The sequence below is a fragment of the Litorisediminivivens sp. KMU-197 genome, from assembly GCF_056858395.1.
Genome location: NZ_JBXEQG010000001.1, coordinates 1 through 56,697, shown reverse-complemented (window position 1 = coordinate 56,697; position 56,697 = coordinate 1). Strand labels below are relative to the sequence as shown.

Sequence of the window (56,697 nt, the reverse complement as noted above, 5' to 3'; positions counted from 1 at the left end):
TCTCGCCCATGGCCGCGATCTCGCCGAAGCGCACCCCGCGCGAGCGGGTCGTGGCCGCGCCGATTACCCGAAATCCGGATTGTCCCGCCAGCGACCCGACGCCGCTGTCGGTGGTCTTGTCGGTACCGTCGAAACGCAGCACCAAGCAGGAAATCTTGGCGCTGCCAACATCGAGGACGGCAATCACCCCGCGCTGCATCGCCGCCTTGCGCATGTTGCGCATCGCCCTTTGGGATTCATAAAGCTCGATCATTGTGCCTCGCTAACAAGCTCTTCAGCTTTGATTTTCCGCAGTTCTTCGACCGCGTTGTCACTCATTCTTATGGTTGGCCGTTCCGGCAGGCGCATGTCGACCACTGCAATGTCGCGCTCCAGCATGCCATTCGGTGTGATCGTGTCCCGGGCCAGCACCTGCTCCAGCGCCCGCACCGGCCTGTCCTCGGGCAGAAGGATCCGCTGCTCGCGGTCCAGCACCACGTCCCAGCGCCGTTCGCCGATGCGCTCCAGCCCGCGCATCCGCTGGCGTACCGGCTGGGCGGCGGCGATCAGGCGCAGCGCCTCGCCGACGTGTTTCTCGGCGCCCTTCCCCGCGATAACCGGCAGATCGGACCGCCCGGACCGGCTGACCAGAGGCGCCACGCGGTAGCCGCCCGCGTCCAGCAATTCCAACCCGTGGATCGAGCGCCAGATCACCGCCGGCACCCGCTCGGTCACGTCCACCTGCAGGACGCCACCGGGACGGATGCGCAGGCTGACCCGCTCGACGGCGTTCAGCCCGGCGATGGCTTCGCGCATGTGGTCCAACTCAAGGTGAAAGGACGAGATCGGGAATTCCACCGGCACGATCTCGCGGATATCTTCGGCAACCTCCTGCCCGGCGCCCTCGACCTTCATCACCTTGACCATGAATTCCTCGCGCTGCTCGATGGCATCGCGCATGTCGGTGAGGGCGGTGTTGAATGCCTCGCGGCGGTCCGCGTCCGAGAACCATATCGCGCTGGCGCCAACGGCGATCGCCATCGGCAGTCCGACCCGAAGCGCCTGGCGGAACAGCGGCGTCAGCATCAGCCGCTGCATCCGGTAGGCCCAGCGCGACGGCGCGGGATCGGCCTTCAGCTTTGGCGCCGGCGCGGGTTTCGGAAGCGGCTCGCCGCCATGCGCGGGATGATAGGCGCGCAGCACACGGGGCGCGGGCGGGGTCACCTCCGGCATGAGGCATCCTCCACCATCCAGGCGCAGAGCGCGCCGAAGGAAATGCCCAGCAGAGCCGCCTGCTCGGGAACCAGCGAGGTCGGCGTCATTCCGGGCTGGGTGTTCGTTTCAAGCAGGATCAGCCCGTCCAGACCCTGGCTTTCGTCCCAGCGATAGTCCGTCCTGCTCACCCCGCGGCAGCCCAGAGCGTCATGGGCGCGGAGCGCATAATCAAGACAGGCGTCGAAGATCTCCTGCGGCACGTCGGCGGGCACGTCGTGACGCGACCCGCCCTCCTTGTACTTGGCGTCGTAGTCGTACCAGCCGGTGGTGATGATGTCGGTCACCGTCAGCGCCCGGTCGCCCATCACCGTGGTGGTCAGCTCGCGGCCCGGCGCGAAGGTTTCGACCATGACCATCTCGGGCATGTCGTCCGACAGTTGCGGCGGCCCGTTGTTGTCGGTCCCAACCAGGTAGACGCCCACCGACGACCCTTCGTCGTTGGGCTTCACCACGTAGGGCGGCGCCATCACGTGACGCTGGCGGACCTCGGCGGCGGGGGCAATCACGCTTTCCATCACCGGCAGCCCGGCGCTGCGGAACACGTCCTTCGACCGCTGCTTGTCCATCGCCAGCGCCGAAGCCAGCACGCCGGAATGGGTATAGGGCAGCCGCAACCATTCCAGCAGCCCCTGCACGCAGCCATCCTCGCCCCAGCGGCCATGCAATGCGTTGAAAACGACGTCCGGGCCGGCCTCGGCCAGCCGCTCGGGCAGATCCTGCCCGGCGTCGATCTCGATGACTTCAAAGCCTTCGCCCCTGAGTGCCGCGGCGCATTCGCGCCCCGAAGACAGCGAGACCTCCCGTTCGGCCGAGGGTCCGCCCATCAATACCGCAACTCGGGAGCCTGCCCTGCTCGACATGCCCACTCGTGCCTCAACTTTTCCGGACCTGCTCGGGTCCTCGTAGATAATTGAACCTTCCGGTTCTTATATGCGCCCTCTGCCGGGGGCGGATTTCCTTTTCCGCACCTTGCGGCGCGGACAGGAGGGGCCGTTTACCGACCTTTGGCGCGTCAGGCTGTTTCGCCGACCCGCATGATTTCCCAGTGTAACTCTATTCCACTGTTTTGAAAAACCCTTTTTCGCACTTCCTCGCCCACGGATTCGAGGTCATGCGCCGTAGCCTCTCCGGTGTTGACCAGGAAGTTCGAATGTTTCTCGCTCATCTGCGCGCCACCGATCGTGAAACCGCGCAATCCGGCGTCATCTATCACCTTCCAGGCCTTCAGATCATGGGTGTCATCGGCGCGCCCGGTGCTTGAAAAACCGGCCGGATTGCGGAACGTCGACCCGGCGGTGCGGTCCTTGGTGGGTTGCGTCGCATCGCGCTTGGCCAGCTGGTCAGCCATGCGCTGCGCCAGTTCTTCCGGAACGCCGCGTTCTCCTTCGAAGGTCGCGCCGGTCAGCACCCAGCCCTCGGGTAGGTCGGTCTGGCGATAGCGGAAGTTCAGATCCTCGGCTGTCAGTGTCACCACCTCACCGGTGCGCGTCACCGCCCTTGCCTCGACGAAGCGATCGGCCACGTAAGAGCCATAGCACCCGGCATTCATTCGCACCGCGCCTCCGATGGCGCCCGGAATGGTCCGCAGGAAAGTCAGGTCCACGCCCGCTTCGGCTGCCTTCCGGGCCACATGCGCGTCCAGCGCGGCAGCACCCGCGGTCACCCGCGTGCCATCGACCTCGATGCCGTTGAAGCCGCGGCCCATGCGGATCACCACGGCACGCAGACCACCATCGCGGACGATCAGGTTCGATCCGACGCCCATCGGGAAGACCGGAACGTCGGCAGGCAGCGCCTTCAGGAACTCCGATAGGTCCGCGACATCCGCCGGCTGAAACAGCCAGTCGGCCGGCCCGCCGACGCGCAGCCATGTCAGATCGGCCAGCATCCGGCCTTCGCTCAAGCGGCCGCGCACTTGCGGCATGTCAGTGGGTGATGTCATGTGCCTGCCCCGTTTTAGCCAGACATAGAGCGGAACCGCCTCTGCGAAAAGGGTCGATCGCCATTGTCCGCAGGTTGGGTGCCAAGCAACCGACCTACCCCACCCGGCGGCGCATCCAGCGGGTCAGGTAGATCACCGGCCAGCGCAGCACCGACATGCCCGCCGCCATCACGATCAGCCCGATCCAGGGGCCGTTCTCATAGGTGACATATCCCAGAAGCGGCACGCCCACCGCGATCAGCGCGTAGGCCCGCCGCCAGTGGTTGTCCCCCGAGGGCAGCGCGGCGGCGATATTGGCCGCGAAGGCCCAGAGACAGGCAAGTGTCAGCGAGAGTGTCATGCGCCTCCCTTCAACTGATCGGGCAAGGCGTTGGCCCAGGCGCTGATCGAGCCGGCGCCAAGGCAGACCACCATGTCCCCGGCACGCGCGTGTTCGCGCACGAAGCCCGCCAGCGATCCCTCGTCCTCCAGCGCCATGACCTGACGGTGGCCGTGGCGTTTCAGCCCGGTCACGAGGTCATCGCGCGACGCGCCCGGCACCGGGTCCTCGCCGGCGGCAAAGACATCGGCGATGGCAACCACGTCGGCCTCGTTGAAACAGCCGCAGAAATCCTCGAACAGCGCCGACAGGCGGGAATAGCGATGCGGCTGGTGCACCGCGATCACGCGGCCCGCGCTGGCCTGCCGCGCCGCCTTGAGCACGGCGGAGATCTCCACCGGGTGGTGGCCGTAGTCATCGATGATCGTCACCCCGTCGACTTCGCCCACCTTGGTGAACCGCCGGTTGACGCCGCCGAACTTGCCCAGCGCCTCGCGGATCTCGCTGGTCTTCATGCCCAGGTGACGGCAGACCGCCACCGCGCTCAGCGCGTTCGACACGTTGTGATCGCCGGGCATCGGCAGGGCGCAATCCTCAATGATCAGCCCCTCGGCCTGCAGCGCGATGTCGAAATGCGCCACGCCCGCCTTGTAGTGAAGGTTCACCGCGCGCACGTCGGCCTGTGTATTGAAGCCGTAGGTCACCACGCGCCGGTCCGAGACCTTGCCCACCAGCCGCTGCACCTCCTCATGGTCGGTGCAGCACACTGCCAGCCCGTAAAACGGGATCGACGACACGAAGTTGACGAAGGCCTGCCGCAGCGCGTCGAAGTCGCCCCAGTGTTCCATGTGCTCGGGGTCGATGTTGGTGACCACGGCGATGGTCGCCGGCAGGCGGTTGAAGGTGCCGTCGCTTTCGTCGGCCTCGACCACCATCCATTCACCCTGCCCCATCCGGGCGTTCGAGCCGTAGGCGTGGATGATGCCGCCGTTGACCACTGTCGGATCGAAACCGCCGGCCACCATCAGCTCGGCCATCATCGTGGTCGTGGTGGTCTTGCCGTGGGTGCCGGCAATGGCGATGTTGGATTTCAGCCGCATCAGTTCGGCCAGCATCTCGGCCCGGCGCACCACGGGCAGACCGGCCGCCCGCGCGGCATCCAGCTCGGGGTTGCCCGGCTTGATCGCGGATGAGATCACCACCACCTCGGCGCCTTCGAGGTTCGCGGCACTCTGCCCCACGAAGATGCGCGCCCCGTGCGCCGCAAGCCGGTCGGTGATCTTCGATCCCTTCAGGTCGCTGCCCTGAACGATGTACCCGAGGTTCAACAGCACCTCGGCGATGCCGGACATGCCGATACCGCCGATGCCCACGAAATGGATCGGTCCGACGTCGATGGGCAGTTTGGTGGCAGCAGCGTTCATGCAGGGTCCTTTTCACGTGTGATGTTCGGGGTTTCGCCCTCGGCCAGCGCCTCGACCATGGCCGCGAGCTCCTGTGCCGCTTGTACCTTGCCAAGACGCGCGGCCTGCTGTGACATGCCCAGCGCCCGCTCGGGCTGGGCCAGCACGTCGTGAATGGTCCGGCTGAGCGGTTCGACGTTCAATTCGCTCTCGTCCACCACCACGGCCGCGCCGACCTCGGACATGCCGCGGGCATTGGCGCTCTGATGGTCGCCGGTGGCGGCGGCATAGGGCACCAGGATCGCGGGCCGCCCGATCACGGTCAGGTCGGCGATCGAGGACGCCCCCGCACGGCTGATGACCAGTTGTGCTTCGGACATGCGCCGCGGCACGTCCTGAAAGAACGCCTGCACGTCGGCGTCGATATTGTGATCGTGATAGAACTGCGCGACCCGGTCATGATCCTCGGCCCGGGCCTGATGGCTGACGCGGATGTTGCCCAGCATCTCCATCGGCAGCGCGGCGATGGCCGGCGGCACCACGTCCGAAAGCACCCGCGCGCCTTGCGACCCGCCCATGACCAGCAGCGACATCGGGTAATCGCCGGGCGGGATATAGGAAGCGCCCGCCCGTTCAAGCACCGCGCCGCGCACCGGGTTGCCGGTGTGGATGCCCGCCACCCCCTCGGGCAGATCGGTGGGCCAGGTGCCGCAGGCCATGGCATCGACCTTGCGCGCAAAAAGCTTGTTGACGCGGCCCAGCACGCCGTTCTGTTCATGGATCATCCGCGGGTGCCGCAGCATCCAGGCTGCCGACAGCGCCGGGATCGACGGATAACCGCCGAAGCCCACCACAACGTCCGGCCTGTCCCGCGTCATGCCGAAAACGGCCTTGCAGACACCGCCCGCGATGCGCAGCGGCACCACGGCCCGTGCCAGCACCCCGCCCCGCGCGAAAGTGGCCGAGCTGATCTGGTCGATCTCCACCGTATGCGGAAAGCCCTGCGTGTACCGCGCACCGCGGGCGTCGGTCGACAGCTTCACCCGCCAGCCACGCGCCAGCATCTCCTCGGCCAGCGCCTGCGCCGGGAACATGTGCCCGCCGGTGCCGCCCGCCGCGATGATCAGCAGTTTCTCGCGGTCGGTCATCGTCCGCCCTTCCGCGTGGGGGTATGCGTCGCGGCTGTCACCGCACCCGGCCCCGCAGGATGTCACCGATTTCGCCCTGTGGCCGCGTCCGGGTGAACGACAGCAGCATGCCCACCGCGATGCCGGTGGCGATCAGCGAAGAACCGCCGTAGCTCACGAAAGGCAGCGTCATGCCCTTGGCGGGCAGCAATCGCACCGCGACGCCCATATTGATCATGGCCTGAACTCCGAACATACAGGCAAGCCCTGTCCCGGCCAGCCGGATAAAGGGATCGCGTTCGCGCATCAGCCGCACCAGCGACGACAGCACGACGCCGGCATAAAGCGCGATGATCGCCAGCACAAGGATCAGACCGTATTCCTCGGCCGCGACGGCAATGATGAAATCGGTATGCGCATCCGGCAGCGACCACTTCACCTGCCCCTCGCCGACGCCCACGCCGAAGAAGCCGCCTTCGCGGATCGCGTTGGTGGCATAGCCAAGCTGGGTCGTCGGGTCCACGTCCGCGGTCAGGAAGCCGTCGATGCGGCGCGCGAAGTGTTCCGAGTTGTTGTAGGCCACGGTGCCCGCCAGCACCACGAAGCCGGCAATGACCGCCAGAAGCAGCATCGGCGCGCCGGCCACGAAATACATCACGCCCCAGCCGAACAGCACGAGGCACGCCTGCCCGAAGTCGGGCTGCAAGGCCAGCATCAGGACGATGGTCACGCAAAGCCCGAACGACCAGAGCTTGCCCGGCGGGCCGTTGATCTCCTGGTTGGCAGCCATCATCCAGGCGGCGGCGACAACGAACCCGGGCTTGAGAAACTCGGACGGCTGGATCGAGGCGAAGCCCAGCGAATACCACCGCACCGCGCCCTTGCCGAAATCGGTTCCCAGCACTGGCAAGAGCGCCAGCGCCACGAAGGACACTGCGAAGCCCAGCACCGCCAGCCGACGCACGACCACCGGCGACAGCATGGACACCAGCATCATCGCCACCAGCGCCGCACCACCGAAGACCGCCTGACGCGAGACGTAGTGAAACGGCTCGAACCCGTTCTTCGCCGCCAGCGGTGGCGAGGCCGCGAGCCCCAGCAGAATGCCGATGGTGAAAAGGATCAGGATGAAGGACATCGACATCTTGTCGATGGTTCGCCACCACTTGGGGAGTACGGGCTCGATATCCCGTACCGGGACCGTGCCATAGACCATTTCCGTCATGGAGTACCTGCCGCTCGTCTGCCTCGGATGTCCCGTTTCTCGGGATCTGAGCGGAAGTGTAGCCAAGTTTTGCCGATCCGACCAGCACAAAGCGGCCCGGGACTTCACCGGTGTTCCCGCCGGGCCGCATCCGATCCATCGATGGATCGGTCCTGATCCGTCGACGGATCAGCCCCCTTGCCTTTCGCCGCCAATCGGGGCACCCGTCCGGCCATGGACGTCATCACCCTGATCCTCGGCGCCGGAGCTGCCGGCCTGTTCTGCGCCCGCCACGCCGGGCCCGGCACCCTTGTCATCGATCATGCAAAATCCCCGGGCGAAAAAATCCGGATCTCCGGCGGCGGCCGCTGCAACTTCACCAATCTGCACGCCGGACCGGACAACTTCCTGTCGCAGAACCCGCATTTCTGCAAATCGGCGCTCAAGCGCTATACCCAGTGGGATTTCATCGGGCTCGTCGACCGCCACGGCATCGCCTGGCATGAAAAGACGCTGGGCCAGCTCTTTTGCGATGGCAAGTCCACCCAGATCGTCTCAATGCTGGTCAAGGAGCTGCGCGCAGCCGGCGCCGACCTGTGGCTCAAGACCTCCGTGACCGGCGTCAGCCACGACGGCTTTCGCTTCCGCATCACGCTGGAGCGCGATGGCGCACGCACCACCGTCACCGCCCGAAATCTCGTGCTGGCCACCGGCGGCAAGTCGATCCCCGCCATGGGCGCCACCGGCCTGGCCTATGACATCGCGCGGCAATTCGGACTGGCGGTGACCGAAACGCGCCCCGCCCTCGTGCCGCTCACCTTCTCCGACAAGCGCTTTGCGCAGCTGTCCGGGGTGTCCCTGCCCGTGACCGCCAAGGCAAACGGCGCTGCCTTCAACGAAGCGATGCTGTTCACCCACCGCGGCCTTTCCGGTCCCGCGATCCTGCAAATCTCGTCCTATTGGCGCGAGGGCGAGGACATCGCGCTCAACCTTGCCCCCGCCGGGCTTTACGAGGCGCTGCGGACCGAGCGGCAGCAGGCCGGGCGCGTCAACCTGACAACCGCATTGTCGCGCCACCTGCCGGCGCGGCTGGTGGACTTTCTCACACCCGAACTGGGCCTCACGGGCAACCTCGCCGATCGGAGCGATGCCCGTCTGAGCGAGATCTGCGCCACTCTGGCCGATTGGCAGCAGAGGCCCGCCGGGTCGGAAGGCTACCGCACCGCAGAAGTCACCATTGGCGGTATCGACACCGACGGTCTGAACTCTCGCGACATGCAGTCCAAAACCCTGCCGGGCCTCTATGTCATCGGCGAGGCCGTCGACGTCACCGGCTGGCTGGGCGGCTACAACTTTCAGTGGGCCTGGTCCTCGGCCCATGCCGCGGGCAGCGCCATCGCCGCATCCTGACCCTTTGCAAAACCGCGATGCCATTGTTACATCCCCGGCACCTTCCACGGGGAGCGCCAATGGCTCTGATCGACTATCCGCCTCTGAAACCGGCGAATTTCCACCGCGCGCTTGAAGCCAAGGTGCCGCAGAAATTCCTGCGCGACGTGACCAACCGCTTGCGTTTCGGACGCGCGGCGCCGCTCAGCGACGAAGTGCTCTATGTGCCCTTGGCGGATGTCTGCGGCATCTATGTGCCCGACCGCGCGAAGGGGGCGCCGCAGTTCCGCCGGACACACAGCGGGCAGGTGCGCGGCGGCGACTGGGACCTTTCGGTCAAACCCTCGGTCGACACCGACAAATACCTCGCCTGCAAGGCGCATTTCGTCGACGGTGTCGACTGGGCCGACACCGGCATTTTCGAGCGGCATCAAAGGATTATCGCCCGCAACGGAGTGTCCGACGGCTGCCGCACCCTTGACGACCTCAAGCGCCGCTATGCCGGCGTCGACGCGCTGTTCCACGCCACGCAAGAGGCCGGGCACTTGAGCCTCCGTCGTGACCTGCCAAGCTATTTTCGGCGCGAGCACGGCGGCATTTTCGTGCATATCGACCGCGACGGCCGCGCCATCCGGCGGGGCGGCGGCGAGCATCGTTTCGCCATCGCCCGTCTGTTGAACCTGCCGGAAATCCCGGTGCAACCGGGGGTGATCCACCGCCGCGCGGTCGAGGATGGCCACCTGCCCCGGCTGCGGCGGTCGATCCAAGACTAGGCGGTCAGGAATTTTCCAGCCGTGCCAAGACGTTCTGCGTGAAATCGGTGCCGCGCTGTTCGAAGTTGTCGTATTGATCAAAACTGGCGGCAGCGGGGGCCAAGAGCACTGTCTCGCCCTCTTGGGCCTCGGCCATGGCGCGTTCAACCGCGGTGCCCATGTCAGTGCAGGTTTCTGTTTCGATTTCAGGCAGTTGCAGCGCGAAGCTCGCAGCTTCACGGCCGATCACATAGGCCTTGACCACATTGCCGAGGCCCTCGCCCAGCCCTTTGAGCCCGCCTTCCTTCTGCAGGCCACCGCAGATCCAGCGGATTTTCTTGAATGCTGCCAATGCCTTGGCAGCGCTGTCGACATTCGTGGCCTTGCTGTCGTTGACGTATGTGACCCCACGAGCTTCGGCAATCACCTGACTTCTGTGCGGCAAGCCCTTGAAAGTATGGAAGGTTTGCTCGATCTGCCGGGGCGCGATGCCAAGCGTCCGGCAGGCGGCATAGGCGGCGCAGGCGTTCTGATGATTATGCGCGCCCGGCAGTCCCTTTATGCTGCGCAAATCGATCGACCCGGCCTGCCGCCCCTTGCGATATTCGCTGAGGAAGCCCTTGTTTGCAAAGACATTCCACCCCGGACCGGTCAGTTTACGGCCGCTTGATACGCGGATCACGCGATCGTCCCCCGGCCCCTCGGACAGTTGCCCGGCGAGGAACCGGCCCTCGGGTTCGTCAACGCCGATCACGGCACGGTCCGGTCCGCCTTCGGAAAACAGCCTCCGCTTGGCGGCGAAATAGCCCCCCTTGCCGCCGTGGCGATCCAAGTGATCGGGGGTGAGGTTGGTGAAAACCGCAACATCTGGTGTCAGCGCGCGGGCCAGCTCGGTCTGGTAGCTCGACAGCTCCAGCACCACCACGCCACCGTCGCCGGGCGGGTCGATGTCAAGCACGCCGCGGCCGATGTTTCCGGCCAGTTGCGAAGGCCGCCCCGAGGCTTCGAGGATGTGGTGAATCAGCGCGGAAGTCGTTGATTTTCCATTGGAACCCGTGACCGTGATGACCCGTGGCGGGGTGTCGAAATCGTGCCAGCCGTGCTGCCCGAGCGCCCGGAAGAACAAGCCGATGTCGTTGTCCACCGGCACGCCGGCCTCCAGCGCCGCCGCGACGACCGGGTTGGGCGCGGGGTAGAGATGCGGGATTCCGGGCGAGACGACGAGCGTAGCGATGCCAACAAAAGCGTTCTGTTTCAACAGGTTGGAAACCTCGAAGCCTTCGTCTTCGGCGCGCGCCCGGGTCTCGGGATTGTCGTCCCAGCAGACCGGGATCGCGCCGCCCTGGCGCAGGGCGCGGGCGGCGGACAGGCCCGACCGGCCAAGGCCCAGAACGGCGACGCGGTGGGTGTCGAAACCGGGGACGGGGATCATCGGGCGCCTCGCTGCTCAGGGGTCGAGTTTTGTACAATTTGTACAAAACAGGGGGGTGTTTTGTACAGAAGCCCTCGGCCGGTCCGGCGTTTACCGGACCTTAAGGGTTGCGAGGCCAATAATCGCGAGGATCAGCGAGATGATCCAGAATCGGATCACGATGGTGGGCTCGGCCCAGCCCTTCTTTTCGTAGTGGTGATGGATCGGGGCCATCAGGAAGACGCGCTTGCCGGTGCGTTTGAAGTAGAGAACCTGGATGATGACCGAAAGCGCCTCGACCACGAACAGGCCACCGACGATGCCGAGCACGATTTCGTGCTTGGTGGCCACCGCGATGGCGCCGAGGGCCCCACCGAGCGCGAGCGAACCGGTGTCGCCCATGAAGACCGCGGCGGGCGGCGCGTTGTACCACAGGAAACCCAGACCACCGCCGAACAGGCCGGCGGTGAAGATCAGGATCTCGCCGGTGCCGGGAACGTAATGCACATCGAGGTATTCGGTGAAGTCGACCCGACCCACCGCATAGGCAATGACGCCAAGGGTGCCGGCGGCGATCATCACCGGCATGATGGCCAGACCGTCAAGACCGTCGGTCAGGTTGACCGCATTGGCGGCGCCGACCACGACGAACATCGAGAACGGGAGGAACAGCCAACCGAGATTCAGCAGCGTGTCCTTGAGGACCGGCAGCGCGAGGCGGAATTGCAGGTCGTCGGGGTGATAGATCGCGGCCCAGTAGGCGGCAATGCCGGCGATGATGAAACCGAGCAGCAAGCGGACCTTGCCGGGAACGCCGTTGGTGTTCTGCTTGGCGACCTTGGCATAATCGTCGGCAAAGCCGATCAGGCCGAAGGCCAGCGTCACGAACAGCACCATCAGGACATAGGGATTGTCGAGCCGGGCCCAGAGCAGCGTGGAGGTGACCAAAGCACTGAGGATCAGCAATCCGCCCATGGTCGGCGTGCCGGCCTTGGCGGCATGCGTCTCGGGGCCGTCGTCGCGGATTGGCTGGCCCTTGCCCTGGCTGCGGCGCAGCACGTTGATCAGCGGCGGCCCGAACAGGAAGCCGAAGATCAGCGCAGTCATGAAGGCGCCACCGGCGCGGAAGGTTATGTAGCGGAAAAGATTGAAAAAATCCCCGCCGTCGGACAATGCTGTCAACCAGTAGAGCACTTCCGCCCCTTTCCTGTCACTTAGGTTGGGCGGCATGACCCATTTTGCGGATTTCGTCAACCAGAGCCGAGAGTCCGATGGAGTTCGAGCCCTTGATGAGCACGGTATCGCCTGCCTGAAGGTCGTTGGTCAGGGTAGCGGCCATTTCCGCGGCGGTCTGGAACCAGTGGCCCCGCTTGGTGGCAGGCAACGCCTGTGACAGGTGCCTGCTGAGCGGGCCGACGGTGTGCACGGCGGCGATGTCGTCGATGGCGGGCAGCTTCGCGAGGTCGGCGTGAAGCTGCGGCGCGGTGTCGCCGAGCTCGGCCATGTCGCCGAGATAGGCGATGCGGCGGCCCTTCGTCCCGGTCGCGGCGAGAACGGCGAGCGAGGCGGCCATGGAGGCGGGATTGGCGTTGTAGCTGTCGTCGATCAGCTCCAGCGTCCGGGTGGGATCGGACGGGTCGAGGGCGATCTTCTGGCGCTCGCCGCGTCCCTTGACCGGGGTCCAGCGGGCCAGGGCCGCAATGGCCTTGGGACGGTCGAGGCCGAGGGCATGGGTCACGGCGAGGACGCCGAGGCCGTTCATGGCGACGTGGCGGCCCATGGCGGCGATGGTGAAGGTTATCGGGTCGCGCCATGCGGTGGCGTCGGCACGGGTCGCGCCATCGGACATGTCGACGCGGGTGAGGCGGTGGTGCGCGCCCTTGACCTCGCCGAAGCCGATGTAGGTGGCGCCCGCGGCTTCGGCGGCGTTGCGCAGGATCTCGGCGGTGTCGATCTCGGCGTTGAAGACGGCGGTGCCGCGCGCTTCGATCCCGGCAAGGATATCGCTCTTTTCCATGGCGATGCCCTCGATGCGGCCGAAGGCTTCCAGATGCGCGGGGGCGACGGTGGTGATCATCGCGACGTGCGGACGGGCGAAGCGCGACAGGGGCGCGATCTCGCCGGGGTGATTCATGCCGATTTCGATGACGGCGAAGCGCGTGTCCCGCGGCATCCGGGCCAGCGTGAGGGGCACGCCCCAATGGTTGTTGTAACTGGCGACGGAGGCGTGGGTCGGGCCGAAGGCGGAGAGCACCTCGCGCAGCATCTCCTTGGTGGAGGTCTTGCCGACGGAGCCGGTGACGGCGACGACCTTCGCCCCGGTGCGGGCGCGACCGGCGGTGCCGAGCGCTTCGAGGGCGTGCAGGACGTCATCGACGACGAGCAGCGGTGCGTCTTCGGAGACGCCGTCAGGGATGCGGCTGACGAGGGCGGCGGCGGCGCCCTTGTCCAGCGCCTGGGCCACGAAGTCGTGGCCGTCGCGGGCGGCTTGCAGGGCGACGAAGAGGTCCCCGGGCTGGAGCGTGCGGGTGTCGATCGAAACGCCGGTGGCGCTCCAGTCGGTGGTGGTGCGTCCGCCGGTGGCCGCGGCCGCGTCGGCGGCTGTCCAGAGCGTCACGGGGCGACCCCGTCCAGCGCGGAAACGGCGACGCTGGCCTGTTCGACGTCGTCGAAGGGATAGACGGTGTCGCCGATGGTCTGGCCAGATTCGTGGCCCTTGCCGCAGATCAGCAGGGCGTCGCCGGGGCCGAGCATGTCGACGCCGCGCAGGATCGCCTCGGCCCGGTCGCCCACGTCGATGGCGTCGGTACCGGCGCCCCGGGTCACTGCGGCGCGGATGGCGGCGGGGTCTTCGCTGCGGGGGTTGTCGTCGGTGACGATGACGATGTCGGCGTTTTCGCGCGCGGCTTCGCCCATCAGCGGGCGCTTGGAGGTGTCGCGGTCGCCGCCAGCGCCGATGATGGCGATCAGCCGGCCCATGACATGCGGGCGCAGGGCCTGCAACGCGGTTTTGACGGCGTCGGGCGTGTGGGCGTAATCGACGAAGGCGGCGGCCCCGTTGGCGCGGGTGGCGGCCAGTTGCATGCGGCCACGGACGGTGCCGAGGCCGGGAAGCGCGTCGAAGACACGAGCGGGATCCTCGCCTGCCGCGATGACGAGCGCGGCGGCCATGAGGGCGTTGTCGGCCTGAAAGCCGCCGATCAGGTTGAGACGGACCTGGTGGGGCTGGCCCTGCCATGCGAAGCGGAGATCCTGCCCGGTGGGATCGAAGCGCCGCGCCAGCAGGCGGAGATCGCAGGTGTCGCCCTGCCCGACCCGCAGCACTGACTGGCCGCGCACGGTGACGATCGGTTCAAGCCCGGCGACCTGGGGGTCGTCCATGTTGAGCACGGCAGTGCCGTCCTCGGGCAGAACCCGGGTGAAGAGGCCGGCCTTGGCTTCGAAATAGGCCTCGAAGGTGTGGTGATAGTCCAGGTGATCCTGGGTGAAGTTGGTGAATCCGGCGGCGTGCAGGTGGACACCGTCAAGCCGGCGCTGTTCAAGCCCGTGCGACGACGCCTCCATGGCGGCGTGGGTGATGCCGTTTTCCACCGCCGCCGCGAGGGTGCGGTGCAGGGTGACAGGCTCGGGCGTGGTATGGGCCAGCGGGGCCTCCCACGTGCCTTCGACGCCGGTGGTGCCGAGGTTGACGGCGGGCAGGTCGAGGGCGTTCCAGATCTGGCGGCAGAAGGTCGAGACCGAGGTCTTGCCGTTGGTGCCGGTGACCGCGACCATGGTGTCAGGCTGGGTGCCAAACCAGAGCGCGGAGGTATAGGCCAGCACCTGCCGGGGATCCTCGGCGACGATCAGGGCCGCGTGGCTGGCATCGAGGTCGTCGGCGGCGATGCGCGCGCCTTCGGCGTCGGTGAGGATCGCGCTGGCGCCCATGCGCAGCGCGTACTGGATGAAGTCGCCGCCGTGGACGCGGGCGCCGGGGAGCGCGGCAAAGAGAAAGCCTTCGCGCACCTCGCGGCTGTCCACGGTGATGCCGGTGATCGTTGCATCTGCCCCGCCCTGGCCGTTCAGTCCCAGTTCGGATAGCGTTTTGGTGCTGCTCATGAGGCCCCCGTCAGTCCTTGACGAGGCTTATACCAGCCAGTTCGGCGGGTTCAATCGTCGGACGCAGGCCAAGCAGCGGCGCAAGGCGTTCGATCATTTCGGCGGCGACCGGCACGGCGGTCCAGCCGGCGGTGCGGCGAAGCTGGCCGGCGGCGTGGATCTCGGGCTCGTCTAGGGTGACGATCAGTACGTATTTCGGATCGTGGATCGGGAAGATCGAGGCGAAGGTGGCGATCACCTTGTCGTCGTAATAGCCACCCCGGGGCTTGGGCTTGTCTGCCGTGCCGGTCTTGCCGCCGACGCCGTAGCCGTAGACATCGCCGAAGTTGGCCGTGCCGTCGGGGTGAGAGACCACGAGGCGGAGCATGGCGCGCGAGGCCTCGGCGGCGCGGGTCGAGAGGACCTTTTCGCCCAGTTGCGGGCCTTTCTGACGCAAAAGCGTCGGCTTCACGAGGTGGCCGCCGTTGGCGATGGTGGCATAGGCCGAGGCGAGGTGCAGCGGCGAGGCCGACAGCCCGTGACCGTAGGAAATCGTCATGGTCGAAAGCTCCGACCAGTTGGGCGGCAGCAGGGGCTTGGCGGCCTTGGCCTCTTGCAGTTCGACCGGGGTGACGTCGAAGAAGCCCAGTTTTTCAAGGAAGCGCTTCTGCTTTTCGGTGCCGACCATCTGCGCAAGCCGGGCGGTGCCGATGTTCGAGGACTTGACGATCACCTTGGTGACAGAGAGTTCGCGGCCGTAGTTGTGGAAGTCGCGAATGCGGTGACGGCCCCAGCGCAGCGGGCCACGGATGTCCACCATGGTGCCGGGATTGACGAGGCCGAGGTCCATCGCCTGTGCGGAGGCGAAGATCTTGAAGGTGGAGCCCAGTTCGTAGACGCCCTGAACCGCGCGGTTGAACAGCGGGCTGACCGAGGGGTCGTTGCCGAGCGCCGGGAGGGGCCGGTCGTTAGGGTCGAAATCGGGGAGGCTGGCCAGCGAGATGATTTCGCCGGTGTGGACGTCCATCAGGATCGAGGCCGCGCCCTTCGCGCCCATGATCTTCATGCCGCCGTAGAGCACCTTTTCGGCGGCGGCCTGAATGGTGAGATCGAGCGACAGTTCCAGCGGCGCGCCTTCGCGGGCGGGATCGCGCAGCAGGTCGTCGTGGAATTTCTCGATACCGGCGGTGCCGATCACTTCCGCCGAATGCACGCCTTCGCGGCCGAAGCCGTAGCCGCCCAGCACATGCGCCGCGACCGCGCCGTTGGGGTAAAGGCGCATTTCGCGGGGGCCGAACAGGAGGCCGGGTTCGCCGATGTCGTGGACCGCCTGCTTCTGCTCGGGGCTGAGTTTCTTGCGGATCCACATGAATTTGCGGTCCGACGTGAACCGCTTGGTCAGGTCTGCCACGTCGAGATCGGGGAAGATCTTGCCCAGTTCCTCGGCGGCGCGGACCGGCTCGATCATCTGTTGCGGATGGGCGTAGAGCGAATGGGTTTCCATGTTGGTCGCGAGGATGCGGCCCTTGCGGTCGACGATGTCGGCGCGCTGCGCCACGATCGAGGCGCCGTTGGTGGCGCCGCGCGGCTCGGCGGGTTCCGATGCCGCGAGACCGCCCATGCGCGCGCCGATCACCAGAAAGGCGCAGAAATACATGATGCCCATCAGCAAAAGCCGCTGCTCGGCGCGGACGCGCAGCTTGTCGCGCATCTCTTCGTGCCGGAGGCGGATGTTTTCGCGCTCGATGGCGTCGGGGTTTTCGCCCTTCTGGCGGGCCTCGAGGATGCGGGCGAGCGGGCGGAGGGGGGTGCGGATCATGGCTCTTGCCCCTGGCTGGAAACCGGCACGGAATTGGTGATGGGGCCGACCTCGTCGTAATCGGGCGCGGGGAACGCGACCTGATCGATGCTGCCGAAATGCGCCGGGCGGAACGGCAGCAGGCCGAGACGGTCGAAGTTGAGTTCGGCCAGGTCACGCAGGCGGTCGGGACGGTTGAGATAGGCCCATTCCGCGCGCAGCACCGACAGCCGCGAGCGGGCCATGCCGATTTCGCGTTGCAGCCGTTCGGTGCGTTCTATGGCCTCCTGCGTCTTGTAATTCTCGTGGTAGGCCCAAAAGGCCAGTCCGATCACGGCGAGCGCTGTCATGACATAAAGAAACGACCGCATTTACCTTGTCCTCTTGAGTTGCGGCATGGCGATGGTTTTCGGATCGACCGTGCCGGCGGGCTGGTCGGTGCGCCGGGCGACGCGCAGGCGGGACGACCGCGAGCGCGGATTTTCGGCCAGTTCCTGCGCGTCCGGGCCGATGGCCTTTTTGGTGACCTGGGTGAATTGGGCGGGGATCACATCGGTCTGCGGCGCGTAGCGGTTGATATTGCCGGAATGGCCGGCGCGGGCCTGAAGGAAGCGTTTGACCATGCGGTCCTCGACCGAGTGGAAGGTGACGACGGCGAGGTGCCCACCGGGTTTGAGGACCCGTTCAGCGGCCATGAGGCCCTCGAACAGCTCGCGGTATTCATCGTTGACGGCGATGCGCAACGCCTGGAAAGAGCGGGTGGCGGGGTGGCTCTGGCCGGGTTTCGAGCGCGGAAGGGAGCGTTCGATGACCTCGGCGAGCTGCCTTGTGGTTTCAAAGGGGGTGTCTTCGCGGGCGCGGACGATGTTTTTCGCGATCCGGCGCGAGGCGCGTTCCTCGCCGTAGGTGTAGAGGATCGCTGCGATGTCCTCCTCGGACGCGGTGTTGACGATGTCGGCGGCGGACTGGCCCTCCTGGCTCATCCGCATGTCGAGCGGGCCGTCGCGCATGAAGGAAAAGCCGCGTTCGGCAAGGTCGAGCTGCATCGACGAGACGCCAAGATCGAGCACGACGCCGTCGACCTGATCGGCCACGGTGTCCATGCGCGAAAAGACGGTCTGTTCGCAGCGCACGCGGCCGGGGTAGTCGTCCAGCCAGTCCTGCGCCATCTGAAAGGCCAGCGGGTCGCGATCGATGGCGATGACCGTGTCGGCCCCGGCCTCCAGTAGCGCGCGGGTGTAGCCCCCTGCCCCGAAGGTGCCGTCGATCCAGGTGCCGGTGACGGGGGCCACGGCCTTGATGAGCGGACGGATCAGGACGGGAATATGCGGTTCGTTTGGTGTGGCAGCACCGGACATCAGGCGCCTCCGGCGGGTCCGTCGAGGAAGGACAGCGGATCGACATCCTCGGGCAGCTCTTCGAGCCACTCTTCGGTGCGGGCCAATTCTTCCTTCTCGTAAGTCTCGGGGTTCCAGATCTGGAAGGTGTCGCCGGCAGCGATGAAGAAGGCCTCTTTCGACAGGCCGATCTTGTCGCGCAGCTTAGCCGGCAGCACGAGGCGGCCGGTTTCGTCGACATTGGTGGGATAGGATTGCCCATGGAACAGGCGTTGCAGCATCTTGCGCTCCATCGAGCCGCGCGGCAGCGCGTCGATCTTGTCATCGACCTCGTCGATGGCTTCCATTGTGTAGCATTCGAGGTAGTTGCGGCGGTGGTCGCCGTAGACGATCACCAGTTCGGGATTCTCGCCGGATTTCCAGTTGGGGTCCGCGGCCTCCAGCACACGCCGAAACGAGGCCGGGATGGAGACCCTGCCCTTCGTATCGACCTTGTGATGGCTTTCGCCTCTGAACCTGCGGCCCACTGCTTGCCGTCCCTTGCTTCGCGCCCCCGCGAGTTCCCCCAGAGGTTGAAATTAAAAACGGCGGGTTGATCTGCTGCCACTGATCAACCCGCCGCCCATGTCCCGCCTTGGCGGGAAGTCCAGCTGCGCGCGCCACCTGGGGGGATGTCTGCTCGCCCGCGCGCCGGATCTCTTTGTTCACGATGAAAGGCGGTGCCTGTATGAAACCTGCTTTTCTTGTTTTTTTAGAGTTGGTTGCGGGGTCTTCTTTGTGCCCCTCTTCCGTCCCTCATCGTGGTTATAGGGATGCCATGGGATTTCATGGAAAGCAACAGGCTTTTGCGGGAAACAGACACTGGATTTTGTTCCAGAGGGGTCTGTGAAACAAGATGTAGAAGCAAATATTCGCTTATTTGAGGAATTTGTAGCGGAAATATGGCGGACTGCACACAATATATGGTGGCTTAACCGCGACTGCGATTTTTCCCACGAATTCCCGGATTTTTTGACGCCACGGGTCTCAGTGTGACTTTTTCCGCACAGAAATTGCGGCGAATCTGGCAGATTCATCGTGAATCACGGCGAGTCACGAGCGGATCGCGACGCCGTGACTCGCTTTTTGCGGGTGATTTCGGGGTTCGCAGCGGTCGCGCCCATGATTTCCCGTGCGGCCCATGAATTCCCATCGGCGGGCGGGAATCGCCCGGACGGGCGCCGTATTCCCCTTTGGCAACGACGCGGCGTTCAGATGAGACCGCTGCGGATCAATCCCTGGGCCAGTTGCGCATAGGCCTGCGCCATGGGGCTGTCACCGGCTGCGATGGGTGTGCCGCCGTCACCTGCCAGCCGGGTGTCGAGGTCGATGGGAAGCTGTGCCAGCAAGGGCACCCCCATGGACTGCGCCTCGGTGGCGACGCCGCCGTGACCGAAGATGTGAGCCTCATATCCGCACTGGGGACAGTGAAAGAGCGACATGTTCTCGATCAACCCGAGAATCGGGGTGTCGAGGGTTTTGAACATGTCGATCGCCTTGCGGGCGTCGAGAAGCGCCACGTCCTGCGGGGTTGAGACGATGATGGCGCCGGACAGATCGGATTTCTGGCAGAGCGTCAGCTGCACGTCGCCGGTGCCCGGCGGCAGATCGACGAGCAGCACGTCGAGTTCGCCCCAGGCCACCTGCCCCAGCATCTGCTGAAGCGCCCCCATCAGCATCGGGCCGCGCCAGACCACCGCCTTGCCGGGGTCGAGCATCAGGCCGATCGACATCAGGGTGACGCCGTGGGCGTGCAGCGGTTCGATGATCTTGCCGTCGGGGCTGGCGGGACGTTGCGAGACGCCCATCATGCGGGGCTGGCTGGGTCCGTAGATGTCGGCGTCGAGCAGGCCGACCTTCTTGCCCTGCCGTGCCAGCGCCACGGCGAGGTTCGAGGTGATGGTGGACTTGCCCACCCCGCCCTTGCCGGAACCCACGGCGAGGATGCGTTTGACGCCGGCGGGCTTCATCGGGCCGGATTGCGGTTCGGGATGGCCGCCCACCTTGAGGCTGGGCGCGGGCTGGGCGGCCGGGCCGTGGGCGGTCAGCGCGGCGTGAGCCTCGGTGACGCCGTCCAACGCGGCGACGGCGCGCTCGGCGGCCTGGCGGAGCGGCTCCATCTGGCGGGCGATCTCGGGCGACGGGGCTTCGATCACGAAGCGCGCCACCCCGTTTTCGCAGGTCAGCGCGCGGATCATGTCACGCGAAATCAGGTTGCCACCATCGGGCAAGGTGATTTCCGCAAGCCTGTCACGAATTTTCCGGTCCATCGGACCACCCCTTTCTTCTTGATACCTACCCTATGCCACTCTGCACGGCATTCGGCCGAAACTATACAACCCCACCTTGCGGAAACCTGCCCCCTAGGTCTGGCCCCAAGGATTTCCAACCGCTTAGACATGCAATTGCTGCATAGCAGCAATGCCTGCCCCCGGTATTGTGCACCCGCAGCATTTGTCTACATTGAGGTCAACGAAACGACGCGGACTTGCACGAGGCAGACCATCATGGCCGACACCACCTATACCACTGACGTCCATGCAGGACTGATGCAGCGCCTGCAAGAGGCACTGGGCGGTCTGGGCCAGCGATTTGCCCGTTACCGGCTGTATCGCCGGACGGTGAGCGAACTGGCGTCGATGTCGAACCGCGAGTTGGCCGACCTTGGCCTGCATCGCAGCGAAATCCGCCGCGTGTCCTATCACGCGGTCTACGAGTAACACGGATCAGAAGGCTCTCTCCTCCTCCCTGGGTCTTCTGTGTCTCAGCGGCGACATCTCTCCTCCTCCCTGATGTCGCCGCCTTTTATTCAGGGCCGGTCCGCCGGCTCACAACGAGATTTCCGGGCGCTCTCCTCCCATTGCGCGCGGAAATGATGGACCTGGGGCTTCTCCTCCCAAATCGCCCGGGGTCCGACATAGCCGGTGCTTCGTCTCCTCCCATTCTGAGGCGCTGGTGATGGAAAAGACGGCGGCGCACCTCCCTGCGTCGCCGTTCTTCCCCCTCCCGGACGGGTTGTCCGGAACGACATTCCGGCGCGCTCTCCTCCCATTGCGCTGTCGGGACACGGACCCGGGGCTTCTCCTCCCAAATCGCCCGGGGTCCGACATGACCGGTGCTTCGTCTCCTCCCATTCTGAGGCGCTGGTTGACAAAAGACGGCGGCGCACCTCCCTGCGTCGCCGTTCTTTTTTTGCCGGAATGATGCGGATTGCGGACAGCGCGCCCCGGACCTGCTCCGGCGCCGGGCTGGTCGTGAGGTCCCGGCTCGGGGCCGGGACACGGGGGGCGCTAGAACGGCACGTCGTCGGCGCCGGTCAGGAAGCGGCCGACCACCTTCTTGGTGCCGGCCTTCTCGAAATCGATCTCGAGCTTGTCGCCCTCGATCCCGATCACGGCGCCGTAGCCGAACTTCTGGTGGAACACCCGTTCGCCCATGGTGAAGCTGCTGACGGCGGTGGCGTCGATCACCGTGTTGCGGCTTTCCCTCGGCTGCGACATCGGGCGGTGGTTCTGGCGCTGTTGCAGCCGCTTCCAGCCGGGCGAGTTGTAGACGTTGGCCTCGGCCACGCGCTCCTCGATACCCGATCCGAAGCTCTGCGCCGCCATGCCGCCGCCGTAGAGACCCGGCGGCGTGAGCACATCGACATGATCCTCGGGCAGTTCGTCGACGAAGCGTGACGGCATCTGCGATTGCCATTGGCCGAAGACACGGCGGTTGGCGGCGAAGGAGATGGTGCAGACCTCCTCGGCGCGGGTGATGCCGACGTAGGCGAGGCGGCGCTCCTCTTCGAGGCCCTTGACGCCGCTTTCGTCCATGCTGCGTTGCGAGGGGAACAGACCGTCCTCCCACCCCGGCAGGAAGACGGCGGGAAACTCCAGCCCCTTGGCGGCGTGCAGCGTCATGATCGAGACCTTGGCGCCGGCCTCTTCGCTTTCGTTGTCCATGATCAGGCTGACGTGTTCGAGAAAACCTTGCAGGTTCTCGAACGCCTCCAGCGCCTTGACCAACTCCTTGAGGTTTTCCAGCCGGCCCGGCGCCTCGGGGGTCTTGTCGTTCTGCCAATGCGCGGTGTAGCCGCTCTCATCCAGGATGATCTGTGCCAGTTCGACGTGGGTGACATCCTTGTCGCCGGTCATCCGGCCCCAGCGTGCGAGACCGTCGAGCAGTTTCGACAGTTCGGTGCCGCCCTTGCCCTTGATCGCGCCCTGATCCACCGCGAGGCGGGCGCCTTCGATCAGCGGCATGCCATTGTCGCGCGCCATGCGCTGCATGGTCTGTTGCGCCTTGTCGCCTAACCCGCGTTTCGGGGTGTTGACGATGCGTTCGAACGCCAGATCGTCGTCGGGGCTGACCACGACGCGGAAATAGGCCATGGCATCGCGGATCTCCATCCGCTCGTAAAACCGTGGCCCGCCGATGACGCGGTAGGGCAGACCGATGGTCAGGAAGCGGTCTTCGAAGGCGCGCATCTGGTGGGAGGCGCGGACGAGGATCGCCATCTCTTCCAATCCGAAACGATCAACTGGGCTTGCAAGCACCGACTTTAGCATGTTGTCGCCGTTTGGATGGTCGCTCAAAATACTCTTGACGCTGTTTTGTACCTTGATATCGGAGTAAACCTCTCCGGTGCTGAACACTTTGGTCAGGTAGGCATCCTCGCTGTCAGGATTGATGCCTTTTTTCAGCAACCTTTCTATCTCTTGCTGGAAGTCGATTGATCGAGGATTGTTGCGGTTTCGCGCTTCCTCTACACGGCCCGCGTTCAGGTCCTCAATACGTTCACCGATCCAGCGGGCTTCCTCTTCGCCGTCCCAATGGCCGATCAGGCGGACTTTTTCGCCGTCGCTGGCGTCGGTCCAGAGTTCCTTGCCCAGCCGGCCTTTGTTGCCGGCGATGACACCGCCGGCGGCGGCGAGGATGTGGGGTGTGGAGCGATAGTTCTGTTCCAGCCGGACCACCTTGGCGCCGGGGAAATCCTTCTCGAAGCGCAGGATGTTGCCGACTTCAGCGCCGCGCCAGCCGTAGATCGACTGGTCGTCGTCGCCGACGCAGCAGATGTTCTTGTGGCCTCCGGCCAGCAGCCGCAGCCAGAGGTACTGGGCGACGTTGGTGTCCTGGTATTCATCGACGAGGATGTAACGGAACCAGCGTTGGTACTGCGCCAGCACGTCCTCGTGGGTCTGGAAGATGGTGACGCAGTGCAGCAGTAGGTCGCCGAAGTCGCAGGCGTTCAGCTCTTTCAGGCGGGCCTGGTACTGGGCGTAGAGCTCGACGCCCTTGTTGTTGAAGGCCCCTGCCTCACCCGCTGGAACCTTGTCGGGGGTCCAGGCGCGGTTCTTCCAGTCGTCGATGATGTGGGACAGCTGCCGGGCGGGCCAGCGCTTGTCGTCGATATTGGCGGCCGACAGCAGCTGCTTCAGCAGGCGCAGCTGGTCGTCGGTGTCGAGAATGGTGAAATTCGACTTGAGGCCCACCAGTTCGGCATGGCGGCGCAAGAGCTTGACGCCGATGGCATGGAAGGTGCCCATCCAGGGCAAGCCCTCGACAACCTGTCCCAGCAGTTTGCCGACGCGGGTCTTCATCTCGCGCGCGGCCTTGTTGGTGAAGGTCACGGCGAGGATCTCGTTCGGGCGCGCCTTGCCGGTGTTCAGCAAGTGCGCGATCCGGGTGGTCAGCGCCTTGGTCTTGCCGGTGCCGGCGCCGGCCAGCATCAGGACAGGCCCGTCCAGTGCCTCGACCGCTTCGCGCTGGGCCGGGTTCAGACCGTCGAGATAGGGCGCGGGCCGGGCGGCCATGGCGCGTTGGGACAGGGAGGAGGCCGCGTCGAAGGCGTCCATTTCATCGAAACTGCTCATGGCGGCCAACATAGACACTCGAACGCGCGCTGAAAACCCTTGTTCGCTGTCTGTTCGCAAGGTTCGAGGGGGCGCTGCCCCCGCCCTTCGGGCCCCCCGGGATATTTTTTGCCAGAAGAAGCACAGGGGTGCAGATCCAGTCCCAGCCGCGGGCTGCGCACGGGGGCCTTCTCCTGGCGCGGTCATCGGCTTCCCAGCCTGTACCGCCTGCCGAGGGTCGCGCAACCTGGTTAAGAAAGGGTTTCTGGTGGCTGAAAATATCCCCGCCGGAGGCTTGAACCGCCGCGCAGCGGCCCTTTGTTCAGGCCCGCCAGAAGTTCACGGTGAGGATGGCATAGACCACCATCAGTTCGAGCCGGCCGATCAGCATGGCGGCCGAGAGCAGCCATTTCGCGGTGTCGTTGAGATCGGCGTAGTTGCCGGCGGGACCGATGATCGGGCCGAGGCCGGGGCCGATGTTGGCCAGCGCCGCGGCGGCGCCGGAGATGGCGGTGACGAAGTCGAGCCCGGTGGCGGACAGCAGCACCGAGAGCACGCCGAGCGAGACCACGAAGAACATGAAGAAGGACATCACCGAGGACAGCACGTCGTCGCCCACCGGGCGGCCTTCGAAGCGGGTGGTGAAGACGCCGTTGGGTGAGCGGATGCGCTTGAGCTGTACGCGGATCGAGGCGAACAGCAGCTGGTAGCGGAACAGCTTGATCGAGCAGGTGGTGGAGCCAACGCAGCCTCCGATCAGACCGACGAAGAAAAAGGTAGAGATCAGCAGCGGCCCCCAGCCCATGTAGTCGGCGCTGGCATAGCCGGTGCCGGTGAGGATCGAGGTGACGTTGAACAGCGCTTCGCGGAAGGCGCGTTCGGGCGGGTGCGGCAGGCGCAGCATCAGCACCACGGTGGCGAAAAGCACCAGCACCAGCGCGGTCAGCAGGAAGGTCCGTACCTGACTGTCGCGAAACAGCGGCCGCGCGGTGCCGTTGATCAGTTGCACGTAGCGCACGAAGGGCAGCGCCGCGAGCAGCATGAAGCTGGCCGAGACGTATTCCAGCGGTCCCTTGAAGGCCCCGAAGGAGGCGTCGTAATTTGCGAAGCCGCCGGTGGCGATGGTGGTGAGCGCGTGCACGGATGCGTCGAAGGCATTCATGCCGAAGAGGATGTAGAGCACCGCGCAGAGCAGCGTCAGCGAGACGTAGATCACGCTGATCTGGCTGGCGATCTGGGTGGCGCGGGGCAGGATCTTGCCCATGGTGTCGAAGGCTTCGGCCTTGAACATCTGCATGCCGCCGACGCGCAGTTCCGGCAGGAAGACCATGCCCACCACGATGATGCCGATGCCGCCGATCCACTGCATCAACCCGCGCCAGAGCAGCAGCCCCTTGGGCATGTCGTCGAGCCCGGTAAAGACGGTCGATCCGGTGGTGGTGAGCCCCGACATGGCCTCGAAGAAGGCATCGACGTAGCGCGCCTCGGTCGCGCCCAGCACGAAGGGCAGCGCACCGAAGATCGGCAGCGCCAGCCAGACGCCGGTGGTCAGCAGGAAGGTCTGCTGGATGGTCAGCGTCTCCTTCACACCGTTCTGACAGGCCAGCGCCATCAGCCCGCCCGAGAGCATGGTGATGGCCCCGGCCTCAACGAAGGCCGGCCAGTGGCCGCGCCCCTCGGCCAGGTCGACGAGGAACGGCAGGATCATCATGGCGCCGAGAATGGCGACCAGAAGGCCGATCACGTAACCGACGGGGCGAAGATCAAACATGCGCCCGAGCGTTGGCCGGTGGCACGCGGGGTGTCAAGCCGCGTTCAGCCCTGCGGAAACAGGTCGGCGTAGACCCGGGCGGGAATGTCACTGCGGTCCATGCCGAGAAGCGCCAGTTCGGCGTCCGACAGCGCCTCGAGCCCCGCGACCTCGCCCAGCCGGGCGCGGATCAGTGGCGCGGCGTTCACGCCCTGCCCCAGCGTGGCGAAATAGGTATCCAGCCTTTGCCGCCAGCCGGGGGCGGGAAATCGGACGTTGACGTTTGCATGTTGCATGGGAAACCTCTTGCGCGTGGTTTCCTCCCTGAGCGCCAAGATAGCGCTGCCGGGGTGTTCGTCAGGTAAACTTTTGCCGAAACGCGTTCCCGCGTCGCCGTCAGCCGACGTGGAACAGCGTCGAGAAGAAGCGCGGATCGATGCTGGCGTTGGCGAACGTGGGCCCGGAGGTCAGGACCGAGATCGCGTCGTGCGAATGCAGGCTTTCCTGATGGCTGGCGGCGACGCGGAAATCGCCGATCCGGTCATCCTGAAGCAGGCGTTCGCAGAACAGCCGTGCGGCATCCTCGACGAAGATCGGGTTGGCGGCGTTCAGTTCGGCGAAGGCCTGTTCGTCCTCGCGCTTGACCATGACCTGCGTTTCGGTCGGCACCGCGGCGCGGCAATGATCGATCAGGTCTTCGAACCAGAGGCAGTCAGACCCCTTGATTTCGACCGAGATGCGGGCGACGGAGCGTTGCGAGTGCGGGGTGGCCAGCTGGCCGCGTTCGCGGCGGGCGTGTTCGCTGAGTTCCAGCGAACAGGGGCAGGTCGAGGAATAGACGTAGTCGAGGTGAATGATCTCGCGCCGTTCGCCGCCCTGTTCGATCAGTTCCAGCGCGATGTCGTAATACTGGTAGCCGCTGAGACCGGAGCGCAGCGACGAGACCTTCGCGGGGAAGGAAAACCGCATCTGGATGCGCGCGTCGAAGCTTTCCAGATCGGACTTGTAGTCATCGAGCGCGGCTTCCATCACCTCGAAGCTGAAGGTCTTTTCGGCGTGGGCATAGAACGAGCGCATGATGCGGCTCATGTTGATGCCCTTCTTGTCGGCGTCGAGGCTGACGGTGCCGGTCACCGAGGTTTCCAGCGTCAGGTCGCCGCCGTCGCGGGTGTGATAGCGGATCGGCAGGCGGAAGTTCGAGATACCGACGTGCTGGATGGCCTGATTAGCGCCGCGAATGAGCGAGGCGGGGCCGTTCTGCAGATCGGGCAGCGTGTCCTTGTAGGCGGGATCGGCCTTGAAGGTGACGGGATATTCGCTGGTCAGATCGGGGTATGCCAGTGCGGTGTCACCCTTGGCCTGGGCATAACGGCGCAGCACGCCGAGCGCGGCCTCGGCCTCGTCCCGGCTGGGCGTCAGGGTAATGTCCTTGGTCTGCACGTTCATGTCCGGCCCCTCTCAGCGCAACGCCAACATAGGTGCGGCGTGGTGAAATTACCACGTTTATAGCGCGGGCGTCCGCCTGCCGGATTGTCGTGACCCGGCATGGCGGTGCGGAAATCCGACGTCTCAGGCGGCTCCGGCAGTGTCGAGCGCCTGACGGATGTCGGCCAGAAGGTCGCCCGCGTCCTCGAGCCCGCAGCTCAGCCGGATCAGGCCGGGGGTGATGCCCAGCGCCTGCTTCTGGTCGTCGGGCAGACGCTGGTGGGTGGTGAAGGCCGGCGGGGTCGCAATGGTCTTGGCGTCGCCCAGGTTGTTGGAAATGATGGCGATTTTCAGTGCGTTCAGGAAAGCGAAGGCGGTGTCTCGGCCACCCTTCACGTCAAAGCTGAGCACTGTGCCGCCGGCGCCGAGTTGCTGCATCGTCAGGTCATGCTGCGGGTGCGAGGCGAGGCCCGGATAGATCACACGGGAGAGGCCGGGATGGCTTTCCAGCTGTTCGGCGAGGTGCTGCGCCGTGGCGGTCTGGGCGCGGACGCGCAGGTCCATCGTCTCGAGCCCCTTGAGCAGCACCCAGGCGTTGAACGGGCTGAGCGCGCCGCCGGTGTGCTTCATGAAGGGTTCGATGGTGCCGCGGATCAGGTCCTTGCTGCCGAGGATCACGCCGCCCAGCACACGGCCCTGCCCGTCCATATGCTTGGTCGCGGAATAGGTCACGATATCAGCGCCTTGCGCGATGGCGTTCGAGTAGATCGGGGTGGAGAAGACGTTGTCGGAGACCACCAGCGCACCGTGCTTGTGGGCAAGCTCGGAAACTGCTGCAATGTCAATGACTTCCAACGTAGGGTTCGACATGGACTCGAAGAAGACGACGCGAGTGTCGGAGCGGATGGCCGTCTGCCATTGGGACAGGTCGCAGCCGTCGACCAGAGTGACTTCGACGCCAAACTTCGGCAGGATGTTTTCGAGGATGTAGAGGCAGGAGCCGAAAAGCGCGCGGGACGCGACGACGTGATCGCCGGCTTTCAGCAGCGACACCAGCGCGCCATGGACGGCGGCCATGCCGGAGGCGCAGGCGAAGGCGTCTTCGGCGCCTTCGAGACCGGCGATGCGCTCTTCGAACATGGCGACGGTGGGGTTGCCGTAGCGGGCGTAAATGAATTCGTCGGGGCCGGCCTGGAGGAATCGCTGCTCTGCCTGTTCGGCACTGTCGTAGACGAAACCCTGGGTGAGAAAGAGCGCCTCGGAGACCTCGTTGTACTGCGAGCGGCGGGTGCCGCCGTGCACGAGCCGGGTGCGGCTGGTCCAATCCTGTGTCATGTCCTGTCCTTCCAAAACAAAAGCCCCCAGGCGCGGTCAAGCGAACGGGGGCCTTCGTCCTCTGACCTTTTAGCGGAATCTTTCACGTGGCCCGCAATCCGGTAACAAATCGCCACGGGCCGTCTGATAGGGCGTTGCGGACGCAGCGTCAAGTGCGTCACGCGGCAGTAACCTTTGCTTCACGTGGCTGTCGTATGGTCGGTCTATCGCGCACCTACAACATCTGGTGGAGACGGACCCATGAGCCTTGCAAACGAGCTTCCTCAACGGACGGGATTGGCAGCGCTGACCGGATGGTTCGGCCTTGGGTCGGCGTGGTGCGATCGCTCCAGCCTGCCGGCGGACGTCATCGACGAGGAAGTGACCGAGGTGATCTGCTTCAAGCTGTCGCTGGCGCTGAACCGGGCCCTTGGCGGCGAGGCGGATATGACATTCTCGGCCCGGGCGCATCGGGCGAAGGTGACGCGCGGGATCGTGCTGCGGCAGGTGTGGCGGGTGGTGACCGTCACGGTGGATTTGGCCTGTGCCATGCTGCGCGGCGAGAGCCGGCATTGCGAAACGGCTTGGCTGAATTATTGCCGGCGGCCGTCGAAGGCGCATCGGCCGGGGCCTTGTCATTCGCGGTGAAAGCGGCAAGCTAACCCCCGCATAGGGAGGCAGGCATTTGATCGATTTTCATTTCTGGTCCACGCCGAACGGATGGAAGATCGCCATCGCGCTGGAGGAATTCGGACTGCCCTATCGGGTGCGACCGGTGAACATCGGCAAGGGCGAACAGCACGCGCCGGAATTCCTGAAGATCTCGCCCAACAACCGCATCCCGGCGATCGTCGATCCCGATGGGCCGGACGGGGCGCCGATCTCGGTCTTCGAATCCGGGGCGATATTGCAATACCTCGCCCGCAAGACCGGGCGCTTCTACGGCGCGGTCGAGCGTGACCGTGTCGCTGTGGAAGAGTGGCTGATGTGGCAGATGGGCGGTTTGGGGCCGATGGCCGGACAGGCGCATCATTTCCTGAAATACGCGCCGGCCTTTGACCCGCCGGTGGTGCTGCCCTATGCGCAGGACCGCTATCGCAGCGAGTGTCGCAGGCTTTACGGCGTGCTCGACCGGCGTCTGGCGGAGGTCGAGTATGCGGCGGGCGGGTTCTATTCGATTGCCGATATGGCGATCTGGCCGTGGCTGGCGCGCTGGCAGCGGCACGAGATGGTGCTGGACGACGTGCCCCACGTGAAGCGGTACTTCGAACAGGTTGGCGCGCGCGAGGCGGTGCAGCGCGGGTGGAGCCTGTCACCCGAAAGCGCGACGCAGATCGAGGCGGATCGCGGCGCGCAGGGGGCGTTGTTCGGGCGGGAGTAACCGGGAGGAACGGGAGGCCCCGGATCAGGTCCGGGGCTGCGGGTCATGCCGACCGGGCGGTCAGGGCTTGTCGCAGTTGTCCATGTAGGGGTGCAGGAGCGCGAACTGCGACCAGATGAAGACGAAGAGCGCGATCGGGAAACCGAAGGTCTCGATCTTGACCCAGAGGTCGGTTGAGAGGGTGCGCCAGATGACCTCGTTGGCCAAGGCGAGCGCGAGGAAGCCCAGCGCAAGCCGTTTGGTCAGAATCATCCAGCCCTCGTGCTGCATCTCGATCGCGTCGGACAACACGTAGGCGAGGTAGGATTTGCCGCGCATCAACCCGATGCCCAGGAGCAGCGCAAAGAAGCCGTAGACCAGCGTTGTCTTCATCTTGAAGAAGCGTTCGTCGTTGAACCACGCGGTGAGCGCGCCGAAGAAGATCACCATGATCGCGGTGAAAATCTGCATCCGGCTGAGTTCGCGGGTCAGCGCCCAGAGGATGCCCATCGCCACCAGCAGGATCGGCACGAACAGCACGGTTGCGACGATAAAGCCGGAATATTCCGTGCCACCAAGGGTATAGGTGTCCTCTTTCAGCCAGAGGTACATGCCGAAGAAGGCCAGCGGCGGGCCCAATTCGAGAACCTGCTTGACGACGGGGTTGATCGGTTTCTTCTCGGCCTGCGGCATTCCGGGGTTATCCTGACATTTCGACTATCACTGCCCCTAGCGCGATCAGGGCCATCAAGGCAATGCGTCGTGGCCCCACGGTTTCGTGTAACACCAGCCAGCCGATCAGCGCGGCGAAGACGGTCGAGGTCTCGCGCAAGACCGCCGCCTCGCCAACTTTGCCGAGCCGGGTGGCCAGCATGATCGAGCCGAAACTGGCAAAGGCGATGAGGCCGCCGATACCACCGCGCACCATCAGGGGGCCAAGCCGCGGCGGCGCTGCCATGCGGCGCAGGCGCAGCGCGGCGAGGACCGGCATGACAAGCCCGTCAAGCATGAAGAACCACGCGAGGAAGGTGAAGGGGTCCGCCGTGGCGCGGATGCCGTAGGCGTCGTAGGTGGTGTAGAGCGCGACGAAGAGCCCGGTAAAGACCGCGAGGCCGAGGGCGGCCGGCAGCGTGTCGCGGGCGGTTTCGAGGAATACCAGATTGTAGAGCGCCAGCCCGAAGATGCCGGCGAGCAGCACGCCGACGCCCAGCCACTGGGTGGCGGTGAAGGTTTCGCCGAAGATCAGGTAGGCGCCGATCACGGCAAACAGTGGTCCGGTGCCGCGCACCACCGGGTAGACCACCGTAAACGCGCCGCGCGTATAGGCCATGGCCTGCAGCAGCTTGTACGCGGTGTGGATCACGAAGGCCCCGGCAAAGATCAGCCACATGTGCGGTTCGGGCCAAGGCACTACGAAGAAGGCGAAGGGCGCGGCCATCAGGCCGTAAGAGGCGTCGATGGCACCGCGGGTCAGCCAGGGATCGTGGCGGCCCTTCTGCAGCGCGCCGAAGACCGCGTGCAGAAATGCCGCCGAAAGCGCGAGGATCAGCGCCAGTTGATGGCCTGCCTCGGTGCCTTCGAGAGACACGAGCCAGGCGCTCATGCGGGATCAGCCGGAATGGGTGCCGCGGATCGGATAATCTTTCTCCAGTACCATCTTGAGTCGCGACGCGAGGGGGTCGAGTTCGGGCCGCAGGAAGGGCGCGTTCGACACGTCGATCATGTGCAGATTGCCCTGAGGATTCACCAGGAACAAGCCCGGTTCGGCGAACGGGCGGTCGGTTTCCTGGGCATTGCGCGGATCGGAAATGTAGAGGCCGAGGCGCTGCATCTGCTCGATCGACAGGTTGTAACCGATGGCGAGTTCGGTGAGGCCCTCGTCCTCGGTCATCTTGCGGGCCTTGTCTTCCGGATCGGCAGAGACGGCGACCACTTCGATGCCGTCGAAGTCCGCCAGCTTCGGTTCGAGGTCCGACAGGTACTGGTGACAGATCGGGCAGTGCAGCCCGCGATAGACGAAGATCAGCTGCCAGTCGTGCTGTTCGGGCTTGCCGAGGGTCATGGTGCCACCGCCGAGGCGGGGAATTTCGGTCACGGGAAAGGCTTTGCCGGAGGCGAGCGCATCGTGCATGGGAGGCTCCTGTCTGGATTGCGTTGACCGGGGCACCTAGGCCCCCGGACGCCATGGGGAAACCCGGGGTCACGGACAGGTGATGTCTTCGGAAAATTGTTGTGGATTCGGGGGTTTGCGGGGAACCGGACATGGGGCCTGCGCGTTGGCGGCAGGAAACAGGCGGGTCGAATTGCATGTGGCAGGACATCCTTTCCGAGTTCCAGAATACCTTTTCGGTGGTGCCTGTGGGCGCGGCGCTGGCGCGTCTGCTGGTGGCCGTCGTGCTTGGCGCGGTGATCGGGATCGAGCGGGAATGGCGCATGAAACCGGCGGGTTTGCGGACCCATATCCTGGTTTGCGTGGCCGCCTGCCTGTTCGTCATACTGGGACAGGAACTCAGCCAGCTTGGCTTCGGCAACGAGGACCAGCAGCGCCCCGATCCCCTGCGGATGATCGAGGCGGTGACGGCGGGCGTGGCATTCCTTGCGGCGGGGGTGATCTTTACCTCGGGTGGTGAGGTGCGCAATGTCACGACGGGCGCGTCGTTATGGCTGGCGGGGGCCGTGGGCCTTGGCTGCGGCGCGGGACAGATGCCCCTTGCGGCAATGGCGACGGCAATCGTGGTGGTGGTGATCTTCGTGCTGCGCCATATCGAGAAATGGGCAGGCACGCGGGAGTGAACGGCCTTGGTTCAGGCGTCGAGCCCGGTAAGGGCGGCGGCGAATTCCTCGGGGTCGAAGGCGTCGAGATCGTCGATCTTCTCGCCCACGCCGATGGCATGGATGGGCAGGCCGAACTTGTCGGCCAGGGCGACCAGAACGCCGCCTTTGGCGGTGCCGTCGAGCTTGGTCATCACGAGGCCGGTGACATTGGCAAGCTCCTGAAAGGTCTTGACCTGGCTCAGCGCGTTCTGGCCGGTGGTGGCATCCAGCACCAGAAGCGTGTTGTGCGGCGCGTCGGGATCCTTCTTGCGGATGACGCGGACGATTTTGGACAGCTCCTCCATCAGGTCCTTACGGTTCTGCAGACGTCCGGCGGTATCGATCATCAAGAGGTCGGCGCCCTCGCGCGCCGCGTGTTCCATCGCGTCGAAGGCGAGACTGGCGGGGTCGGAGCCTTCGGGCGCGGTCATCACCGGCACCCCTGCCCGTTCGCCCCAGACCTGAAGCTGTTCGACCGCCGCGGCGCGGAAGGTATCGCCGGCGGCGATGACGACCTTCTTGCCGGCGGCGCGGAACTGGCTGGCCAGCTTGCCGATGGTGGTGGTCTTGCCCGAGCCGTTGACGCCGACGACCAGCACCACCTGCGGTTTCTTCGAATAAAGCGGCAGTGGACGGGCCACCGGCTCCATCACGCGGGCGATTTCGCTGGCGAGCGCCTGCTTGATCTCGACGACCGAGAGCTTCCGGCCATAGCGGCCCTCGGCCATGTTGGCGGTGACGCGCAGCGCGGTGTCGACGCCCATGTCGGAGGCGATGAGCAGCTCTTCGAGCTGCTCGAGCATGTCGTCGTCCAGCGTGCGGCGCATGACCTGCGCCTCGCCACCCCGCCCCAGCAGCCGGCCCAGAAGTCCGGGGGTGCGGGTGGGCACCTCGGCCGGGGTGTCGGGGCGCGGCATTTCCACCGGCGTGGTGGTGCCGGGGCGTTCGGTGGGCGTCTCGGCCGGTCCGGGCACGCCGGTCGGCAGGTCCGGCGCGGGCACCTCGGTGGGCGCGGGCGTCGGCGTCACATCGGGGCGCGGATGCGGAGTCGGCTCGGTCTCGGGCACCGTTTCGGGCACGGTTTCCGGCTCTTTCTCGGGCTCGGGTTCGGGCACGTTGTCCGGTTCGGTCTCGGGCGCGGGATCGGGGTCCGGCGTGATCTCGGGCTCCGGCTCGGGCGGGGTTTCCCGGGGGTCGGCGGCCGAGAGTTCGCCGCCCTCTTCCACGATCGCCTCGAGCCCTTCGTCGAGCTTCGACGAGGACTTGAACAGCCGGTCCTTGAGCTTTCCGAAAAACGACATGGCGCAGTACTCCTTTGGGTTTCACCTATAACTTTCCCGTCAGCAGGAAAAGGTCTGGTTGACTTGGGCCTGCCCGGTCTCAGTTTGACATCATGAGACTGTTTCGTTTGTGTATCGCGTTAATGTTGCTTGCCGGCCCGCCTGCAGTGGCGGAACCCGGGCCAGCCGAGGTTTGTTCCGCGATCCCCGATGCCGCGCGCGAGACCGGGCTGGCGCCGGCCTTCCTGACGCGGGTGTTGTGGGAACGCACCGGGTTGCGGTCGCTGGAGGCGGTGCTGCCGACGGCGGCAGCGCTGGCGCAACACGTGGAGACTTACGGCAACCCCGGGCTGGCGGCGCTGGCGCTGGCGGGCGGGCCGGAGCAGGCCAAACGCTTCATGGCGGGCGAAGGCGTGCCGGTGGCGACCGTGGATTTCGTGATCCTGACCACCGGGGTGGAGCCCGAAGTGTGGCGCGACACGCCGCCCGAGGCGCCCGATTTCCGGCTGTCGGCCGGTGGCAGCTTCCGGCTTGCCTGCATCGAGCTGGCCGAAGGCAGCTGGGAGACCCCGATGCCCGAGTTGACCGCGCAGCCGCTGCCGCCGGTGCGGATCGAACCGGTGTTGGTCAGGCCGGCGCGGCTGGATCCGTCCGAACGGTCGCTGCGGCCGAAGCTGCGGCCCCGGCCGAAGGTGGCGAAATGGGGGGCGCAACTGGCCTTCGGCAAGAGCGCGGCGCAGGCGCGGGCGAATTTCCGGCGCGTCACCCGGAAATGCGAGTCGGCGGTCGGCCAGATCCCCGACGTGCTGTTCGTCGAGAACCGGGTGCGCGGCCGCCCCGGTTACTGGATGGCGCGGGTCAGCCGGATGGACCGCGACGCCGCCGAGGACATCTGTCGCGCCGCCCGTGACCGGGGCTGTTCCTGCGTGGTCTACAAGAACTACTGATGGCGGAGCGGCCCGTCGCCGGGCGGTCCCGCATCCTCGCGCCATGGCACGGCGACGTCGATGGAGCCTGCCCCGATTCTGGGGTCTTCGCCGGGGGGCTGGCCCAGGTAGCTGTAGACGAAGGCCCGACCGGGCAGGTTGGTGGCGCGGATGTGATCGGCCGCAAACCGCGCGACGCGGGGCGCGGCGACACTGGTGCCGGTCATCCGCGCCATGGATCCGCTGCGGGTTCCCGCGCTGATCACCCCGGTCAGGACCAGGCTGTCGTCGGCCTTGCTGGCGGCGTCGGGGCTGGTTCTGGCCGGATCGCTGGGCGAATTCGGCGTCTGCGTGATCGGCCCGGACGAGGTGAAATAGGACGCCGCGCCGGTGCGCCTGACGATGCCCGCGACGACGATCGGCGTCTGCCCGCAGGCGAACCCCGAGATCGTCCCCGCCCGCCGGATCAGCGAAGGATCGGGTTCGGGATCCCTGACGACGGGTTTGCCGAACTTTCCGAACCGCCGGTACGCAGGATCGACGAAATAGCACTGGCGGCCGTTGGGCCTGAAGCCCGGCAGGCTGCGGTCCCTTTGGATCCAGACGGAAATTTCTTCCCCAGACGCAAGCCCGGATTGCACGGCGATCTTCCATCGTCCGGCCGGGCCGGTCCGGTCGTCGCAGCCCAGCGCATGTGTCGGCAGAATGGACAGGGTGAAATGGACCCGCTCGGTCGGCCAGGGTTTGCGCGTCACGCCGAGATGGCCGACCACCTGTCCGGCGGCGTCGCGGATTGCCTGTCGTTCGCCGGGGATCGCCGGCAGCGGCGCGGCGGAGGGGCTGCCGGGCGGCGTCACCGTGATTGCGACCTCGCCGCAATCGGCGGGCGACAGGCCGAAGGGCAGCCACAGCTCGACATGCGACGCGGTGCGATCGTCGGGCAAGGCAACCATCGTCAGTTCGCTGCAGTCCGCAGCCCTGTCGAGGGGCAGCACGGCGTGGCCCTGCGCGAGGTTGCTGTTGCCGGACGGCAGGGTGATCCAGATCTTTTGGTGGCGGTGACGCGCGACATACCATTCGAGAAGCTCGCTGGTGGCGTCGGTACCGTCATGCGGCCCGGAGGTGTTGCCGTAGGAGAAATTCAGCACCACCGGCACCGGATCGTCACAGCCCCGCGCCCGGAAGTGCTGCGCCGCCCCGAGAAGCGCGTGCAGGGCCAGCGCGAGGGCGGGCAGCAGGCTTTGCCCGGTCACGTCGACGGTGACGGCCGGCGGCAGCGCGGCGCAGAGGATCGGTCGATCCGCGACCGCCCGGTCCATCGGGTAGCCCGCCGCCAGCGCGGTGACGTGGGTGCCGTGGGACACACGCTGGGTGAGCGGCTCGAAATCGGGCGACAGGTGGTCGATCTGGCCGGTCGCGCGGTAGAACGCGGCCTCGTCCAGCAGGCCGTCGGCCGTATGGGCGCGCAGCAACGCGTCGATATCCCGCTTTTCGAAGCGCCGCCCGTAGGTCGCATTGGCCGCCTTGCGGTCGGGCGCTACTGCCATGATATCGGCGTGCAGGATGCGCGACGACGTCGCCGCATCGCGAAACAGGTCGTGACCGATGGCAATCGCGTCGTCGATGACGGCCATGAGGACCGCGCCTTCGGGCAGTTCGGTCCTTTGCCGCGGCGGCGCCGCGGGCCTGGCGTCGGGATCAAGGTGGCTGTCCTGCACGTGGGTGCCGAGGTCGATGTGGATCACCTCGGGAAAGGCGCCGGCTTCGTTCAGCGCGTCCAGAGCCGCCTTGCGGGCGATGACGCTCACGAAATTGCGCCGCATCGGCGTGGCGCGATCCTCCAGCGAGTAGACGGCCGGGATGAGAAGGCTCTCGCGGATGGGCGGCGGCAGCAGAGCGGTGAAATCGTCGATGCTGATGGCGCCGTCCGGGGCCTCGAGCGTCAGCAGTGCCGACCACCAGCGTGAGGTGTCCGGGTCGAGCGACAGGCGAAAATCGGCAAGGTGGCTTTTCACCTTGCCCAGCGGCAGATCGGTGTCGAAGACTGACATGTCATTCTCCGGCCGTCATCGACGCCGTGGGCTTCAGGTCCTGCCATTCCGCGACCGCCTTGTCCCAGAGCCAGGCAAGCGCGGGATCGGGTGCGCCGGTGGCCGGCTGCGGCGCGGCGGTCGCCCATGTCGCGGCGCCCTTGTGGCCGTCGAAGACCTTGGCCACGGCGTGCCAGTCGAAATCGCTTCCGCTGCCGAAGGACGTGCCGTCGAACGTCGCCTGCTGCCAGCCTGTCTTGGAGGCGCTGCGCGACACCACGTAATCGGCAAGGGTAAGGCCCAGCACGGCGCCCGCCGCGCTGTCGACCGGGTAGTGCACGCCGGCGACGGTCCGGTTGATCGCGATCCGCGCGGCCTGCCGCATCAGCATGGTGGTGAAATGATCGCCCGTGTCCTTGCCACCCCGGTACTGCGGCGCGTCGGAGGCCCTAAGCAGCGCCGCGAGGATACGCGCCATCAGGAAGCTTTCGGTCGCATGGCCGCTGGGCAGCGAGCCGTGGGTCGGCGTCTGGATCAGGGGCTGGACCTGCGGCGACAGTTCGATCGGGCGTTTGACGGCCAGCGCGTATTTCAACTGCATCTCGGCGAAGACGGCAAAGCGCAGCGCGGTGTCGAGCAGTTCCATGGTGTGCGGCGTCCGCGCCGGATCGAGAAACGTGATCGAGGCATAGAACGGCGTGGGCACCTGCAACTGGGACACGATTTCCTGGGCGCGGTCCTGTCGGATGTCGGCATAGCCGTAGACCAGCCGCAGCTGCTCGATCAGGTCCTGCATGTCCGGCGCGGCCATGGACACCAGTTCCTGATAGTCGCCGCCCGGCCTGTCCCCGGCCTTGGCGGTCTGGCGCCACAGGATCGCGGTCCGGTCCTTGTCTGAAAACGTCATCTCGATCTGCGATTTGAGGGCGAAGTCGAAGACCTGCGCGCGTACCCCCGGCGACAGCCGCGCCAGATTGGCCGGATCATTGGGCACACCGGGATCGACCTTTTCGGGAAGCTCCTGCTGGACCCCGACGATGCCGTCGCGGTTGGTCAGCATCGCCCCCGCCGGCACCCCGCCGCCACTGCCATAGGCGTTATAGGCGTTGTACGCGTTGTAGGCGTTGTACGCGTTGTAGGCATTGTATGCGTTGTAGGCGTTGTAGGCATTCTGCGGCAATTCATTGGGAAAAATCATCGTTGGTCCTTGCTTGAGTGGGTGGGAATGTCAGCCCGGAATCCCGAGGGATCGCAGATCCGAGGCAAATTGCTGGCCGTTCAGAAACCCGGCACTGGGAGAATTGTTGAGCCAGGTGTCGACACGCAGGCCCGGTTGCAGCTGAAGCAGTTCGTGGGTCGTCTTTTCGGCGCGCTCCCGGTTGCCGCTGCGGGCCTCGGCCACGGCCAGCACGCGCAATGTCGAGGTATGGGTGCGGTTCAGCCGGTACGAGCGGCGCGCGAGATCGACCGCCTTGTCGGTATTGCCGGCGCTGAGGTTCACGGCGGCGGCCAGCGCGAGGTTCATGAAGATATGCGGATCGTAGGGCGACAGTTTCAGGGCAAGGTCGGCATCGCTCAGCCCCTCGTCGGCCCGGTCCATGAAGGCCAGCAGCATCGCCCGCAGCATGCGGCCGTTGGCATCGTTGGGATTGATCTCGAGCGCCGAGGTGTAGCGATGTTCGGCATCGTCGAGCCGCTTCATCAGGTGGGTCAGGACCTGTCCCTCGCTGACGAGGGCGAGCGTATGCGTCGGGTCGATGTCCAGCGCCCGCGCGGTACAGGCATGCGCCTGTTCGCCGTCGCGGGCGGGATCGTCTGACCAGCCCTGGATCACCCTAAGCAGATGCCATCGCGCCTTCCATGCCAGCGGCGTCGGGTGATCCGGGGATTGCCCGATGATCACGTCCAGAAGGCCGCGGGAGCGTTCGAAATCCGCCGGCGACAGCCGGTGCATCAGCCCCACCGCGCCGTAGAGCATGGTGTAGGCATCGAAGGTCTCGAACCGGCGGGCCTGCAGCTTCAGCGTCTCGTTCATCACGATCGCACGGCGGATCTGGCCGGCCACAAGATGCGCCTGATCGAACAGGTGCAGGGGGTCGGCCTTCTGCGTCACCAGCGTGTCGGACAACAGGATGCGCTGGGTCTTCACCTCGGCAAATTCGAAGGTGAACCTGACCTGCTCGCCGGCTTCTTCCCAGAAACCCGACATGGCGAAATCGGCGTCCAGCAGGCGCTGCACATCGGTCAGGCTGATGTCCGGGCGCGCGAAGGCGGCGGTCGACATGCTGGAGATCACGTGCGCCTCTTGCGAGCGCGACAGTTCCTGCGTGATGGAGCTTGAGAACAGCGCGCCCAGCGTGCCGCTGGTGGTCCCGGTGATGCCGAGACGAAGGGGCAATATGGCCAGCGTCGGCAGGATGCGCGAATTGGTGCGGATGCCGAAGGTTGCGCTGGCGTCGTTCATCACTGCTCGGAAAGCGCGGATCGGCGCGACGGTCTGGGTGTCGAGCTGGCGCAGCACATCGTCGCTGACATCCTCGAACCGCACCAAGGGGTCCGACGACATCGCATCGCGCACCGACATCGACACGGTGATGCCGCCTTCGGGCGAGGTTGCCGAAAGGGCATGTGCCTGTGTCCGGGCCCCTGCCCCGTTGGCGGCGATGCCGATCCGCAGGTCATGATCCATCATGTCGAAGGCGGCTTTCAGGGCGTCGTCGATGGCGTCGAACCGCAGGTGAAGCCGGGTGTCGTGCTGCTCGACCGGGCCGGTGCCCGGAGCGCGCAGCATGAGCGTGTGCCGCAGGGCGTTGATGCGGGCCGCGGGCGCGTCGATGGCGACCCAGACAGACCTGACGTCGGGTATCACCGACCGGCCCGGCAATTCCGTGGTATCGCCTGCACGCGGCATGTCGTCTGGCGCGAGGTGCAGGATGTACCCGCGTTTGGACACGGTCTTCAGGATCGCGCGGTCGTCATCGCCGATGGCGCGGCGAATTTCCGAGATGCACTGGGTCAGGCTGTCGTCGGTGACCGCGATATCGCGCCAGATTGCGTCGATGATCTCGGATCGCGAGGTGAGCTGACCCTGCCGGGAGATGAGGTATGCCAGCACCTGCACAGATTTCGCACGCAGGGCAATCTGTCCGCCGGACAAATCCGTCAGTTGCTTGTCATCAGGCCGAAACATCGCGGACCCCAAGCGGATGGAATCCTGCCGTACGAACCGGTGTTCCAAGTAAATCCCCCTGACGCATCCCCGACACCGACAATAAGATCAATAGGTTAATCCGGCAAGCCCTTCCGGTTGATACTCGACCGCATAAATCTGCCGATGGATTAAACTTCCTTCGTGATCGCGCCCATCTGCCAATACACGCCCCGGCAGATCGCGGCCCCTGACCGCTGGGTGCGGCCGGCCCGTGGCGTCCGACGGGGTCCCCTCGAAGACGCCCGACAGCGGCCAAATCCGTGGGTCATTCCCCCCATTCTGAAATTTTTCCGAAAGCCTGCTGCACGACATTTCGGGGGAATTTCGGAGAACCTTTGGGCTTTTTCCGCGCCACATTCCGAAACTCGGGGCAATCCAACTGGTCATGAAAGGCGAACCGATGGCTGCCCAGAATTCCCTGTCTCCGCAATCGGCGGGCCTGACCCAGAGCAACATCTCGGGCACGCTTACCGCGATACAGACCGTTTCGGACTATGCGCAGGCCAGCGTGTCGCTGGTGCCCGAGGTGACCGGGATGCCGGGGTGGTACGCCCCCGTCCAGGCCGCGATCGGCAAGGCGCAGGCGCAATCGAAAACCTGGCTGAATACGCTGTGCCCGTCGATCTCATTCGGTCTGCCGATCGAGATCAAGGCCTTCGGCGCCGCCTTCGACACGCAATCCGGCATCATCCTCGAAGTTCTGAAGGATGTGGGCACCGGCACCCCCAGCGCGGCGCAGAAGGCGGAGGTCACCAAGGCGTTGAACGCGCTGCTGAGCGAGGTGCAGGGCTACGCTGCGAAAGCCAAGGGCAAGCAGGCCCAGCTTGCGGCCTACAACAGCCAGCTTGGGCAGGACATCACCGACCTCGGTGCCGCCGTCGGTACGCTGGAGCAGCATCTTACCGATGGAAATCAATACGTTCAGTCGCTGAAGAACATCTTCGACGAGAAATTCGTCGACGTGGAGAACCGCGTGTCGCCCTGCGACGTGATCGTGCTGCTCGACATCAACATCACCATGAAGGTGACCCGCACGGGCGCCCCGGCAGAGGCGCTGGCGATCGTCATGGCCCAGACCCTTGTCACGGCGGTCGAAAACAACGCCCGGCAGACGATGCCGACGGTCGAGGTGCTGATGGACAGCTGGGGCACGATGGAGACCAAGCTTTCGGCGGTAATCGGCGGCCTCGAGTCCGGGGCCACCGATTTCGCCAGCTTCCTGCAGGCATTCGACATCGCCGCCGCGCGGACCGAATGGGCGCAGCTGGCGTCCTTCGTCACGCAGTTCATCCCCGGCGACACCACGGAGCCGGTTCTCGCCGCAACACAATGACCACCCCCAAACCTAGGAGATTTGAAATGGCTGCCACACAGCAAGGACCGCTGCAGGTCGACACCGAAAAGGAAAAAAACGCGCTGGCGGGCTATCTGACCGCGCGGGCGAAGGTTTCCGCCTATGTGCAGGGCGTTCAGAGCGCCGCCATGCCGAACATCGATTTCGGCAAGCTGCCGGCAGATGTGGCAAAGAACCTGCCTGCCGATCCCGACGGGCTTTACAAGGACGTTCAGGCCAACCTGGCGACGGCGAAGAAGAACGCGCTGACATGGTCGAACAACATCGAACCGAACCTGACGGAAATCCCGCAGACGATCATCAACTTCAACGCCAAGTTCCAGAGCGCGTCATCCAGCATCTCGACCTGGCTGGGCGAATTGGCCAACGGCGACGACAAGAACAAGGCCGTGCTGTTGCAGACGCTGCAATGGCTGATTTCGCAGATCGATTCGCAGACGGCGTCGATCAACACCGAGATGGCGTTGCTCAAGTCCTTCAACACCCAATTGACCAAGGATCACGCGAACTTCAGCACGTCGAACAGCAGCTTCTCGGCGCTGTACAATTATGAGGAAGCCTCGATCAAGACCCTGAACAGCGCGATCGCGGGGCTCAAGGACGCGATCAAGGCAGAGGACAAGGCGATCACCGCTTCGGCCGTCGCGGCGGGCGTGGGCGGCGGCCTGATGGTTGCCGGCGGCATCGGACTGGCCACCGCTGAGACCGGCGTCGGCCTTGTCGTGGCCGGGGTCGCGATCATCGTCGGGCTGGCCGCGGCGATCACCGGCATCGTCGAGCTGGTCAAGGCGATCAACGAGAAGGTCGCGACCGAAAACCAGCTGAACGCGGATCAAACCGCCGTGTCGCTTCTGGCCGCGCAGGCCGCGGTTCTGCTGCAGGTCGAGACCGGCCTGAAGGAGCTGGTGGACCTGTCGTCGGACGCGATGGCGGCGGTGCAGGTCATCCTGGATACCTGGGGAACGCTCAAGACCAAGATCAGCGCCGTTCACGAGGACCTTGCCAATGCCGAGGGCAAGGATTTGGGCAAGATCACCGCCGTCTTCGACGTCAATGCCGCCGAAACCCAGTGGGCCGAGCTGCAGAAGTTCGCGGGCAACATGCAGACCTATGTCCAGCGCAATTTCCAGAAGGTCCACGACCTTGGAAGCGGCGGCAAGATCGAACCGCTGCATGTCGGCAAGAAGTCGCAATCGCAGGCGGCCTGATCCCCATATCACCGCAAACCGCGGCCGGGTTCCACACCCGGCCGGACGCCAGAGTTCAATCCGTCGGGTCGACACCGATGACGCAATGCGCAGCCGAGCGAGGAGTTCGAAATGCTGAATTATGACAAGAAGGGTGCCTACACCGACAATGACGGCTTCCTGTGGGTGTACTATCAGGACGACGTCAACCCGAGCATCTTCTACGTGGTGCCCCGCCCCGACTGGGTGCGCGATGCCAAGGGCGATCCTGATCTCAAGCTGATAAAGTACACCTCGGACAACAAGGCCAAGAACGGGTCGGGCTATGTCATCTTCAACACGCAGCTGAGCGTTCCGTCCGACGTGACAACCGGTGTCGAGGCCCGCATCGGCGTTCAGTTCCCGAGCGCGCCCAAGCCCTATCAGCTGAACCCGCTGGACTTCAATTCGGGGTGCATCGCGACCTTCGATCTCGATGTCGAGGGGACCACCACGCAATACGTGGCCGCCGCGTCCGAATTCGGATCGAACGTCGCCACCTTCCGCGCCGATCTGGATGCCGCGGGCATGTCCACCATCGCCAAGATGCTGTCGACCGCCGGCGGCGGCCTGAACGTGGTCTATGACCTGAACGTCCCGGCGCGCCTGAACGCGGTCCACGCGACGCTGAGCTTCGATTCCTCGATCGCCTATCGCTACCAGGTGCAGCACGCGCAGCATCACGCCTATGCCTCGGACACGCCGCGGATCGTGACCAAGCTGCTCAACGAATCCGCTTCGTCGAATGTCGATCTGAAGTGGGGAATCCAGAACCCGTCGCAGGAGCTGGTCACATCGGTCACCGACTGGGCCAATGCTACGATCGCTGCACAGGTCTCGGCCGAGGTGAACACTGCGCTGAGTCTGCTGAAGGAATCCTCCTACGACAGCTTCAACATCAACGAGGTCAGCAGCTTCACCTCGGTCTATGACACCGATCAGGTCATCAACTGGAAGCTCTACCCGAAAGCCAGCCTGCCGACGGTCGACAATATCGAGGACTTCACGGCCACGGTCGACACGCGGGCGCAGGTGATCACCGTGTCGGTGAACCTGCCGTTCCAGGGCGCGAAGATCAAAGGCGCGAACGTGCCCAGGATCGACGCCAAGCCGGTTCTGCTGAAACAGGTCACCGTGCAGGTCGAGTATCCCGGGCTGTCACAGGCCAAGAGCACCCATGTCTTCACCGCGAACGGGTCGCATACGTTCGAGGCGCCCTATGACACGACGCGCGGCGATCTCTACAACATCACGTGGACCGCGGAATACGCCGACAGCGCGGCGCAACCGGCCATCACCGGCCAGCGCACCGACGTCTCGGAAGGGCATTTCGGGATCGAGTTGCCGTCGGTGGGGATCCTACACATCACCTTCGATGCGCACAATGCCTTTGCCCCGCTCGAGGCCGGGAAAGGACAGACCACGCCGCCCAAGGTGACATCGGTCGACATCGACTTCCACTTCGCCAACGACCACGGCGGCGGTGACGCAATCCACCAGAAGAAGACGATCAAGGCCCCGACAGGGAAAGGCAAGGCGGCGGACACCTCGGCCACCTTCACCAGCTACCTGGCGCACGACATGGTTGCCGGAACCGAGTACGTCTATGTGGCCACCTATCACTTCGAGCAGGGGCCGGACTTCGTCGGACCGGAAACCTCTTCGACGTCCTATACCGAGATCGTGCCCACCCCGCCGGCGCCGCATCCGACGCAGGTTCTTATCGTGGCGTTGGTGTCCGACACCACCCAAGGCGGCGGCAGCGCACCAACAGTGATCCAGGCGGATGTCGATGTCTGGTTCGCCGAGGCGCCCGACATACCCGGGGCCGGCCCGCAGCCGGGCAAGAACAACCCGACGTCCTTCAGCCTGACCCCGCAATCGGACCAGAGCGTTTCCTTCGCCGCCGATACCTTCTTCGGCTTTCTGAACGGGGATGTGCCGCTGGTCTACTCGGCGTCGATCTCGACGCTGATGGGCGAGCAAGTCAACATCCCGCCGACGCTGGTCCAGAACAAGCAACCGGCCATCATGATCAACCCGAGAACCCGCTACACCACCCTGACGGTGGACATGGATGCCGTCGACTGGGACGCAGGGAAATACGACAAGGTCATCGTTTCGGTGAATGCGACGGTGCCCGACGGAAAGGGCAAATCGACACCCGCCGGTCCCACGGCCACGTTCCCCTATGCACCCCCGGCGGGAACCAACGGGCATAACCCGCCACGGTACGTGACCTATACCCACACGCCCGAGGTGAAGGTCATCGACTTCACCTGGACGGTCACTTACGTGGTCAGCAACTCCGGCACGACCACCGCGACCGGCACGGGCACGTCGAAGAAACCCACCATCGTGGTGCCGCCGAAGGGCCAATCGGCCCTGGTGCCGGCGCCGCGCCAACCGCTGCGACTGGCCGCGGAATGAGTACGGCAATGAGCGGCATCTTCCCCCTCACCGGCGTCACGAAAGCCTGCGTCAGGGCCTCCCTCCAGGGGGGGCCGATCCCCGAGACCGTCAAGCTGGTGGCGCTTGACGCAATGGGGACTCTGCTGGAACCACTGGACGCCGCGGCGGGCTGGATGCCCTATGCACCGCACAGTCTTCTGACCCCGACCGGTTTCCCGGTCGAGGTCGCCTTCGGCAACCCGGCGGACGAGATCCGCCTCGCGGTCGAGGTTGGCGGCCCCGACGCCCCGGTCGCACGCAAGCTGGACCTCGCGGCGGAGCGGTTGCATCTGCTGGGCCACATCCAGAACGATGTCACCCTGGCACAATGCCGATGGCTTCAGGAGGGCCAACCGCTTCGCTATGGCGCCTGGGCTGGCATCCGGGTGCGTCCGACGCAGCAGACCTGCAAGATCTATGCAGAAGTTCCGCCATCGTCCCATGGCCGTGCGCTGGCAATGCTGGACGCCCCCGGCGATCTTGCCCGGCATCTGCACGACCGTGGCGCAAGGCTGACGATGCTGGGCCTGCGCGACGTCGGCGAGCCGGAATTCTACTTCGGCCTCAACGGGATGCGGCTTGACGAACTGCCGGACCTCTACCGGCGCCTGGGGCGGCGCGAGGCCGGCGAGGTCGTGATCGACGCGCTGGAGACCGTCTGCGGACGGTTCCTGAGCCGTAGCGTCCGCAATCGCCAGACCGGCATCAGCCTGAAGCAGTCCAATCGCGGGCACTGGCACATGTCGGTCTTCTGGCAGGCGGCGGACCTGTTCGGCAGCGGAGCCCATACCCGACGGGCCGTGCTGCAGGCCGCGCCACTGCTGGGCTGCGACCTGTCCGCCTACGAGGCGTTCAGCCGCCCTGCCGAAGACGAGCGGGTCGAGAACCGGCACTGCATGCTGGCCTTCACACCGCTGGCAACCGGACGCTGCGACCTGCGGATCGGGCTGAGCCCGACGCCGCCGCAGACGGTGGAGCGGACCCCGACCGGCGAACATCCCGCGTTCCGACCGGACAGGCAGCCCAGACCACCGTTTGACGTCCGCCCGGACCGCGCCGCCGCGCCGGCCGCGATCGAGACGCAAGCCTAGAATTCCGAGCTATTTGAAAGGACAGATCCATGGGACTCAGATTCGACGACAAGGAAGAGATCTCCGCGATGAATTCGGCCTTCAAGGACATCATGCTGGCACGCGCCGCGATATCCGGTCTCGACAAGGTGATCATCCAGGGCACAGGCTTCCCGGCGTTAACGCCCGAACAGAAACAGGCCGTGCCCGACCCCGACAAGGACATGGCGGAGCTTCAGAACAACCTCAACGCCGCCGTGGCCCATGGCCTGACATGGTCGAACGACTACGAACCGGAGGTGACCATCCTGCCGCAGTCCTATCAGAACATTCAGGCCTATGTCTCAAGCTGGCGGCCGCGGATCAGCGCGCTTAGCCATGATGACAAGGTCACGGTTCTGGAAAGCCAGGTCTCACGGCTGACAACCGAGGCCGCCAGGCTGGACGCCTTCGCCAAGCACCTTGCCGGCCTGAACAAGAAGGTGAGCGCCGACGTCGAGAGCTTTTCGACAAAGCATGCCGCCTTTGCCGAGCTTCAGAAACTCGACCTCGAAAACCTGGAACGAACCGCAGCCGCAATCGCCAGGTTGCAGGCCCTGATCGCGGAAGAAAGCAAGGCGATCACGGTCGATCTGAACGACGCCGAGAAGCTGATCGAGGTCGCCAAGGGCATCATGGAAGCCGGCGAAAAGGTGAAGACCGGCACCGAAGGCGACGAGATCGTCAAAATGCTGGCGGTGACCGTTGGCGTCATCCTGATCGGGGTCGGCGAGGGCAAGATCGATGAGGCGCTTCGAAACATCGAGACGCGTCTGAAAAACGCCGAACAGGACAACATTTATAAGATGAACCTGTCGGCTCTGACGTTGCAACTGCTGGCGCTTCAGACCGCGAATTCGGTCCTGAAGAACCTGCAGGCGGATCTGGTGGATGTGCAGCAGGTGTTCACACGCGCCAGTCAATGGTATCGGGCCCGCGCACAGGACGTGCAGGACATTCTGGATGCCGGCGCCCCCAGCAACGAGATCGATGAGGTATCGCTCATGGCCTATGCCAAATCCTGGCAGACGCTGGGCGAGACGGGCCTGAACTGGCAGCAGCGGGAAATCAGCGCGCCCGTCATCTTCAAGATCGCGCTGGCGCCGTTCGATCCGGCCATCGCCCCGGGCTGAACCTGCAAAGACGGCGGCCCGCCCTGCCCCGGGCCGCCGCCAACAGTGCCGCCGGCGACCGAAGTGTCGCGCCTGAGCCTGACGCAATGTGACGCTGTTCGCGGCACTGTGCGTCAGTCCGGGATTTATGAGGGATTGTGGTAGCGGAGGAGGGACTTGAACCCCCGACACGCGGATTATGATTCCGCTGCTCTAACCAACTGAGCTACTCCGCCACAGGCCCGGCGGAAGTAAGACAGGTGTTCCAGCGCGTCAAGCGGAAATCTTGCCGGATCGGGGAAATTCCGAATGCCCATGCGCCAGCCCCGGGCGGCTGGGCGGAGAAGTAAAAAAGCTGGCGAAAAGTGTGCCGAAGGGCTTGAACCCCGAAAGCGTCTTGAGTAATGAAACGCGCACCGTTGGGGTGTAGCCAAGTGGTAAGGCAACGGTTTTTGGTACCGTGTATCGTAGGTTCGAATCCTACCACCCCAGCCATTTTCTTCACATGATTAGCGTGATAGCGGGCTCTTATCCTCCCCGCTGGGATTTGCCGCTGCAATGTCCCTGCCGCTCGCTCCGACCTCCCTTCTATCCTGTTGTGGTGCTGCGTCCCGCAGTCTGCTGCTGTGTATGGGTTTAGCCTGTGATCCCGGGGAACTGGTCTTTCGAGGCGTTGCGAGGTCTGAGACGGTGGATTCGCGGGTATGGAATGAAGGTCCATCGGGGGGGGATTAGGGGGCTTTCGTGCGCAAGGATTACGCAGACAGGAATCGACTGGAGCGGGGGGCACCATATCTGCGATGACGGTAGGGCCGCGCCGGCTGATCTGACAGACGACCCCGAGGTCATCCGATGCGGACGATGGCGCTAGGCAAGGCGGCTCGTCAACAGATCGCCTGACTTCAGGAGGATCGGGTGGCCGACCATCGAGAAGGCGGTGTTGATCTGTTTCAGCGCGCGCAGGGTTTCCTGGTGGATGTTGCTGGTCTCGATGCTCTCGGTCAGCCCCTCGCGCAGGCGGCCGATGTGATTGCGTTGCAGCTTTTGCTCGACCTTGCGTACCGTTTCCTTGGCCGCCACCAGTTCGCGCGCCTCGGCCGGGTTCTGGTTCATCATGACGTTCAGCGCCAATTGCACATTGCTTTGCACTCTGTCGGTGAAGTCGCGGATTTCTTCGCGGCCCTGTGCCGAGAATTGCAGCTTCTGCGTATCAAGCCGTTTGGCCAGTTCCAGCATGATCCGGACGATCGCGTCCGAGGCCGTGTCAAGATTGGTCGATATCGACGCAAGCTCCATGGCACGGCGGCTCAGGTCCTCGTCCATGCCCTCTTTGCCCAGACGCGCAAGATAGAGCTTGATATCGAGATGCATCCGCTTAATGGCGCGGTCCTGATCGGCAAGCTTGGCGGCAATCTCGGCATGCCACTGGTCATAGAGCGGCTCTACCGCGATCAGCATCCGTTCGACCTTCTGCCCCATGCCGAGCAGTTCACGCGCGACGCAATCGAGCGCCCTTTGCGGCCGGTCGAGCAAGGCCGGGTCCAGTGCGCTGATATCATCCAGATTGCCTGCGGCGCCCGGCCCATCCGGCATCACGCGCATCAGCGCCGCGATGACCGGGCGCACAAACGGCAGCCCAAGCACAGCCAGTGTCAGGTTGAACAAAAGATGCAGGTTGATCGCCTGCCGGGCCGGCGTCGTGCCCAGATAGGCCAACAGGTCGGGCATCGCAGCCACCAGAAGGACGGCCAATCCCGCGCCACCGCCGCGCAGGGCAAGGTTGGCCACGACCATGCGCCGGGCTGCAAGCGGGGCGGCATAGGTCAGCACATAGGCGATGAAGCCGCCGCCCAGATTGGCGCCAAGGATCATCGCCGCGGCGGCCGAAACCGGCAGGATCGATTGCCCGGCCAGTGTGACGAAGAGCAGGACCGCCGCGACACTGGAATGGACACCCCAGGCAAACACCGCGCCGATCGCAAAGGCGGTCAGCAGGTCGCGGCCCAAATAGGCCATGACGGCCTGCGTGCCGGTGCTGTCGATCATCGGCTCGGTCGCCGCGCGGATCATGTCGAGCGACACGAAGATCAGCGCCAGCCCGATCACGATCCGGCCGATCTGCCGGGTGCTGCTGCCTTCGCCGCGCAGGAAAGTCACGACCCCCACAAGAAGCAACAGGGGGATCAGGATGGGTTGCCGCACCATCAGAAGCTGGGTCACCACGGCCGATCCGACATCGGCCCCCAGCAGGATCGCCAGCCCGGTTGCCGCCGCCAACCCGCCCTTGGCCACGAAGTTGGAGACCAGAACCGCAACCGCGGTGGAGCTTTGCAACAGCACCGCAGCCCCCATCCCGGTGCCCGCCGCCAGCATCCGGTTCCGTGCCGAATGCCGCAGCCAGGTGCGCAGCGGCGCGGCAAAGCCGCGCTCGACCCCGGTGCGCACCAGCCGCACGGCCCAGATCAGGAGCGCGGCCGCCCCGGCAATGTGGATCAGGGTCTGAAGGGCGTGTGGATCGTTCAACCGGCCACCTCGTGCAACGTATCTGGTATCAGAAGGGGAAAGGGCCGGAGCCTGCAGTGGGACCAATGCGGATCGTCTGAAACCCGCCGTCCCAGCGGTGCAGAAGGCAGCCGTCTTCCTGCGTCATGTACCCGACCGGCGCGTCAGGCCGCAGGTCATACGGAAGGGTGCTGCACGGCGCAGGCCCTGAGATGGCAATATGTCCGGCCAGATCGGTGACCATCAGGTTATGGATATGGCCGCAGACCACGCGCAACGGGCCGGAGTGGCCAGCCACCACGTCGCGCAGCGCCTGCGCGTTTTTTAATCCGATGTCGTCCATGAACCCGATGCCGCACGGAAACGGCGGATGGTGCAGGGCCAGCAGCACCGGCGCGCTGCCAGCGTCGCTCAGGACGCTCCGCAGGAATGACAGGCTGTCGGGCGTGAGCTCTCCCCCGCCCTGCCCTTCGACCAGCGTATCAAGCCCGATCAACCGTATGTCGCCGACGTCGCGGCTCCAGTTCAGAGGTCCGCCTGCCGGAAACTGATCCGCGAATGCGGCGCGCATCGTCTCGCGCGCGTCATGGTTTCCGGGGATTACATGCAGCGGCAAGTCGAGCGGCGCCAGGAAGGTCTTGAACCGCTGATAGCCCTCCGCGCTGCCGTCATCGCTGAGATCGCCGGTGACCAGAACAGCATTCACCGGCCCTATCTGACCCCGGATGGCGACAAGCCGTGCCACCAGACGCCTCAGGGCGTCGCCGGTGTCCAGCCGCCCGGACACCAGCACCCCCTCGGGCACGATATGGGTGTCGGTCAGGTGCAGGATCGCTGTCATTTGATACCGGCACGCAGGAAGGCCTGCACAAACTGCCGCTGGAAGATCAGAAAGGCGATCAGCAACGGTGCGATCGACATCATCGTGGCGGCCGAGATCACGCTGATGTCGACCCCGTTCTCCGGCGCGCCGAAGATCGACAGCCCCACCGTCAACGGTCGGGTGTCCGGCGAATTGGTGACGATGAGTGGCCAGAGGAAGTTGTTCCAGTGGGTCGAGACCGAAACCAGCGCGTAGGCAAGGTACGTGGGTTTCGCCAAGGGCACGTAGACCCGCCAGAGGATACCCAGCAAGCCGCAGCCCTCGATGCGCGCAGCCTCGTGCAATTCGATCGGAACGCCCTTGAAGGCCTGCCGCATCAGGAAGATGCCGAACGCGCTGGCCATATAGGGCATGCCGACGCCGAGAATGGTGTCGAACAACCCGAGCCGCGAGATCATGGCATAGTTCTCCACGATCAGCACTTCGGGCAGGATGAAAAGCTGCATCAGCACGAGGATGAACACGAAGTCCTTGCCGGGAAACTGCAACTGGGCAAAGGCAAACCCGGCCAGCGTTGTCAGGATGAACTGTCCGATCAGGATGATCGTCACCAGCATGAAGGTGTTCATGAAATACTTCAGCCACGGGGCCCCGGCCCAGGCGACACGAAAGTTGTCGAGCGTCCATGGCGAGAAGAGGTTCAGGTTCACCGCATCGGATGTCGCATGGGTCGCGGCCCAGAAGGCGAAGAGCAGCGGCGCAATCCAGATGATGGCCAGCAGGATCGCACCAAAGCTGTCCATGAAATTGGTGAGGCTCTTCATTGGTAATGCGTCCGTTTATCGAGGTAGAGGAACTGGATCGCGGCGACGATGCCGAGAACCAGGATCACCATGATCGTCAAGGCGGCAGCACTGGGCGCATCGAAGAAGGCAAAGGCCATTTCCCAGATGTAATAGAGGATTAGCTTCGAGGCATCCGACGGCCCGCCCTTGGTCAGGATGAACAGGTGGTCGATCAGCTTGACCGAGTTGATCATGGCATTGACCGCGATGAACAGCGTGGTGGGCATCAAGAGAGGCAGGACAACGCGGCGGGTATAGGTCCAGCGGCTGGTGCCTTCGATATCGGCGGCCTCCCTCAGATCCTCGGGTATCGTCTGCAATGCCGCGAGGTAGAAGATCATGAAGAACCCCGCCTCTTTCCAGATCGTCACGATGATGATCGCCCAGAGCGCCGTTTCGGGCTGGCCCAGCCAGTTGACCGACGGCAGGCCGAACAGGCTGCCGATTTGGTCCAGCACGCCCAGGCCCGGCGTGTAGAAGAACAGCCACAGGTTCGCCGCCGCGATCATCGGCAGGACGGTCGGTGTGAAGTACGCAGTGCGGACAAAGCCGCGCGCGCGGATCTTGCCATTGGCCCAAAGCGCCATCGACAGAGCGATGAAGATCGACACCGGAATCGTGACGCCGGCATAGAGCAGGTTGTTCTTGACCACGATCCAGAAGGTGGGATCGGCAAAGAGGTCGGCGTAGTTCTCGGTGCCGACGAATTCGACCGGCTTGCGGCGCGTGCCGCGGGAAAACATGCTGGTCCACAGGGTCGCGATCGACGGGTAGAAGGCAAACAGCGTGAGCAGGACGGCTGCGGGCGACAGCAACAGCCAGCCATAGATGGCCTGCCTGCGTCGTTCGAGGTTGGCATGTGCTGACATGGGTGTCTCCGGGAGGCGCCTGTGAATGAGATCGGGCCGATGCGCAGGGCACCGGCCCGTCTGCGGACTTACTGATAGTCCTTGAGCAGGCGCTCGGCCGAGGACTGGGCTTCCGACAGGGCCTCTGCCGGTTCCTTGGCGCCGGTAAGAGCGGCCTGGATGGCGTTGTTCAGACCGTCGCGCACGCGCGCGGTTTCGAATGTCGAGAATTCGGCCACGGCGTTTTCCAACTGGTTGCGCGCCACCAGCGCCGGCGGGAATTCCTGTGTATAGGACTGCAGTGCCTCGGTCTCATAGGCGGCGGGCGATACGCCCATGTAGCCGGTGCCGATGGACCATTCCGCAGCCTGATCCGGTGCCGTCATGAACTTGATCAGCTTGAGCGCGGCGCTGCGTTCCTCTTCGGTGGTGTCCTTGAAGATGTAGAAGTTGCCACCGCCGGTGGGCGACCCCTTGCGCTTGTTGGCAGGCAGCTCCGCGACGCCGAAATCGAAGCTCGCGGCGTTCTTGACCGCGGTCAGGTTGCCGGTCGAATGCCACATCATCGCCGTCTGACCTTCGAGGAAGGCCTGCCGCAGCGTGCCCCATTCGACGGTGCCGGTGGGCATGATGCCGTGCTCGGTGGACAGCGATTTCCAGAACTCGAGGGTTTCCACGACGGCGGGATCGTCGAAATAGGTGGTCATGCCATCGTCGGACATGACTTCCTTGCCGTTCTGGATCGCGAGCGCCTGGAACATCCAGTAAGGATAGCCGGTCGACGGGATCATCAGGCCATAGGTGTCACCCTTGGTGAGCGCCTTACCCATTTCGATCATCTCGTCCCAAGTCTGGGGCGGCGATTCCGGATCGAGCCCGGCCTCGCGGAACATATCCTTGTTGTAATAGGCGACGATGGTCGAGCGCTGGAACGGGATACCCCAGGTCTGGCCCTCGATCTTGCTGTTGGCCATCAGCGCCGGATAGAAGCTGTCGAGCCAGGCCTTGCCGTCGTCGGAGGTCGCGACCTCTTCGAACGGAATGATCAGATCCTGTTCGATCAGGTCATAAGCGTCGATGGAGAACATCACCGCAAGTTGCGCAGGCTCGCCCGAGGCTAGGGCGGACAGCGCGCGCACGCGGGTGTCGTCATAGTTGCCCGAGTAGATCGCGTTGACACTGATGTCGGGGTTTTCGGCTTCGAAGTCGGCGACGATGCCGTCCACCACCTCGGTCAGTGCACCGCCGACCGCGATCGGGTAGTACATCGTCAGTTCGGTTTCAGCCGTGGCCGGAAGGGCCAGCCCGGCAAGGGCGGCCGTGGCCAGCCCCAATCCTGTGGTCGAAAACAGTTTCATTTCTCTCTCCCTGGTTTTGTGGTCGTTCTTAAATCGTTTGCGGCGGTGTCACCCCGCCAGCCGCTGACCCGCTTTGTCGAAGACGTGCAGGTTCTCGTCGGCAAACGTGATGTCGATGCGGTTGCCTTCGGGCATCATCGACAGACCGGGCTTCAGCACGCAAAGTCCGGTGGCCTTGGCATGGTCGAGCCCAATCAGGGTTTCCGCGCCCAGAAACTCGCTCTCGATCACGGTACAGCTCAGCCGACCCGCCCCCTCCGGGGCGATCTCGACATTCTCGGCCCGTATTCCGATGGTCTTGTCCTCGCCGTATCCCGGCAGCGCCTCCGAGGCGATCAGCGACATCGGCGGCGCGCCGACAAACTCTGCCACGAAGGTGTTGGTCGGCCGGCTGTACAGGTCCTCCGGCGTGCCGACCTGCTGGATGTGACCGTCCTTCATCAGGACCACGGTGTCGGCCATGCTCATGGCTTCGGTCTGGTCATGGGTGACGTAGACCACCGTGATGCCCAGATCACGTTGCAGCTTCTTGATATCCTTGCGCACGGCATGGCGCAGCTTGGCGTCGAGGTTCGACAGGGGTTCATCCATCAGGCAGAGCCGCTGGCCGGCGACAATGGCCCTTGCAAGCGCCACCCGCTGCCGCTGACCGCCGGACAGTTCGCCCGGCTTGCGATCCTCGAGCCCGAGCAGCCCTGTGATCTCGAGCGCGCGGTGCAGCTTCTCCAGCCGCTCCTTCTTGGGAACGCGCCGCACCTTCAGCCCGAACATGACGTTTTCGGCGACGGACAGATGCGGAAACAGCGCATAGGACTGGAACACCATCGACAGGTTGCGGTCAGAAGCAGCGCTTGTCGTGACGTCCTTTCCGCCGATCCAGATCCTGCCCTCATCAGGCAGTTCCAGCCCGGCCAAGAGACGCAGGGTCGTGGACTTGCCGCACCCGGACGGACCCAGCAGGGCGGTGAAGCTGCCCTCGGGAATGTCGAGCGTGATGCCTTCGACCCCAAGCTGGCCTTTCCAGCGCTTGGCCACGCCATCGAGTTTAACGAATGGAGACGTCATGTTGCCTGTCCTTCAGCCACGAGGAGCCTGTCGTTGATCTTGTCCAGCAGGGCCGCGAAACGCTCATCCGGCCGCCGGTCGATGATGATCCGGTCGATATCGGCGATATTGTCGCCCAGCGCCGGGGCCTGTCGTCCGAACTTCGACCCATCTGCCACGAACAGTGATGTGCCAGCGTTCTTGCGGATCATCTGGGTCGCGCGAACCTCGGAGGTGTGAAACTCCAGCAACCCGCCGTCCTCCGCGATACCTGCGGCCCCGAAGATCGCGAAATCCGCCCGGAAGCGCCCGAAGAAATCCAACACCTCGTTGCCGAGGATGTCACGGTCCGGCAAGCGCACCTCGCCACCCGGCAGGATGATGCGGTTCGAGACCTCCTCGCTCAGCGCCATCGCGGCGCTCAGGTTGTTGGTGATGACGGTCAATCCCTTGCGGCGACGCAATGCCTGCGCCACGCTCAGCGCAGTGGACCCAATCGAGACGAACAACGTCGCACCGTCGGAAATCATCTCTGCGGCGGCCTCGCCAATGGCGCGCTTGCCCATGAGGTTGGTGCCCGCCCGCTGATCGAACGGGGTGTTCAGGAACTCTTCGCTCAACTCGATCCGGCCATGCATACGGAGCAGCATGTCGCCTTCGCAAAGGGCGTCCACGTCGCGACGGATGGTCTGCATCGAAACATCAAACCGCTCGGCCAGCGAGCCGATCGTCACCGAACCCTGTTCAAGCACAAGGGCCGAGATGGCTTCCCGTCGTTTGCGCTTTTTCGATGACATCGCGGCCCCGGAGTTCAACTCAGCGCACGCTACCGCGCGAAAAACAACAAAGCAACATAAAAATTGGAGCTTTCGTTTGGCTCACCCCCCTACTCTGCTATTATAGCGTCGCGATCTCGCTACCTACGCTCCAAAAAATGTTGTTTTGGAGTTTTAGCTTTCACATTGTCACAATTTTCTCTAGGGTGCGGCATTAACCGACCCGCAATCTTGGCGAGGAAGCATGCTGACGACACATTCGATCTTCGCGCGCTACCAAGAGGTGCGCCCGAGGCTTCCCCGGGCCGATGCCTGCACCGAGACGCTGGAAATCGGATCACTTCTGGACATCGCAGACCAGGTCGATGCCTTCGTTTTCGATGCCTTCGGGGTGCTGAACGTCGGCGAGACGATGATCCCCGGCGCGGATACCCGGCTTGACCAATTGCGCGCGCGTGGCTGCGCAATCCGCATCCTCACCAATGCCGCCAGCTACGACCACGGCGGCGCCATTGCGAAGTTCAAGCGCCTCGGGCTGCAGCTTGAGGATGACGAGATCATCACCAGCCGCGAGGCGGCGTTATTGCACCTTGGTGAGGGACACTGCGGTGTGATTGCCGCCGAAAGCGATGGGTTGAGCGACCTCCCCGCGCCTGTGACACGATTGGCCGACGACCCTGAGGATTACGACAAGGTCGACCAGTTCCTGTTCCTGTCCACTGCGGACTGGACTGTTGCGCGGCAGGGCCTGCTGGTGGCTGCCATGGGGCGCCGACCGCGACGCCTGCTGATCGCGAACGCCGATCTTGCCGCGCCGCGCGACGACGGTTTCTCTGTCGAGCCCGGGCATTTCGGTCATCAGATCGCCGACCTCCATCCCGCCCATGTACAGTTCTTCGGAAAGCCGTTTCCCGAGGTCTATGGTTTGGTCGAGGCATCGCTGCCAACCCTCACGTCAAACCGTATCGCGATGTGCGGTGACACGCTGCATACGGACATCCTGGGCGCCGCCGCCCAGGGCTGGCGCACGGTTCTCGTCACCCGCGATGGCCTTTTCGCGGGTTACGACACCCAACCATTCTCCCTACAATCGCGCCTGTTTGCCGATTGGCGGCTTGATCGTATCTGACTGTCTCTGGACGTGCTGTTGCTGACAGTGCGTGACCCGCCATGTGACGTCCGAGAGTATCGCGTTTGCGGACTTACCCCGAGCCGGAGATCGTCTCTGCTCGTTGAATAAACCGTGCGCC

49 protein-coding genes, 2 tRNA genes and 1 riboswitch (1 of these 52 only partly in view) are annotated in these 56,697 nt (G+C 64.8%); of the genes, 14 read left to right on the top strand and 37 right to left on the bottom strand.

What is annotated here, in order from left to right:
- From ftsA to ftsW, 8 genes are all read right to left on the bottom strand, one after another.
- Positions 1-253 carry the start of a cell division protein FtsA gene (gene ftsA, locus AC04PT_RS00255; protein WP_482871467.1) on the bottom strand. 1,079 nt of this gene lie to the left of the window's left edge, so the window shows 253 of its 1,332 coding nt (coding positions 1-253); the start codon lies at positions 251-253; its stop codon lies beyond the left edge, outside the window.
- A complete protein-coding gene (locus AC04PT_RS00250) occupies positions 250-1,212 on the bottom strand; it encodes a cell division protein FtsQ/DivIB (RefSeq protein ID WP_482871466.1) in 963 nt (320 codons plus the stop codon). The genes ftsA and AC04PT_RS00250 overlap by 4 nt, the downstream gene beginning before the upstream one ends.
- Positions 1,200-2,078 (bottom strand): D-alanine--D-alanine ligase, encoded by an 879-nt coding sequence (locus tag AC04PT_RS00245; protein WP_482871465.1) that lies wholly within the window; start codon positions 2,076-2,078, stop codon positions 1,200-1,202. The genes AC04PT_RS00250 and AC04PT_RS00245 overlap by 13 nt, the downstream gene beginning before the upstream one ends.
- Positions 2,079-2,266: 188 nt before the next feature.
- Positions 2,267-3,196 carry a UDP-N-acetylmuramate dehydrogenase gene (gene murB / locus AC04PT_RS00240; protein ID WP_482871464.1) on the bottom strand — a complete coding sequence of 310 codons (930 nt, stop codon included), beginning with the start codon at positions 3,194-3,196 and terminating at the stop codon, positions 2,267-2,269.
- Between the two features lie 94 nt (positions 3,197-3,290).
- Positions 3,291-3,536: a DUF2484 family protein gene (locus AC04PT_RS00235; RefSeq protein WP_482871463.1), complete on the bottom strand. Its 246-nt coding sequence runs from the start codon at positions 3,534-3,536 to the stop codon at positions 3,291-3,293.
- Entirely contained in the window at positions 3,533-4,939 is a 1,407-nt protein-coding gene (gene murC / locus AC04PT_RS00230; protein WP_482871462.1) for a UDP-N-acetylmuramate--L-alanine ligase, read from the bottom strand. The genes AC04PT_RS00235 and murC overlap by 4 nt, the downstream gene beginning before the upstream one ends.
- Positions 4,936-6,066, bottom strand: a complete 1,131-nt coding sequence (locus AC04PT_RS00225; protein WP_482871461.1) for a UDP-N-acetylglucosamine--N-acetylmuramyl-(pentapeptide) pyrophosphoryl-undecaprenol N-acetylglucosamine transferase — start codon at positions 6,064-6,066, stop codon at positions 4,936-4,938. Before AC04PT_RS00225 ends, murC begins: the two co-directional genes overlap by 4 nt.
- Positions 6,067-6,103: 37 nt before the next feature.
- Positions 6,104-7,270, bottom strand: coding sequence for a putative lipid II flippase FtsW (gene ftsW / locus AC04PT_RS00220; protein WP_482871460.1), 1,167 nt, complete (start codon positions 7,268-7,270; stop codon positions 6,104-6,106).
- A 213-nt stretch (positions 7,271-7,483) separates the two neighbouring features.
- Between ftsW and AC04PT_RS00215 the strand changes: the two genes are divergently transcribed.
- The gene (locus tag AC04PT_RS00215; RefSeq protein WP_482871459.1) at positions 7,484-8,659 is read left to right on the top strand and encodes a BaiN/RdsA family NAD(P)/FAD-dependent oxidoreductase; all 1,176 of its coding nucleotides are present in this window, start codon (positions 7,484-7,486) and stop codon (positions 8,657-8,659) included.
- 59 nt (positions 8,660-8,718) lie between these two features.
- A complete protein-coding gene (locus tag AC04PT_RS00210) occupies positions 8,719-9,411 on the top strand; it encodes a ParB N-terminal domain-containing protein (RefSeq protein WP_482871458.1) in 693 nt (230 codons plus the stop codon).
- A 4-nt stretch (positions 9,412-9,415) separates the two neighbouring features.
- Here the strand turns inward: AC04PT_RS00210 and murD are convergent, their stop codons facing one another.
- The 9 genes from murD to AC04PT_RS00165 all read right to left on the bottom strand — a co-directional run bounded on the left by murD (position 9,416) and on the right by AC04PT_RS00165 (position 20,322).
- Entirely contained in the window at positions 9,416-10,822 is a 1,407-nt protein-coding gene (murD, locus tag AC04PT_RS00205) for a UDP-N-acetylmuramoyl-L-alanine--D-glutamate ligase (RefSeq protein ID WP_482871457.1), read from the bottom strand.
- Positions 10,823-10,912: 90 nt separating this feature from the next.
- Positions 10,913-11,995 (bottom strand): phospho-N-acetylmuramoyl-pentapeptide-transferase, encoded by a 1,083-nt coding sequence (gene mraY, locus AC04PT_RS00200; RefSeq protein ID WP_482871456.1) that lies wholly within the window; start codon positions 11,993-11,995, stop codon positions 10,913-10,915.
- 16 nt (positions 11,996-12,011) lie between these two features.
- On the bottom strand, positions 12,012-13,418 hold the full coding sequence (locus tag AC04PT_RS00195; RefSeq protein ID WP_482871455.1) for a UDP-N-acetylmuramoyl-tripeptide--D-alanyl-D-alanine ligase: 1,407 nt from the start codon (positions 13,416-13,418) through the stop codon (positions 12,012-12,014).
- The gene (locus tag AC04PT_RS00190) at positions 13,415-14,899 is read right to left on the bottom strand and encodes a UDP-N-acetylmuramoyl-L-alanyl-D-glutamate--2,6-diaminopimelate ligase (RefSeq protein WP_482871454.1); all 1,485 of its coding nucleotides are present in this window, start codon (positions 14,897-14,899) and stop codon (positions 13,415-13,417) included. The genes AC04PT_RS00195 and AC04PT_RS00190 overlap by 4 nt, the downstream gene beginning before the upstream one ends.
- Positions 14,900-14,909: 10 nt before the next feature.
- Positions 14,910-16,697: a peptidoglycan D,D-transpeptidase FtsI family protein gene (locus tag AC04PT_RS00185; RefSeq protein WP_482871453.1), complete on the bottom strand. Its 1,788-nt coding sequence runs from the start codon at positions 16,695-16,697 to the stop codon at positions 14,910-14,912.
- Positions 16,694-17,047, bottom strand: coding sequence for a cell division protein FtsL (gene ftsL / locus AC04PT_RS00180; protein ID WP_482871452.1), 354 nt, complete (start codon positions 17,045-17,047; stop codon positions 16,694-16,696). Before ftsL ends, AC04PT_RS00185 begins: the two co-directional genes overlap by 4 nt.
- Positions 17,048-18,034 (bottom strand): 16S rRNA (cytosine(1402)-N(4))-methyltransferase RsmH, encoded by a 987-nt coding sequence (rsmH, locus tag AC04PT_RS00175; RefSeq protein ID WP_482871451.1) that lies wholly within the window; start codon positions 18,032-18,034, stop codon positions 17,048-17,050.
- Positions 18,034-18,540, bottom strand: coding sequence for a division/cell wall cluster transcriptional repressor MraZ (mraZ, locus tag AC04PT_RS00170; protein WP_482871450.1), 507 nt, complete (start codon positions 18,538-18,540; stop codon positions 18,034-18,036). Before mraZ ends, rsmH begins: the two co-directional genes overlap by 1 nt.
- 723 nt (positions 18,541-19,263) lie before the next feature.
- Positions 19,264-20,322, bottom strand: coding sequence for an Mrp/NBP35 family ATP-binding protein (locus tag AC04PT_RS00165; RefSeq protein ID WP_482871449.1), 1,059 nt, complete (start codon positions 20,320-20,322; stop codon positions 19,264-19,266).
- Between the two features lie 237 nt (positions 20,323-20,559).
- Here AC04PT_RS00165 and AC04PT_RS00160 point away from each other — a divergent pair, with 237 nt between their 5' ends.
- Positions 20,560-20,772 (top strand): DUF1127 domain-containing protein, encoded by a 213-nt coding sequence (locus tag AC04PT_RS00160; protein WP_482871448.1) that lies wholly within the window; start codon positions 20,560-20,562, stop codon positions 20,770-20,772.
- 570 nt (positions 20,773-21,342) lie between these two features.
- On the opposite strand, the gene AC04PT_RS00155 is transcribed toward AC04PT_RS00160, so the two are convergent.
- The 5 genes from AC04PT_RS00155 to metZ all read right to left on the bottom strand — a co-directional run bounded on the left by AC04PT_RS00155 (position 21,343) and on the right by metZ (position 28,399).
- Positions 21,343-23,910 (bottom strand): ATP-dependent helicase, encoded by a 2,568-nt coding sequence (locus AC04PT_RS00155; RefSeq protein ID WP_482871447.1) that lies wholly within the window; start codon positions 23,908-23,910, stop codon positions 21,343-21,345.
- Positions 23,911-24,211: 301 nt separating this feature from the next.
- Positions 24,212-25,660, bottom strand: coding sequence for a TrkH family potassium uptake protein (locus tag AC04PT_RS00150; protein ID WP_482871446.1), 1,449 nt, complete (start codon positions 25,658-25,660; stop codon positions 24,212-24,214).
- Between the two features lie 44 nt (positions 25,661-25,704).
- Positions 25,705-25,935, bottom strand: a complete 231-nt coding sequence (locus AC04PT_RS00145; protein WP_482871445.1) for a hypothetical protein — start codon at positions 25,933-25,935, stop codon at positions 25,705-25,707.
- A gap of 100 nt (positions 25,936-26,035) precedes the next feature.
- Positions 26,036-27,085 carry a GTP cyclohydrolase FolE2 gene (folE2, locus tag AC04PT_RS00140; RefSeq protein ID WP_482871444.1) on the bottom strand — a complete coding sequence of 350 codons (1,050 nt, stop codon included), beginning with the start codon at positions 27,083-27,085 and terminating at the stop codon, positions 26,036-26,038.
- Between the two features lie 123 nt (positions 27,086-27,208).
- Entirely contained in the window at positions 27,209-28,399 is a 1,191-nt protein-coding gene (metZ, locus tag AC04PT_RS00135) for an O-succinylhomoserine sulfhydrylase (protein WP_482871443.1), read from the bottom strand.
- Positions 28,400-28,448: 49 nt separating this feature from the next.
- Positions 28,449-28,525, bottom strand: a riboswitch (SAM riboswitch).
- A 114-nt stretch (positions 28,526-28,639) separates the two neighbouring features.
- On the opposite strand from metZ, the gene AC04PT_RS00130 reads away from it, so the two are divergent.
- Positions 28,640-29,026 carry a hypothetical protein gene (locus AC04PT_RS00130; protein ID WP_482871442.1) on the top strand — a complete coding sequence of 129 codons (387 nt, stop codon included), beginning with the start codon at positions 28,640-28,642 and terminating at the stop codon, positions 29,024-29,026.
- A gap of 37 nt (positions 29,027-29,063) precedes the next feature.
- Complete coding sequence (locus tag AC04PT_RS00125; protein WP_482871441.1) at positions 29,064-29,759, top strand: glutathione S-transferase N-terminal domain-containing protein; 696 nt, start codon at positions 29,064-29,066, stop codon at positions 29,757-29,759.
- A 60-nt stretch (positions 29,760-29,819) separates the two neighbouring features.
- Here AC04PT_RS00125 and AC04PT_RS00120 read toward each other — a convergent pair whose 3' ends face one another.
- Genes AC04PT_RS00120 through AC04PT_RS00110 form a run of 3 tightly spaced genes read right to left on the bottom strand, consistent with a single transcriptional unit; the run spans position 29,820 to position 31,869 of the window.
- Entirely contained in the window at positions 29,820-30,431 is a 612-nt protein-coding gene (locus tag AC04PT_RS00120) for an inner membrane-spanning protein YciB (RefSeq protein WP_482871440.1), read from the bottom strand.
- Positions 30,432-30,438: 7 nt separating this feature from the next.
- The gene (locus tag AC04PT_RS00115) at positions 30,439-31,341 is read right to left on the bottom strand and encodes an EamA family transporter (protein WP_482871438.1); all 903 of its coding nucleotides are present in this window, start codon (positions 31,339-31,341) and stop codon (positions 30,439-30,441) included.
- A gap of 6 nt (positions 31,342-31,347) precedes the next feature.
- The gene (locus AC04PT_RS00110) at positions 31,348-31,869 is read right to left on the bottom strand and encodes a redoxin domain-containing protein (RefSeq protein ID WP_482871437.1); all 522 of its coding nucleotides are present in this window, start codon (positions 31,867-31,869) and stop codon (positions 31,348-31,350) included.
- A 176-nt stretch (positions 31,870-32,045) separates the two neighbouring features.
- On the opposite strand from AC04PT_RS00110, the gene AC04PT_RS00105 reads away from it, so the two are divergent.
- Entirely contained in the window at positions 32,046-32,531 is a 486-nt protein-coding gene (locus tag AC04PT_RS00105) for an MgtC/SapB family protein (protein WP_482871436.1), read from the top strand.
- An 11-nt stretch (positions 32,532-32,542) separates the two neighbouring features.
- On the opposite strand, the gene ftsY is transcribed toward AC04PT_RS00105, so the two are convergent.
- Positions 32,543-33,853: a signal recognition particle-docking protein FtsY gene (gene ftsY / locus AC04PT_RS00100; RefSeq protein WP_482871435.1), complete on the bottom strand. Its 1,311-nt coding sequence runs from the start codon at positions 33,851-33,853 to the stop codon at positions 32,543-32,545.
- Positions 33,854-33,975: 122 nt separating this feature from the next.
- Here ftsY and AC04PT_RS00095 point away from each other — a divergent pair, with 122 nt between their 5' ends.
- Positions 33,976-34,779 (top strand): hypothetical protein, encoded by an 804-nt coding sequence (locus AC04PT_RS00095; RefSeq protein ID WP_482871434.1) that lies wholly within the window; start codon positions 33,976-33,978, stop codon positions 34,777-34,779.
- Here the strand turns inward: AC04PT_RS00095 and AC04PT_RS00090 are convergent.
- From AC04PT_RS00090 to AC04PT_RS00080, 3 genes are read right to left on the bottom strand one after another with little or no spacing between them, the layout of a single operon-like run.
- Positions 34,773-36,809: a S8 family serine peptidase gene (locus tag AC04PT_RS00090; protein ID WP_482871433.1), complete on the bottom strand. Its 2,037-nt coding sequence runs from the start codon at positions 36,807-36,809 to the stop codon at positions 34,773-34,775. The two genes, AC04PT_RS00095 and AC04PT_RS00090, sit on opposite strands and share 7 nt — an antisense overlap.
- 1 nt (position 36,810) lies before the next feature.
- Positions 36,811-37,986: a phosphatase PAP2 family protein gene (locus tag AC04PT_RS00085; RefSeq protein WP_482871432.1), complete on the bottom strand. Its 1,176-nt coding sequence runs from the start codon at positions 37,984-37,986 to the stop codon at positions 36,811-36,813.
- A 30-nt stretch (positions 37,987-38,016) separates the two neighbouring features.
- Entirely contained in the window at positions 38,017-39,978 is a 1,962-nt protein-coding gene (locus AC04PT_RS00080) for a winged helix-turn-helix domain-containing tetratricopeptide repeat protein (RefSeq protein WP_482871431.1), read from the bottom strand.
- A gap of 406 nt (positions 39,979-40,384) precedes the next feature.
- Here AC04PT_RS00080 and AC04PT_RS00075 point away from each other — a divergent pair, with 406 nt between their 5' ends.
- The 5 genes from AC04PT_RS00075 to AC04PT_RS00055 all read left to right on the top strand — a co-directional run bounded on the left by AC04PT_RS00075 (position 40,385) and on the right by AC04PT_RS00055 (position 47,272).
- Positions 40,385-41,332, top strand: coding sequence for an HBL/NHE enterotoxin family protein (locus tag AC04PT_RS00075; RefSeq protein WP_482871430.1), 948 nt, complete (start codon positions 40,385-40,387; stop codon positions 41,330-41,332).
- A 26-nt stretch (positions 41,333-41,358) separates the two neighbouring features.
- Positions 41,359-42,561 carry an HBL/NHE enterotoxin family protein gene (locus AC04PT_RS00070; protein ID WP_482871429.1) on the top strand — a complete coding sequence of 401 codons (1,203 nt, stop codon included), beginning with the start codon at positions 41,359-41,361 and terminating at the stop codon, positions 42,559-42,561.
- Positions 42,562-42,672: 111 nt separating this feature from the next.
- Positions 42,673-45,009, top strand: a complete 2,337-nt coding sequence (locus tag AC04PT_RS00065; protein WP_482871428.1) for a hypothetical protein — start codon at positions 42,673-42,675, stop codon at positions 45,007-45,009.
- Between the two features lie 8 nt (positions 45,010-45,017).
- On the top strand, positions 45,018-46,121 hold the full coding sequence (locus AC04PT_RS00060) for a hypothetical protein (protein WP_482871427.1): 1,104 nt from the start codon (positions 45,018-45,020) through the stop codon (positions 46,119-46,121).
- Between the two features lie 29 nt (positions 46,122-46,150).
- Positions 46,151-47,272 (top strand): hypothetical protein, encoded by a 1,122-nt coding sequence (locus tag AC04PT_RS00055; RefSeq protein ID WP_482871426.1) that lies wholly within the window; start codon positions 46,151-46,153, stop codon positions 47,270-47,272.
- A 138-nt stretch (positions 47,273-47,410) separates the two neighbouring features.
- On the opposite strand, the gene AC04PT_RS00050 is transcribed toward AC04PT_RS00055, so the two are convergent.
- Positions 47,411-47,487: transfer RNA gene (locus tag AC04PT_RS00050), tRNA-Met, on the bottom strand.
- Positions 47,488-47,671: 184 nt separating this feature from the next.
- Between AC04PT_RS00050 and AC04PT_RS00045 the strand changes: the two genes are divergently transcribed.
- Positions 47,672-47,746 (top strand) — tRNA-Gln (locus AC04PT_RS00045).
- A 372-nt stretch (positions 47,747-48,118) separates the two neighbouring features.
- On the opposite strand, the gene AC04PT_RS00040 is transcribed toward AC04PT_RS00045, so the two are convergent.
- The 7 genes from AC04PT_RS00040 to AC04PT_RS00010 all read right to left on the bottom strand — a co-directional run bounded on the left by AC04PT_RS00040 (position 48,119) and on the right by AC04PT_RS00010 (position 55,468).
- Positions 48,119-49,774 carry a Na/Pi cotransporter family protein gene (locus AC04PT_RS00040; protein WP_482871425.1) on the bottom strand — a complete coding sequence of 552 codons (1,656 nt, stop codon included), beginning with the start codon at positions 49,772-49,774 and terminating at the stop codon, positions 48,119-48,121.
- A gap of 28 nt (positions 49,775-49,802) precedes the next feature.
- On the bottom strand, positions 49,803-50,594 hold the full coding sequence (locus AC04PT_RS00035; protein WP_482871424.1) for a phosphodiesterase: 792 nt from the start codon (positions 50,592-50,594) through the stop codon (positions 49,803-49,805).
- Positions 50,591-51,400 carry a carbohydrate ABC transporter permease gene (locus AC04PT_RS00030; protein ID WP_482871423.1) on the bottom strand — a complete coding sequence of 270 codons (810 nt, stop codon included), beginning with the start codon at positions 51,398-51,400 and terminating at the stop codon, positions 50,591-50,593. Before AC04PT_RS00030 ends, AC04PT_RS00035 begins: the two co-directional genes overlap by 4 nt.
- The gene (locus AC04PT_RS00025) at positions 51,397-52,290 is read right to left on the bottom strand and encodes a carbohydrate ABC transporter permease (RefSeq protein WP_482871422.1); all 894 of its coding nucleotides are present in this window, start codon (positions 52,288-52,290) and stop codon (positions 51,397-51,399) included. The genes AC04PT_RS00030 and AC04PT_RS00025 overlap by 4 nt, the downstream gene beginning before the upstream one ends.
- A 68-nt stretch (positions 52,291-52,358) precedes the next feature.
- Positions 52,359-53,627, bottom strand: a complete 1,269-nt coding sequence (locus AC04PT_RS00020; protein WP_482871421.1) for an ABC transporter substrate-binding protein — start codon at positions 53,625-53,627, stop codon at positions 52,359-52,361.
- Positions 53,628-53,675: 48 nt separating this feature from the next.
- A complete protein-coding gene (locus AC04PT_RS00015) occupies positions 53,676-54,692 on the bottom strand; it encodes an ABC transporter ATP-binding protein (RefSeq protein ID WP_482871420.1) in 1,017 nt (338 codons plus the stop codon).
- Entirely contained in the window at positions 54,689-55,468 is a 780-nt protein-coding gene (locus AC04PT_RS00010) for a DeoR/GlpR family DNA-binding transcription regulator (protein WP_482871419.1), read from the bottom strand. Before AC04PT_RS00010 ends, AC04PT_RS00015 begins: the two co-directional genes overlap by 4 nt.
- Positions 55,469-55,691: 223 nt before the next feature.
- Between AC04PT_RS00010 and AC04PT_RS00005 the strand changes: the two genes are divergently transcribed.
- A complete protein-coding gene (locus AC04PT_RS00005; protein WP_482871417.1) occupies positions 55,692-56,576 on the top strand; it encodes an HAD-IIA family hydrolase in 885 nt (294 codons plus the stop codon).
- The last annotated feature ends 121 nt before the right edge of the window (positions 56,577-56,697 follow it).

Excerpts from the sequence above, each read along its gene's own strand:
- AC04PT_RS00250 (WP_482871466.1), bottom strand. The coding sequence starts at position 1,212 with ATGCCGGAGGTGACCCCGCCCGCGCCCCGTGTGCTGCGCGCCTATCAT.
- AC04PT_RS00245 (WP_482871465.1), bottom strand. The coding sequence starts at position 2,078 with ATGGGCGGACCCTCGGCCGAACGGGAGGTCTCGCTGTCTTCGGGGCGC.
- murB (WP_482871464.1), bottom strand. The coding sequence starts at position 3,196 with ATGACATCACCCACTGACATGCCGCAAGTGCGCGGCCGCTTGAGCGAA.
- AC04PT_RS00235 (WP_482871463.1), bottom strand. The coding sequence starts at position 3,536 with ATGACACTCTCGCTGACACTTGCCTGTCTCTGGGCCTTCGCGGCCAAT.
- murC (WP_482871462.1), bottom strand. The coding sequence starts at position 4,939 with ATGAACGCTGCTGCCACCAAACTGCCCATCGACGTCGGACCGATCCAT.
- AC04PT_RS00225 (WP_482871461.1), bottom strand. The coding sequence starts at position 6,066 with ATGACCGACCGCGAGAAACTGCTGATCATCGCGGCGGGCGGCACCGGC.
- ftsW (WP_482871460.1), bottom strand. The coding sequence starts at position 7,270 with ATGACGGAAATGGTCTATGGCACGGTCCCGGTACGGGATATCGAGCCC.
- AC04PT_RS00215 (WP_482871459.1), top strand. The coding sequence starts at position 7,484 with ATGGACGTCATCACCCTGATCCTCGGCGCCGGAGCTGCCGGCCTGTTC.
- AC04PT_RS00210 (WP_482871458.1), top strand. The coding sequence starts at position 8,719 with ATGGCTCTGATCGACTATCCGCCTCTGAAACCGGCGAATTTCCACCGC.
- murD (WP_482871457.1), bottom strand. The coding sequence starts at position 10,822 with ATGATCCCCGTCCCCGGTTTCGACACCCACCGCGTCGCCGTTCTGGGC.
- AC04PT_RS00190 (WP_482871454.1), bottom strand. The coding sequence starts at position 14,899 with ATGAGCAGCACCAAAACGCTATCCGAACTGGGACTGAACGGCCAGGGC.
- AC04PT_RS00185 (WP_482871453.1), bottom strand. The coding sequence starts at position 16,697 with ATGATCCGCACCCCCCTCCGCCCGCTCGCCCGCATCCTCGAGGCCCGC.
- ftsL (WP_482871452.1), bottom strand. The coding sequence starts at position 17,047 with ATGCGGTCGTTTCTTTATGTCATGACAGCGCTCGCCGTGATCGGACTG.
- rsmH (WP_482871451.1), bottom strand. The coding sequence starts at position 18,034 with ATGTCCGGTGCTGCCACACCAAACGAACCGCATATTCCCGTCCTGATC.
- AC04PT_RS00165 (WP_482871449.1), bottom strand. The coding sequence starts at position 20,322 with ATGGACCGGAAAATTCGTGACAGGCTTGCGGAAATCACCTTGCCCGAT.
- AC04PT_RS00160 (WP_482871448.1), top strand. The coding sequence starts at position 20,560 with ATGGCCGACACCACCTATACCACTGACGTCCATGCAGGACTGATGCAG.
- AC04PT_RS00155 (WP_482871447.1), bottom strand. The coding sequence starts at position 23,910 with ATGAGCAGTTTCGATGAAATGGACGCCTTCGACGCGGCCTCCTCCCTG.
- AC04PT_RS00150 (WP_482871446.1), bottom strand. The coding sequence starts at position 25,660 with ATGTTTGATCTTCGCCCCGTCGGTTACGTGATCGGCCTTCTGGTCGCC.
- AC04PT_RS00145 (WP_482871445.1), bottom strand. The coding sequence starts at position 25,935 with ATGCAACATGCAAACGTCAACGTCCGATTTCCCGCCCCCGGCTGGCGG.
- folE2 (WP_482871444.1), bottom strand. The coding sequence starts at position 27,085 with ATGAACGTGCAGACCAAGGACATTACCCTGACGCCCAGCCGGGACGAG.
- metZ (WP_482871443.1), bottom strand. The coding sequence starts at position 28,399 with ATGACACAGGATTGGACCAGCCGCACCCGGCTCGTGCACGGCGGCACC.
- AC04PT_RS00130 (WP_482871442.1), top strand. The coding sequence starts at position 28,640 with ATGAGCCTTGCAAACGAGCTTCCTCAACGGACGGGATTGGCAGCGCTG.
- AC04PT_RS00120 (WP_482871440.1), bottom strand. The coding sequence starts at position 30,431 with ATGCCGCAGGCCGAGAAGAAACCGATCAACCCCGTCGTCAAGCAGGTT.
- AC04PT_RS00115 (WP_482871438.1), bottom strand. The coding sequence starts at position 31,341 with ATGAGCGCCTGGCTCGTGTCTCTCGAAGGCACCGAGGCAGGCCATCAA.
- AC04PT_RS00110 (WP_482871437.1), bottom strand. The coding sequence starts at position 31,869 with ATGCACGATGCGCTCGCCTCCGGCAAAGCCTTTCCCGTGACCGAAATT.
- AC04PT_RS00105 (WP_482871436.1), top strand. The coding sequence starts at position 32,046 with ATGTGGCAGGACATCCTTTCCGAGTTCCAGAATACCTTTTCGGTGGTG.
- ftsY (WP_482871435.1), bottom strand. The coding sequence starts at position 33,853 with ATGTCGTTTTTCGGAAAGCTCAAGGACCGGCTGTTCAAGTCCTCGTCG.
- AC04PT_RS00095 (WP_482871434.1), top strand. The coding sequence starts at position 33,976 with ATGTTGCTTGCCGGCCCGCCTGCAGTGGCGGAACCCGGGCCAGCCGAG.
- AC04PT_RS00090 (WP_482871433.1), bottom strand. The coding sequence starts at position 36,809 with ATGTCAGTCTTCGACACCGATCTGCCGCTGGGCAAGGTGAAAAGCCAC.
- AC04PT_RS00085 (WP_482871432.1), bottom strand. The coding sequence starts at position 37,986 with ATGATTTTTCCCAATGAATTGCCGCAGAATGCCTACAACGCCTACAAC.
- AC04PT_RS00080 (WP_482871431.1), bottom strand. The coding sequence starts at position 39,978 with ATGTTTCGGCCTGATGACAAGCAACTGACGGATTTGTCCGGCGGACAG.
- AC04PT_RS00075 (WP_482871430.1), top strand. The coding sequence starts at position 40,385 with ATGAAAGGCGAACCGATGGCTGCCCAGAATTCCCTGTCTCCGCAATCG.
- AC04PT_RS00070 (WP_482871429.1), top strand. The coding sequence starts at position 41,359 with ATGGCTGCCACACAGCAAGGACCGCTGCAGGTCGACACCGAAAAGGAA.
- AC04PT_RS00065 (WP_482871428.1), top strand. The coding sequence starts at position 42,673 with ATGCTGAATTATGACAAGAAGGGTGCCTACACCGACAATGACGGCTTC.
- AC04PT_RS00060 (WP_482871427.1), top strand. The coding sequence starts at position 45,018 with ATGAGCGGCATCTTCCCCCTCACCGGCGTCACGAAAGCCTGCGTCAGG.
- AC04PT_RS00055 (WP_482871426.1), top strand. The coding sequence starts at position 46,151 with ATGGGACTCAGATTCGACGACAAGGAAGAGATCTCCGCGATGAATTCG.
- AC04PT_RS00035 (WP_482871424.1), bottom strand. The coding sequence starts at position 50,594 with ATGACAGCGATCCTGCACCTGACCGACACCCATATCGTGCCCGAGGGG.
- AC04PT_RS00030 (WP_482871423.1), bottom strand. The coding sequence starts at position 51,400 with ATGAAGAGCCTCACCAATTTCATGGACAGCTTTGGTGCGATCCTGCTG.
- AC04PT_RS00025 (WP_482871422.1), bottom strand. The coding sequence starts at position 52,290 with ATGTCAGCACATGCCAACCTCGAACGACGCAGGCAGGCCATCTATGGC.
- AC04PT_RS00020 (WP_482871421.1), bottom strand. The coding sequence starts at position 53,627 with ATGAAACTGTTTTCGACCACAGGATTGGGGCTGGCCACGGCCGCCCTT.
- AC04PT_RS00015 (WP_482871420.1), bottom strand. The coding sequence starts at position 54,692 with ATGACGTCTCCATTCGTTAAACTCGATGGCGTGGCCAAGCGCTGGAAA.
- AC04PT_RS00010 (WP_482871419.1), bottom strand. The coding sequence starts at position 55,468 with ATGTCATCGAAAAAGCGCAAACGACGGGAAGCCATCTCGGCCCTTGTG.
- AC04PT_RS00005 (WP_482871417.1), top strand. The coding sequence starts at position 55,692 with ATGCTGACGACACATTCGATCTTCGCGCGCTACCAAGAGGTGCGCCCG.